Source organism: Aerococcus sp. UMB7834, from assembly GCF_030215145.1.
In the GTDB taxonomy this organism is placed as follows: domain Bacteria; phylum Bacillota; class Bacilli; order Lactobacillales; family Aerococcaceae; genus Aerococcus.
In genome coordinates, this window is the sequence record NZ_JASOLI010000003.1 from 115343 (window position 1) to 173013 (window position 57671).

The window sequence follows — 57671 nt, forward strand, 5'->3', positions numbered from 1 at the left end:
TAGAAGATCCGGCGGCTAGACTATATCTCAGAGCCTCTTCATAAGAACTTCCCTGCTGGCAATACGCGATGAAAGTTCCTAGCATGGTATCTCCAGAGCATGCGGTATTAATCACTTTTCCCTTCGGCGCATTACCGTATAGGACGGTATCCTTATTTATAAATAAGGCGCCTTGACTGCCTAAAGATAGTAGAATATTTTGTGCTCCCTTAGTGATGAGGATTTTAGCATAATGAATGTAATCATCGAATGTTAGTTCCACTTCGTCACTAATTTCAAACCATGATGCGATTTCCTCTTCGTTAGGTTTGATTAAAAGGGGCTTATACGGTAAACAATCCATAACAGTGGTGTAACTGGTATCAACGATTAGTTGGAAGCCTTGGGCAGATGACAATTCGGCTAAGGTAATTAATTGGTCAGGTGATATCCCCTTAGCGAAACTTCCTGAAACAATTAAGAAGTCGTCACTGTTTAAGGTGTAGATTTTAGTCATTAAAGAGTCGAGTGTCTCTTTGCTGACTTGGGGGCCTGGGTTCACTAACTTATATTCCAGGTCAGCTTCTCTTACTCGTGTAAAGACATTGATGCGGGTTGTTCCCTCTGTTTGAATAAAGTGAGTATCGATGCCTTGTTCATGCAAATAGTCTTCGATAAAATGAAAGGTAAAGCCGCCCCCAATACTAAGGGCACAGGAATCGATGCCTAATTTTTTTAATATCAAAGAGACGTTAACGCCTTTCCCATTGGCGATCACATCATAATTATTGGTGCGGTTTACGGTATTTGGCAACAGTTTATTGGTATCAATAAATAAATCAATTGCAGGGTTTAATGTACATGTATAGAACATCTCCCCACCTCCTCTTGCCTTTAGTATAGGGGAAAGAATAATGTAAATGTTTTCTTTTCTGGTATAATAGCCTTTGTAGCTTGTAAATCTTTTACAAGATGATGTATCAGTCAAGTATTAAGGTATTTAAAGGAGTAAGCCATGGATAAGTTATCGCAAGCAGAAAGATTTTGCTGGAAGTTCATTCAAGATAACTTTGCTAAAATTCCTGACTTAACCATCACAGAGTTAAGTGAATTAGCAAATGTTTCGACGGCCACCATAGTCCGTACCGTCCAAAAACAAGGCTATACAGGATATACTTCTTTTAAACAAAGTATTAGCAATCAATCACATATCATGAAACCCTTTAGTCATTTAGAAGGAGAGCCAGCCCTTGTTAAAGAGGCCGTTCTGAAGAATTACTGGGAAGTCACCCATACTATTAATCAACTGAATGTTAAAGATGCCCTTAAAGCAGCAGAAGCCATTGCAAAAGCTGATAAAATATATATTTTTGCACGGGGATTATCGGAATTATTGGCTGAGGAAGTGTCGATTAAACTCGCTTTGCTAGGGAAAACCTGTAAAAAATATACAGATCCTAATTTAATTAGGGGAATAGCCCAACGTGCCAGACCAGAAGACGCCGTACTATTCCTAACTTTAAATGGAGAAACTAAAGAACTTGTCGAAGCAGCCAAGATAAGCAAGGATTTAAAGAGTACTAATATTGTGATTACGACGAATAGAGATTCGAGCATTATGCAGTATCGAGATATTGCTTTAATTGGGTTTAAATCAAGAAATTCTTTCTTACCTGATTACGAGGTTCACTCTAGACTCCCCCTATCTATCCTCTGCCGAATATTAGTAGACATACTAGCGATAAAAATAAATGACTAATAAAATCTCCCCCTGACTGGCATTACCGATAAGTGGCCAGGATTCATCGGGATTTGCGATCACAGGGGGGTATCTTTAGACACTGCCTTTTCAAAGAGGTATAATTTATTTGTAAAAAATAAAAATAAGGAGATTTTAATATGGCAGAAGAAAAAGTTGCTTTAGTTACTGGTGCTGCTCAAGGGATTGGGAAGGCCATCGCGGAACGTTTGTCCGAAGATGGTTTTGCGGTTGCTGTGGCTGATTTGAACGAAGGGGAAGCCAAGAAAGTGGCTGCTAGCTTGGAAGAAAAGGGGAAGAAGGCTATCGCCGTTAAGGTAGATGTTTCTGATCGCGACCAAGTCTTTGCGGCTGTAGAACAAGCAGCAGAAGCTTTTGGGCGTTTCGATGTGATCGTGAACAATGCAGGCCTTGGCCCAACTACACCAATCGAAACCATCACCCCTGAACAATTCGAACAGGTCTACAAGATCAACGTCGGTGGGGTTTATTGGGGGACCCAAGCTGCGGTTGAGCAGTTCGACAAGTTCGGCAATGGCGGGAAGATCATTAACGCAACTTCCCAAACGGGGGTTGTCGGCAATCCTAACTTGGCCCTCTATGCTGGGACCAAATTCGCGGTCCGCGGCATTACCCAAACCACAGCCCGCGACCTGGCTGAAAAGAATATTACCGTCAACTGCTATGCACCAGGGATCGTGAAGACCCCAATGATGTTCGATATTGCCCATCAAGTTGGCAAGAATGCTGGCAAGGATGATGACTGGGGCATGCAACAATTCGCCAAGGACATTACACTCGGTCGCCTGTCGGAACCTGAAGATGTGGCTGCGGCTGTTTCCTTCTTGGCTGGCCCAGACTCCAACTACATCACCGGCCAAACCTTGATCGTTGATGGCGGGATGCAGTTCCAATAAGAGAGTGAGTTAAAAGTCGTTGATTTCAGATAGGAATAGGAGCTAAACTTCTATTCCTATTTCTTTCTATAAAAGCGCTTGCAAAACAAGAGCAGATTTGCTATAGTAAGAGATAGATATGGATTGTGACTGTTCAATCAGGCAAGACCTAAGTAAAGGTGTAGGGCTAGGCAGACTAGCTTTAGACTTTTATTTGGGTCTTTTCTTTTTGGCGAGAGGGGTGAGATTTTGGAAGTTAAGAAGGTTTTTAATAATAATGTTGTGATGTCTATGAATGAGAAGAATGAAGAGATTATAGCCATGGGCAAGGGAATTGGCTTTAACAAACGAGTGGGGGATGACCTTGAACTAGAAAAGGTTGAGAAGGTCTTTGTCATGGACTCAAGTAAGAAGAGTGATTATGAGATCTACCATAAGATTGACCCTGTGATTGTCGAAATAGCGACAGATATTATCAAATATGCCCAAGGTGTTCTAGGAAGTCGGTTAAATAATAATATTTATTTGACCCTGCCAGACCACTTGAACTTTGCTATTGACCGGATACAAAAAGGCCTGGAAGTCACTTCTCCTCTCTATTGGGAGGTTAAGAATTTTTATACCGTCGAATTTATGATCGGCGAGAAGGCCCTGGAGTTGATTTATCAACGACTAGAATTAGCCCTTCCTGAGCATGAAGCAGCGACTATTGCTCTTCATATCATCAATGCCAAAGTAGATAGTCCAGGGATGGATCAAACCATTGAAGTCATTGAGATGGTTCAAGATATCTTAGATATTGTGTCTTACTTCTATGGGATTCAGTTAGATAGTTCGTCCTTCCACTACAGTCGTTTTGTCACCCACCTGCGCTATCTAGTGATTCGTTTATATGACCACAAAACAGTGGGAAATCATTCAGATAGTGATGATTTCCTTTATGGGCAGATGGTCAAGAAGTATCCGAGAGTGCGCGCCTGCGTCGAAAAAGTAGCTGCATATATTGAGCAGAAACTTGAGGTGACGATTGGTCAGGAAGAGAAATTATATTTGATGATCCATATTCAACGCGTGATAAGTCAGTTAGAAAATGAGGAATAAAGGAGTTGGAAAAGATGTCAAACCATGATTTAGCCCAGGCCATTATGGAAAATGTGGGTGGGGAAGAAAATGTGCGAAGCTTGGTCCATTGTGCGACCCGCTTACGCTTTAAGTTGAAAGATAGTTCGAAGGCCAACCGTGAGGCCTTGGACGAGGTCCCAGAAGTCCTCTCAGTTGTGGAACAGGGTGGGCAATTCCAAGTAGTCATTGGGAATAAGGTATCTAAGGTCTACCAAGCGATTATGGATAATTATTCCATTCGTTCAGGTGAGAGCGAAGCGACAAGGGATGAAGTCTCCCAAGAGAAAAAAACTGGTTGGAATAAGGTTTTTGAATATATTTCAGGTACCTTCTCACCTCTAATTCCTGCTATGACAGGTGCAGGGATGATCAAGGCCTTGCTAGCAGTCCTTTCAATCTTTTCTTTGATTGATACAGAGGGAGCAACTTACGCTGTTCTTAATGCAGCAAGTTCTGGTTTCTTTACCCTCTTGCCGATTTTTGTGGGGATTACGGCAGCCAAGCAGTTGAATGCTAATCCCTTTGTAGGGGGCGCTATTGCTGCTGCCTTACTCGATCCCTCTTATACGGCCCTCTTAGAAGTCAAGGAAGGCCTGCATTTTATGGGTCTGCCATTAGTAGTGACGGACTATGCCTCAACCGTCTTCCCAATTCTTCTCGCTATGGCTCTCTATGCGCCTATTGAGCGCTTCTTGAAGAAACATACACCGGATACGATTTCCTTGTTCTTTGTGCCAATGATGGGTATCCTAATCATGGTACCCCTAACGGTGCTTGCCTTCGGACCCTTTGCCCAGTATGCGAGCGGTTTAGTTGGACAAGCCATTAACGGTCTCGTTAATTTCTCCGGTATCCTTGGCGGTATCTTAATCAGTGGGGTTTGGCCTTTCTTGGTTATTCTTGGTGTTCACTGGGGCGTGGTACCTTTGATGATTGAAAACTTCGCTAAGGGTGGGGACATCATTGGGCCGATTACGGCTGCAGCAACCTTTGCTCAGACAGGAATTGCCTTTGGGGTCTTCCTCAGAAGCCACCGCAATAAACAGTTAAAATCATTAGCTCTATCAGCTTCAACCTCAGGCTTCTTGGCGGGTGTGACGGAGCCTATCCTATATGGTTTGGTCTTAAGATACCGCCGCTTGATTCCTCTGATGGTTATTGCTTCCATGATTGGTGGAGCTATCGTCGGCGTCTTTGATGTTCGCGTCTTTACCTTTGTCTTCAATAGTGTCTTAACCATTCCTAGCTACTCCCCTATGCTCGGTTACAGTATCGGCGTAGGAACTTCCTTCATCATCGCTACCGTTCTTGCCTTTATTTTTGGGACAGGCGACCAAAAGACGGATGCCAAGGAAGAGACAGCTGACAATAGCCAGTCAGCAGCTGATACGGAGCTCAAGATCGAAATAGCCGCACCGCTTAAGGGCGAAGTGGTTCCTTTAAGCCAAGTGAATGACAGTGTCTTCTCGAGTGGCGCAATGGGTAAGGGCCTCGCTATTAAGCCAAGTGAGGGTAAGGTTTATGCACCTTTCGATGGCAAGGTCGTCTCCCTCTTCCCAACTCACCACGCGATTGGCCTAGTGAGCACAGATGGGGTTGAATTATTGATCCATGTCGGCTTAGACACGGTCCAATTAGATGGGCTTTACTTCGATACTAAGGTTGCTGTTGACCAAGAATTTAAAGCAGGTGATTTATTGCTAAGTTTTGACCAGGATAAGATTGCTGAAGCAGGTTATGATACAGTAACCCCAGTGATCGTCACGAATTCAGCAGATTATATGGATGTTTTTGTTGAAGAAGGTCCAGTTGATCAATCGAGTCGAGTTATGATACTTGTGTAGATAGAAAGGATGGATAAGATGTCAGTATTTCCAGAGAATTTTTTATGGGGCGGCGCGACAGCTGCCAATCAATTCGAAGGAGCTTATAATGTTGATGGTAAGGGCTTGAGCGTTCAGGACGTGACGCCAGACGGTGGTTTTGGCCGGGTGACTGAAGAACCCACTCCAGATAATCTCAAGTTAGAAGGCATTGACTTCTACCATCGCTACAAGGAAGATATTGCCTTGTTCGCGGAGATGGGCTTTAAGGTCTTTCGTTTGTCCATTGCTTGGTCCCGTATCTTTCCTAAGGGTGATGAGACAGAACCTAATGAGGCAGGCTTGCAATTCTATGATGATGTCTTCGATGAACTCGCTAAATATGGTATTGAACCTTTAGTTACTCTCTCCCACTATGAGACCCCGCTCCATCTCGCCCGAGAATATAATGGTTGGGCCAATCGAAAATTGATCGATTTCTATGCTCGCTATGTACGCACAGTCTTTACACGTTATAAAGATAAGGTGAAGTATTGGTTAACCTTCAATGAAATTAACTCCCTTTTTAGCCTGCCTTTCATCAGTGGAGGGATTGCCACGCCTAAAGAAGAACTCAGCGAGTCTGACCTCTACCAAGCAGCCCACCATGAACTCGTGGCTTCTGCTTTAGCAACGAAGATTGGGCATGAAATCAACCCTGACTTCCAGATTGGCTGCATGGTTCTTGCTATGCCAGCCTATCCTATGACGGCGCACCCGCTCGATCAATTAGCAGCTCGAGACTATGAAAACCACAACTATCTCTTCTCAGATATTCACGCGCGCGGAGAATACCCAGGCTATGCTAAACGTTATTTCAAGGAGCATGGCATTGAGATTGAATTCGCAGAAGGAGACAGGGAATTACTCAAGGAACACACGGTAGACTTCATTTCTTTCTCCTACTATATGAGTGTCGCCGCTGCCCACAATCCTGAAGACTATACATCAGGTAAGGGGAATATTCTAGGCGGGCTGTCAAACCCCTATCTTGAAGCCAGCGAATGGGGCTGGCAAATTGATCCGGTCGGTCTAAGACTCGTCCTCAATGACTTCTATGACCGCTACCAACTGCCACTCTTTATTGTGGAGAATGGTTTGGGGGCTAAAGACCAACTCGTTGATGGACCAGATGGCCCCACAGTTGAGGATGACTACCGGATCGACTACCTGAACCAACACCTCTACCAGGTTGGGGAAGCCATTAAAGATGGGGTAGATGTCATGGGCTACACCACTTGGGGCTGTATTGATCTCGTTTCGGCATCGACTGCTGAACTATCTAAGCGCTATGGCTTTATCTATGTTGACCGTAATGATGATGGGGAAGGAACGCTAAGCCGTTATAAGAAGCATTCCTTTGACTGGTATAAAGAAGTGATTGAAACAAATGGGGGCAGTCTCCAAGCCCCTGATGCCTAAAGAGGAGGATCTATGCAGACACAATTTGTATTCTTAGATGTGGATGGGACAATTACTAACTACCGCAATGAAATTCCAGAATCGGCTATTCAAGCTATTCGTCAAGCCCGAGCTAATGGGCACAAGGTCTTGCCCGTTACAGGCCGGAGCAAGGCAGAGATGTACCAAGAAATTTTAGATATTGGCTTTGATGGTTATATTGGTGGTAACGGTTCTTATATTGAATATGAGGATGAAGTCCTTTACGAAGAAGTGCTTTCGACAGAAGATAGCCAGGCGATCGTTGATTGGTTGGATGACAAAGGCCTAGCCTATTACCTGGAATCTAATAATGGTCTCTTCGCCAGTCCCAATTTTGAAGAGCGCGGTCGGTCGACCATGCAGGAATATGCCGCCTATAAGGGCCAACCTCATCCTGAAGATATGGATGTGAGGAAGTCATTCCCTGAAATGATTTTCGGAGGGGATCTCAAACGAACAGATTTGAATAAAGTCTCCTTTATCCTAGAATCCTATGACGACTACCTTGAAGCCAAGGGCAAGTTCGCCCATCTGAAAGTTGGAACCTGGGGAGGTAATGGTGAGAAGGCCCTCTTCGGTGATATTGGTGTCGCTAACATCACAAAGGCTGGCGCAATTGGCCGACTCTTAAAACTGGTCAACCATCCTAAAGAAGCTACCCTAGCCATTGGCGATGCCAAAATTGACCTTTCCATGATTGACTACTGCCAAGTTGGCGTCGCGGTTGCCAGTGGAGGTCCTGAAATCAAAGAAGCTGCGGACTATGTGACCGCAGCGGTAGATGATGATGGGATATATAAGGCTTTCGAACATTTTGAGTTGATTTAGGGGTTAGTCTTCTTCATTGAGGAGTTCGTTATCAGACGTTCTCCTTTCAACAGCTCTATTGAGTTTCATAATATGGCGCATGTTTTGTTGATAGTTTAAAGAAAAAATACATGCATATAAGGCATTGAATAGAAAGAAAATAGAAGTTGTTGAATTAAAGTTACCGATTTTAGAGTAAAGTTTTTCATGGGTGCTGAGATTAATAGTATAGAGACTTTCTTTGGACAAAGAATTTTCTCCTATATTAGTAAAACTAATTATCTTAGCACCTGATTTTTTTACAAAGTTAAGTGAGCGAACGATTTCTGGATTTTCACCTGAATAAGAGATAAAAAGAGCGATGTCTTCGTTTTGCATATTATAAGCTGTAAACTCAGGATAATCAAAGTTATCAGCTACTTGAATGTTATAGCCAATCCGTATCATATTTGTAATGAAAAATTCAATAGCACTAAGATTATTTTTTGCAGTAAATATAACAATTCTGGGAGCATTCATGATTAGTTTGCAAACATTTTGAAAAGTTTCATAATCAATTAACTTTTGTGAATCATCAATGGATTCTTTCATGACAATAGCGATACGATTGATAATTTCTGGGAAAGTATCTGCTGAATTAAACGGTGTATTAGCATCTAAATCATTTATAGTAGATTTTAGATACTCTCTTTCTTTGATAAGTTCCTTTTTGAGTTCTAGCCATCCAGAAAGATTTAATTTCTTAGCTACTCGAATAACACTTGTTGAATGAGTATGAGTGGCTGTTGCTATAGAGGAGGTTGTCATATCTTCAAGATGCTCTGTATTTCCAATTAGGTAGTTAATAATAATTCGCTCAGAAAAAGAAAAAATATCCATTTCCATTTTTTCCTTAAGTAACATAAAGTTAATCACCTTTCCTGTGTATGATTTTAACAAATTTTATAGAATGAAGCTTTAAAGTTGTGTAAGAGACTTCTAAATATAGAGATTAGCTTGAGGAAGAATAAAGGGTAATATAATATATAAATGTAAGCGTATACATAAAACTAGAAAGGATATGGTTTTAAATGAAAAAGGCACTTATCATTTGTAACGCAGGTATGTCATCTTCAATGATTGCTCAAAAAGTTACTCAGTTTTTCGAAGGTCGGGATCTTCCTATAGAAGTGGAAGCAACGACAGTAACTAAAGGTAAGGATATTATAGAGAAAGATCAATATGACTTATATCTATTAAGCCCTCAGGTTAAAATGGCTAGTGAAAATTTAACAAAATCAGCTCAAGCTAAGAATAAGCCTCTACTTAACATTGAGCCTGAAGCTTATTTACCTACAGAAGAAAGTACAATTAAATTAGCCATGCAAATCTTCCCTGTATTTAAAGAAGACTTAAAACGGGAAAAGGCTGAAAGAGAGGGTAAATAATGGAATCATCTGAAATTCAACAAATAGCTTTTCAAATTATTTTATCATCTGCTAACGGTAAAACTTTAGCACATGATGCTATTCAGTTAATGAAAGCGGATAAATTTGAAGAGGCAGAACGAAAACTTGAAGAATCCAACGATGCTTTCATTGAAGCTCACAATGCTCAAACAGAACTCTTGCAGTCATACGCAGGAGGAGAAGAGATTGTAATGGAGATTATTATGGTCCATGCACAAGATCATTTAATGACCGGAATGTCATATCGAGATATGGCTTTAGAGCTATTAGATGTTTATAAACGATTAGCTAATAGGGATTGATGGTGATGCAAGCAGCTGAAAATAAGAAAATAAGAGAAAAACAAACAAAAAAAGTTATAAAGTTTAATCGGTTTTTATGGCAACGTTATAGTTTAACTCTTTTTTTCTTTGTTAATTTATACTGGTTTATATTTACTATAGGAAGCCATAGTTTAGGAGTGCTTCTTCCTTTGGTTCTCTTAGTTAGTAATACTATGGCTTTGATTGAGCAGTTTAAACTATATAATAGACCAAGTAATCATTTGAAATGTAGTCGAAAGCATTTTATCTATCAACTATTAAATTTGATAGTAGTAGTTATTTCGCTTTTTAGTCAGTCACTATTTGAACAAATTTTTCCTTTTATAGCCTACCAAAGCTCTGGGATTATTCTTATAGTGATGACTAATTTATTGGGAGGAATCTTATCCTTACTTAATTTGCATGCTGTGAAGGCTATTTACAATAATAATGATGATTATTATAGAAAAATAAATAATAAGTAGAGGGGGAGAATATTATGTCAGAAAATGCGAATTCTGGTCTATTTGCTTTTATGGAAAAATATCTTATGACACCAATGACAAAACTTTCTCAGACGCAATTAGTTCGCGCGATTCAAGCCACAGGTGTAACAACAATTCCATTTACTATTGTTGGGTCTATGTTTTTGGTTTTTAATATTTTGCCGACAGCTATTCCAGCATTACAATCCTTCTTTGAGAGTACTTTCTTTAGATTTAGTGAGCTGTATATGCTTGCTAATAAAGCAACAATGGGTGTATTAGCTTTATATTTTACAATTGCTTTGGGTTACCATTATACATATATTATAGTGGAAGATAATCAAGATTTAGATTTAGATCCCATTTATGGGGCAACGCTTGCTCTTTTTGGTTTTATTATGACCATACCTCAAATTATATGGGAAGATGGGTATATGACAATTGTCCACGTAGTCAGTGAAGAGGAAATGATTATAAATGGCTGGGCATTAGGAGGAGACGGTGTTTCGAGATTTGGTTCGATAGGTGTTTTTGTTGGGATTATTATGGCTATAATCGCCGTGCATGTCTATAAATTCTGTATAGAAAAAAATATAGTGATAAAGATGCCAGCTGCTGTTCCAGCAGGAGTGGCAAATTCTTTTACTGCTTTAATTCCAATGTTTATCTTAGCGATTCTTGTTCTACTTATTAATGCTTTATTTATCTTTTTAGGAACGGATATATTCCAGGCTATTCAATTACCTTTTATGTTTGTTAGTAATCTGACAGGTACATGGCTTGGCTTTATGATTATACTCTTCTTGATTCACGCACTTTGGAGTGTAGGGGTTCATGGGGCAACGATTATTTCGAGTATTGTTAATCCTATCCTGATTAATAATATGGCAATGAATGCTTCTGGAGATGCCCATGCTACGTTAGCTGGTGAATTTTGGAATGCCTATGCTTATCCTGGAGGGTCAGGCTCTACTTTACTTTTGACATTAATGATGGCAACCATTTGTAAATCAGAACAATTAAAAATATTAGGTCGAACCTCTGCAGTTCCTGCTATTTTTAATATTAACGAACCAATTATCTTTGGCGTTCCAATGATCTATAACCCTGATATGTTGGTTCCCTTCATACTTGCTCCGATGGTCGCAGGTTCAATTGGTTATTGGGCCACTGAACTAGGTTTTGTGCGTCCGGTCATCGCTTTGATGCCATGGCCAACACCAGCAGGAATAGGTGCTTTTGTTAGTACCGGTGATTGGCGAGCGATTCCTGTAGCTCTGTTAAGTGTTTTAGGTGCTGGATTAGTTTACTACCCATTCTTAAAACGCTTTGACAATAAATTAAAAGAAGAGGAATTGCATAAGGCAGCAGAACTTGCTGCTAATGGCTCTGATGATGCTGAAGCAGCTTTAGATGATTTCTTTAGTTTAGATTAGAAAGGGAGGATAAAATGGGATTTAGAAAAGACTTTTTATGGGGTGGCGCAACTGCAGCCAATCAATGTGAAGGAGCCTATGATGTAGATGGACGTGGGCTAGCTAATGTTGATGTCATCCCTATCGAAGATAGAGCGGAGATTGTTACTGGTAAAAGAAAAATGCTTGATTTTGAGGAAGGGTACTTCTATCCAGCAAAAGAATCAATTGATATGTATCATCACTATGAAGAAGATATCGCATTATTTGCAGAGATGGGTTTTAAGACCTACCGTTTCTCAATTGCATGGTCAAGAATTTTTCCAAAGGGTGACGAAGTAGAGCCTAATGAAAGAGGGCTTGCATTCTATGATAATTTAATTGATGAGTTATTAAAGTATGATATTGAACCTCTTGTAACCATTACTCATTTCGATATTCCGATGCATTTAGTTACTGAATATGGTGGTTGGCGCAATCGAAAAGTTATTTCTTTCTACGAACGACTTTGCAAAGTCCTGTTCAATCGCTATAAAGGAAAAGTTAAATATTGGTTGACCTTTAATGAAATTAATATGCTCTTGCATGCACCTTTCATGGGGGCAGGGATTGTCTTTGATGAAGGCGAACATAAAGAACAAAGCCTCTATCAAGCTGCTCACCACGAATTGGTAGCGAGTGCACTTGCAACAAAAATTGCACATGAAGTCGATCCTAATAATAAGATTGGCTGTATGATGGCTGGAGGTGTCCATTATCCGCTTACTCCCAAACCTGAAGATGTCTGGGGAGCTTATACTAGCGATCGTGAGAACCTCTTCTTTATCGATGTTCAGGCTAGGGGATACTATCCTAATTATGCCTTGAAATATTTTGAACGTAATGGCATTGAACTAGAGATAAGTCATGAAGACAAAGCGATACTGAAAGAGAATCCAGTTGATTTTATTAGTTTCTCTTATTACAACACGCGAATTGGTGTAGCTGAAGATGCCGAAGTAGAAAATGTTGAAAGTAACTTATTCCAAACACCGGATAACCCCTATCTAGAAAAAACAGAATGGGGATGGCCAATTGATCCATTAGGTTTTAGGACAACAATTAATAGTATCTATGATCGTTACCAAAAGCCATTATTTGTTGTTGAGAATGGACTAGGTGCAGTAGATGAACCTGACGAGAATGGCTATGTCGAAGATGACTATCGGATTAAATATTTAGCTGAACATATTAAGCAAATGCGTGATGCAGTTGACCTAGATGGTGTTGATTTATTGGGCTATACCACATGGGGATGTATTGACTTAGTTTCAGCTGGTACCGGTGAAATGAAGAAACGATATGGTTTTATCTATGTTGACCGTGACAACTATGGCAATGGAACACTCAAACGTTCTAAGAAGAAATCGTTTAATTGGTACAAGAAGGTTATTGCAAGCAATGGAGAAGATCTATCAAATAATTAATAAGGATTATTGGACCAGATCTTATTAATCTTGAGTTTAAGAAAGGATGCTGAGAATGACACAATTTCCGAAAGATTTCCTATGGGGCGGGGCCGTGGCTGCCCACCAGTTAGAAGGTGGTTGGGAAGCAGGAGGCAAGGGTCCCAGTGTGGCAGACGTGTTGACGGCGGGAGCTGTTGAACAACAACGACAAATCCATCAAGAGATTGATCCCAATGTCTATTACCCCAATCATGAAGCGGTTGATTTCTACCATCGCTACAAGGAGGACATTGCCTTATTCAAGGAGATGGGCTTGCAAGCATTTAGAACGTCGATTTATTGGTCACGCATCTTCCCTAAAGGGGACGAAGTGGAACCCAATGAAGGGGGTTTGCAGTTTTATGACAATCTATTCGATGAATTAATCGCCAATGGAATTGAGCCTGTGATTACTTTGACTCACTTTGAGATGCCTCTTCACTTGGCCCAGGAATACGGTGGCTTTAGGAATCGTAAGGTCGTTGACTATTTTGTTCACTTCGCTGAAACGGTTTTTGAACGGTACAAGGATAAAGTGAAGTACTGGATGACTTTTAACGAGATTAACAATATGATGGACTATGAGAATCCAATTTTCTTGTGGACCAATGCGGGGGTGACAGTTGAAGAAGGGGAGGATGCTGAAGAAGTGATGTATACCGCAGCCCACCACCTTCTCTTAGCGAGTGCCCTAGCAGTCGCCAAGGGCAAAGAAATTAATACTGATTTCAAGATTGGAACCATGATTTCCCATGTGCCAATCTATCCGAAGAATTGCCTACCTGACAATGTGATGCTAGCTGACGAATCCATGCGCCTTCGCTTCTTCTTCCCTGATGTCCAGGTCCGTGGCTATTATCCAAGCTATGCCTTGAAGAAATTTGAGCGTGACAATATCTCTGTGCCCATTCAAGCTGGGGATGAAGATATCCTCAAGGCAGGGACGGTTGACTATATTGGCTTTAGCTACTACATGTCCAATGCAGTGGATATCGCGTCTGAAGAATCGGATGATGACCACAAGATTCATGGCCAGATTCCATACCAGGTAGAAAATCCCTATCTTGAAGTTAGCGATTGGGGCTGGGCCGTGGATCCGGTAGGTCTGCGTTATACTCTGAACCGTCTATGGGAGAGATACCAACTACCACTATTTATCGTTGAGAATGGCCTAGGCGCCTATGACGAGATTAGCGAAGATGGCCAGATTCATGACGATTATCGAATTGACTACTTGAGAAAACATATTGAAGAAATGGAAATAGCCATTAATTATGATGGTGTCGAAGTCTGGGGCTATACACCTTGGGGAATCATCGATCTCGTCTCCTTCACTTCTGGACAGATGTCCAAACGCTACGGCATGATCTATGTTGATCGTGATGACGACGGATCTGGTTCCTTCGACCGCAAGAAGAAAGATTCCTTCGACTGGTACAAGCAAGTGATCGCCAGTAACGGGGAAAACCTGTCTTGGGAGAGTCGGAAATAAGCTGTAAAAGCATAAATAATTCTCAATCAAAAAAGCAAGCTGCCCTCCCACAGCTTGCTTTTTCTACAGTCTATTCCTCCGGCTGGTAGCGGTCCACCTTCATCCGCAGTTTATATTTATCGCGGAGTTCAGCGATCTCTTGCATCATGGGCGACTTATGGTGGGCATCGAGGGCGGACTGGTCAGTCCAGGTGTCGATTAAGAGGATGCTCTCGGGGTCTTCTAGGGGGACGAAGTAGTCATAGCGCAGGTTGCCGGGCTGCTGGCGGATGCGGTCGACAACGCCGCGGTCCATCATTTCTTGGGCGAACTTTCGCGCATTGTCGCCTTGGCCGCTGTAGATGATATTGATAACGAGTGTCATAGTATTCCCTCCTATATGTTCAGTTGTTCACTTACTTCCATTCTAGCATTTCTGTGCTTGAGCTTACAAGTTCCAAGCCTTTGTGCTATACTGGTTAAAATTTTACAAACAGACAGGGATGATCGGATGACATTTAGACTTATCCAAGCGAAGGACGATAGCCAGCTGGCTGGTCTTATTCGTTCGACTCTAGAAACTTTTCAGTTAGACCTGCCGGGGACAGTTTACTATGATCCGGAATTAGACCATCTGAGCGATTTTTATCAATCCAAGCCCCAAGAGCGTGCTTATTATGTGGCCGTGGATGACCAGGACCGGGTCTTAGGCGGGGTTGGCTATGCGGCATGTGGGCTCTTTGATCACTGTGCGGAATTACAGAAGCTCTACTTGGCTCCTCAAAGTCAGGGGCAGGGCTTGGGCCGTGCGCTGATGGAGTTAGTGATGGATAAGGCGAGGGCAGCTGGCTACCAAAGGCTCTACCTAGAGACCCATTCGAAGCTGGCAACCGCCATTATCCTCTACCAGAAGTACGGCTTCAGGGAAATTCCTCGTCCTGATCACTTGATCCATACGACGATGGATCGCTTTTTCTTGAAGGACTTGTAGGGCATTTTTATTTATACTTCAACGATTAAAAGCAGCAGATAGCTTAGGCGTGTATCTGCTGCTTTTTACTAAAATTCAAGGCCCAAATTCAAAAGCGAAACGGATTCTCACTAGCACCATTAAAGTGAGAGCGGTAAGATTCTATTTACGCTTCTTAAAGCTAAAGGCAGAACCCAGAGCGACTAAACTCAAGCCAAAGCCGAGTACACCTGCACTAGCACCCGTTTGGGGTAGGGTGGAGGTTGCCTTCTTAGAAGCAAGTGAGCGTGGGCTTTCCTTAGCCTTGGCTGGGTCTTGGGCACTGACTCCTTGCTTGCTAGCGGTTTGACGGCTTGCTACTGTTGGCATCGTCTGCTCAGCTTGACCTGCACCGGTTTCTGAGCGAGTCGTTTGACCACTAGCCTGGTCAGTTGCTTGGCTTCCTGTCTGACCAGGATCAACTTGGCTAGTCGCTTGCCCTTGGTCTGGCTTGCGGTTAGCCTGATCGCCAGTGGTGGTTGAAGTCGCTGGGCCTTCATTTTGTCCAGGCTTAACACCTGCCCCAGGCTTGGTGCTGGTCCCTGGTTTGACCTCTGACCCAGGCTTGCTTCCTGTTTGCCCTGGATTGACTGGATCTGAAATTGAGCCAGTTCCTGTTGTACCGCCAGTCCCTGTTCCGGGAGTTTCTGCCTTAGCTGCACGGGCGGTTAACCAGTCCTTAGTTTGGAGAGGACGGTCCACTAAACGTGTTTCCCCGATCCAGCCGATGAAGCCGTGTTCGCCCTGGCCGCCGTAGAAGGAACCGCCCAGGCGCCAGGGTTGGCCCTTGTCGTCAGCGAGGCCGACCGTGTTTGTGGCATTTCGGAGGACAGGGACACCGTTAACATACATGGTCAGGGTCTTGGTCTCAGGATCGTTGACCGCGGCTAGGTGGTACCAGTCGCTCAGGTCGACGATTTCGCCGGACCAGGCTGAGCCTTCAGTCGCTTCAGGGGTCTGTTGGTCGACGAAAGAGAATTGGACTTCGCTCAGGTTAGAGAAGGCCCAAGCGAATGGCGGTTCCTCACCCTCAGTTCCCACATAGCCGGGGATATTTTGGCGCTGGCCTTCGCGGACGAGCCACTGCATCCAGTTGTTGACGCCATCTGGATTGTATTCGGGGTCGAACTTGATGAAGGTCTCGAAGGTATAACCATTCTCAAAGTTCTCCAGGTTGATTGGAGCACCATCCTTGGTGCGGAAGTAGGAGGCCCGGTGGTGGGGATTGTCAGCCGTTGGGCGGCTACCGTTCTCGAAACGGATGGACCCCGCATTCGATGATAGGGGATGGTGGTCCTTGGACCAGGTCACGTCTTCCAGGACAGCGCCCCCGAGATTGTCTTCATTGAGCGGCGCCCGGTAGAAGTTGTTAGCCGGGTTGGTGATGTCGACTAAGGCGTCGCCAACATTAACGACTATGCCGTCTTCGCCGGAAATCCGCCAGTGGGCCACGGTCCCTTCAACGACAGGGTAGTCGTCCTCTGAAGCGGGACGCGCTTGATCAACAGGCTGAGGGGCCTGGTAGTTTTCGCTGTAATAAGTCCGCAGCTGGCTTGAATAGGAGGGGTCATCAGGCTGGCCTACCACCAAGTTAGGGAAGCGGCCCTTGAAGTCAAAGTTGAAAGTAAAGCTGGCCCCGTCGTCGGTCAGGAAGACTTGGTCATAGCCGTTCCGGGTCTCTTCAGCCTTGGTTGGTACCCAGGGGGAAAAGGTCGTCTGGTGGATCTTGCCATTGGTCAGGTCGAATTCAGTGAGAGCCATGTAACCATTCCCGCCCATATAGGCCATCTGTTGGTCGGTCAGGATCTGGTAGACGGGGTTACCGAAGTTATTGGTCCGCTTGACGCGCGACGCCCCGTGATGGTGGCCGTTATAGGTCAGGAAGACCTGGTCATTAGGAGCAATGAGCCGGTCCCAGACCACTTCACCGAATGGGGTCTTCAGGGCCTGTGAAGTGACGGTATCGTTGTTGATCAATTGGTGGGAAACCAGGATGGTTGGCGTGTCAGGGTTTTCTTTCAAAACCGCTTCTGCCCAGTCCAATTCTGCTCCTTCAGCGCCCCAAGAGAGGCCGAGGACTAAGAAGTCTTGGCCGTCCACATTGAAGATGTGGTATTCGTGGGCATCATTCGGACCTCGACCTTGGAAGCTGGCGTTCTTTTGGGCCCGTTCGCCAGGGAAGACCTCGGTATAGTAGCCATAGTAAGGACTCTGGCCATTCTCCAAGGCCTGGCCGCCGATATCGTGGTTGCCGGCAATGATCAGGTAAGGCTCCTGGTTAGCTTCGAGGATGCCCATGGCCTCGCTGGCAACCTGCCACTGGGCGGGCTTATTGGCCTGGTCGACCACATCCCCCACGTGGAGGGTCATGGCAATCCCATAGTCATCCGCATGGTCCACAATCCACTGGGTCTGAGCCGCAAAAGGTTCCGACCCATAAGCTGCATTGAATTGGTCACCCTCGGCCTCTGTCGCATAGCGGGCGTAGAACTGGGTATCCGGCAAGATCGCTAGGGAAAAACGTGAACCCGGCTCTTGACCAGCCTCAACGGTTGTCGGAATCTCCGTCTCCTTAACCGGCGTCACCACCTGCTCGAAAGTCGGGTCTTGGTCCACAATCTGTTCCCTGGAATCCGTCGCCGAAGAGATGTTCTCCTGGGTCTTGAGCGGGGCCTCCTGGGCGATCTGGTCCGAGACCTTAAGCGTATTCTGTTTATCCTGGTCAGTCGCCGCCCGTTCAACCGTCTGGGGCTGGGTCGCTTCCACATGCTCCGCAGCCGCAACCGACACCTGGCCCGCACTCACAAAGGCACAGACCACAGCCGACGAGAACAAGAGATGCTTACCAACAGCTAATTTCTTCATATTATTAACCCCTCCATATCATTAATCTACTACTACCCCTAATTATAGCGAGCGGATGTTTAGAATATGTAAAGGTCTTGTGTGGCTTGTGTAAATGTCTATAGTTCAGGATTTCACTACTTTCAAGGTCTTTTGTTCATATTTTTACTGGTTTCCAGTATAATTGGATGTAAAAGTATTTTTTATGATTGAAGTCATGAAAGTAATTTAGGGGGATTTTAATTACACCTAATTCAATTAATAAAAAGTTTATCGTATGTCGTAGTAAAATTAATTGATTTAAACTTGATCAGTTGACAATGATTTTTTAGATTTTGACTTTGCAAATGATTAGCATAGAAAAGAGGAAGCAATGGATTGTTTTGTTAAGAAAGAAGACGTCTATAGCTCAATAAATTATTTTAAGAGTGAGCACCATGATGAGCTTCTTTATATGTTTTTGATATTAAAGCATTTAGGAATATCTGTTGAGCGTGAAATAAATTTAGCTGGCTCAGGCGAAAATAAGATTTCTAAAGCTACAAAAGAAGAACTAATAAATACTTTTGAAATTATAGGTGGAATCCGCGACAATACAGAAAATTTTGTAAATTACACTATAGTATTTCCATCGGGGTTTGTTAATTGTTATGGTAATAATCAAAAAGAAGCTTTCTACCAGCCAGGCAGCACTTTGCAGAATTATCCTAGTCGCTTTAAAGACACTTTAAAGAATGTGAGACGTGATAAATTTTTTGTTTACAATGAAGAATCAGCGAGTGTTAAATTGTCTAGAGATTATGACACAGTTATTTCTGAAGCATACCTACAAGGTAACAAAATATCTTTAAAACATTTATCAGCATGGATTTATCGTTTTTTTGCTCTACCATTTGAAAAAGAACCTAGCTCAGTAGAATTCACGAGAGTAATAAAAAAAGCTATTAATAAATACTTTAGATTAACGAAAAAAGAGTTTGATTGGTTAATAGAAGATGACTTAAGTTTAAATTTGTTATCACCTGCGAAAGATGGTATTTCAGGACAAGAGCTGAGAGAACATTTAGAAATTAGTGAACTCGTTACAGCTGCTAATAAAGACGTACTATCAAGTGGAGCTAATGCATCAAGGGATAACAGAATAAGTCCACAAAGTATAGCTAAGTATCTTGAAATCACTGGAGAAAACCCATCTTTTTCAACAATAAAAAAATTATTATTAGGTAAGAAGCAAATTATTCTCACTGGTGTTCCAGGAGTTGGAAAGTCCTATTATTCACAAAGGCTTATTGAAGAAAAAGATGATTATGGAAATTTGATTTTTGAAAAATCATGGACACTTCAATTTCATCAGAATTTTACGTATGAAGAGTTTATTGGTGGTGAAACAATTGATACGGATCCTAAAACTGGAAATTCTATAATTTCAACATTTAAAGGAAAGTTGATGAAAGCAATTGAAGAAGCTGAAAAGAATAGGGATAAGAAATTTCTGTTTGTTATTGATGAAATCAATAGAGGTAATATATCTTCTATATTTGGGGAAACCATTATTTTACTGGATAGAGAGTATAAAGTTGAATTATCGAAATCAATTGAGGGTGTTAATGAATTACGTTTGCCAGATAATTTATATTTGCTAGGAACAATGAATACGAGCGACAGGAATATTGCTTTTTTAGATTTAGCAATTCGTAGAAGGTTTGGTTTTGTAGAATTACAACCGAATAGTGATTATTTGTCTGAAGCAATTGTTCTACCAATGAATGATTTTAACTCTTTAGGAAAGTATAATTTAGGAGCAATTTTAGATAATATTAACAAAAACATAGTTAGAGTTCTAGGGGATGAAAATTTAAAATTGGGACAATCATATTTTATACCCAGCAATGGGTTTGAATGGAATTGGGAAGAGTTTCAAAACCAGTTTAACTATGTTATTTTACCGACTATAAAAGAATATTCTTATACAAGAAATGGTGTAGCGGAAATGGTTGTGGGAGATCAACTTGTAGATGGAATACAAGACATAGATTTATTTAAAGATGCTTTTTATAGTAGATTTTCGGAGATGATTATGTGGCAATCGTAGATTTCGTAGGAAACACAAGGCTAATAAAAATCAATAATAGTGAGATTAATTTTTTTGATAATCTGGCACAAAAATACAAAATAAATTGGGATAGAGATCTTCGAGATAATAACATTTTTCCGATTAGTAATTCTATAGTTGGTTTCATCGTTACACCACTTCAAACAATTGAACTTAAAAGTAAGTACAAAGAAATATCATTTAATCACATTTTAAGGATGTATTTGTATACTACTGGTTTCTCTAGGAGCAATGAGTCTCATATTCTCGATGTAAAGAATAATTCAGATGATTTTGATATAGCTCGAGATTTTTTGAATTTACTTTCAAAGGAAATCCAGGTGGGAATTAATCGTGAATATACTAGTGAGAAACGACAAAGTGATATTGTATCGGGAAGAGTTAATTATAAAAAAACTTTTGTTAACATTTTAAAAAACAAAAGTAGACCAATATCGACTCACCAAGATGTTTTAACCACTGATACTAAAATTAACTCGTTATTAACAGGAGCTCTAGTGAAATTAAGTAAGAATCCTAACTACTCATCTGATTCAACCGCTTTAAAAGACTATTTCACGGAGGTTATAAAACCTGTTGTTCAAGATGCGGAAGAATATTATAAAAGGATTAATTTAAACTCACAGACTGCCAGGTTTGAAGAGCTATTACAACTAGCAGTCTTAATCATCGATAATGCTGATTATAGTGATTTAGGCGATAACGCTGGAGTAGAAAGTTTTTTACTTAATTTTGATACTTTGTTTGAAGAATTTGTTGTTGAGGTCTTAAAGACTGTAGAAAATTTGAACTATAACTTGTTCACTACTTGGAAAAGAAAAAAGAATATGCTTGATGAAGCAAGTTTTCAAGAAGAAAAATTATATTATCAACCAGATATTCTTTATAATTTTGTGGAAAACTCTCCAAACCACGATTATAAAGACTATAGCTATGCTGTTTTAGATTGTAAGAATAAGGCATATAATGTTTTTTCAAATAGTGATGTATATCAAATTCTTTCTTATTCTGTTGCATTAAAATCAAAATGCGCAATACTTATATACCCGTCATTCTATGAACGTTCAAATAAATCAATTTATTTTGATTACGATAGGTTTTCTCCATCCAAGGTTGATGCATGTTTTATTAATATAGGAGAAAAAAATGGGGATAATTTTTTACTAAGTATTGATAATTTCAGGAACAAAATTTTTGATTTGTTAGATTAAAAAAAGCAGCTCTCATTTTTAGAGAGTTGCTTTTTAATATCCTATTTTATGTAGAGCTTTTATAACAGAATCTCCAACAGCTTTTGCTAACTTAGGAGGGACGGCATTCCCAATAATTTTATATTTTGCAGGAATAGAGCTTCCTATAAATTCATAATTATCTGGAAATGATTGTATTCTCGCGATTTCTCGAACAGAATATCTTCTGTTTTCTGTAGGGTGCAAAATACCACTATTTTCTGGTGTTGCTGCAGCTGTAATAGTTCCATTGATTTCATTTCTTGCAAAGCGACGATAAAAGTTGGGGGATCGATATTTCTTCATATTATCTCTTATTTTTTTTAATCTGTCTGGCAATTCATTATATGGCACATCTTTCCATGATCCGCCTTCTGGGATGAAGTTTACTAAATGTTGACTTTGTGGAGAGAGTTCCCATACTTCATTTTGGTTAAGGGTATTAGTATTAAGATTAATTGCATATCCTACAGTCAATTCGTGTTGAGGTATAAAATAAGGATCCGGAAATTTATAGTCAATGTTTAAATCACTTCTAAAGGCTACTATAAAAACTCGGTATCTATTTTGGGGTACACCATAGTTACTTGCTTTAAGAAGTTTATATTTCACATTATATCCTGGTTCGATATTTGCTAACATTTCTACAATGCTATCAATTAATAAAGATTTATCCTTATTTTTCATGGAGAGTAAGCCACGAACATTTTCCATGATAACTACTTTAGGTTTTTTTTCTGCAATTATTCTAATCATATCGAGATATAAATTACCTCTATCATCATCTGTCCCACGTCTGTTTCCAGCTGATGAAAAAGGTTGACAAGGGAATCCTCCAACTACAACGTCGGCATCAGGTAACTCTTTGGCGTCAATACTTTGTATATCTTGAGTAGATATAGGCCCGATATTATATGCATAATTTTCAGCTGCAGGTGCGTAGTTATCATTAGCATAAATTATATTAAATCCGCTTTTTGCTAATCCTAAATCAAGCCCACCTGCTCCACTAAAAAGAGAAATAGTGTCTAGTGAAGAATTCAACTCTAACTTCGTTTGATTATTTGTAACTTCTACATTGTCAAAAAGCGTAGTTTGGTAGTAATAATCATCTTCTCTTACAATAATATCTTTTATTTCGCAGTCAAGATAATCGCATATTCTATTCAAAGTATCAAAGCTTATATTTCGGTCGTTTCTTAATTTAGTCATCGTGCTTTTTGACAAGTTACATTCATCTTGTAATGTATTTTTTGAAATATTTTTTTTGCTCATATACGACCACAAGGGATTATATGTAATACTCATGCTTCACCTCCGTATAGAAAAAATCTATCAATACAAGTATAACATCTATACGATTTTATAGTAAAGGGAAACCCTTATAAATATTATGAGAAATAAAGTTGAAGATTGTTCGCTAATAGTAGAAATGACAAGGTGCTATTAGCAGTTCCTTTGTTTTTCATAATTAGAAAAAACAGTAGTAAAGAAAGCAATTTATTATCGCATATTTTACAGTAATTTATATTACTAGAGTTATTATGCATCTCTATATTGATTTTCCATTTACTTTTCTAAAGGCGCTTCTAAGAAAAAAGGTGAATAGGTTTAATCCGCATATGGGATTTGCGGCAATAAGTTGCATCTTTATAAAGCTCTTCGTTTTCATAATGTGGACCTACGAGCACATGATACATTTTATCATCATATTGGAAATCATTATTATATTTCAAAATATCAATATTTATTTCATCGGATAAAATGTAAATTTCCAATATAAGTCAACTGTTTGAAAGAGGTTAAACGAATTAAGTAGAGAGGTAGGAAGTAAATATTGAGGTACTATAGACATTAATTGATAATAAAATAGATTCAATTGAATTGCAATTCCAAATAGTGTACGTTGTAGAAGAGCTTTAGATAAGTGATAAGCACTTGAACATATATGTATGATGAAGTAGAGTTTAGCTATATATTGTTATTTTTCTAGAAGTTTAATTTAACTACTTCTACTAAAATGACGATATTTGTGGCTACTTTCTCATACTTTCAGAGCATTTCTTATTATGCTATATTAATTCTTATAGAGTATGAGAGCATGGGGGGCGTTAAAGTGGCAAATATAGATTATCCATTGGTTAAGAGGATTCCTTATAGTGAAGAGGCGATTAAGGCTTTTGAAACAGAGTACCAGAAGCCACTAGATGTTAGTGATGAGTTGACGGAGGCTGATATTTTCTTGGCTTATCCGACGGTGTATATCATCACGGATCGAAAAAGGAAGCAGGTTTCTGCTTATGTCGGAGAGACCTCTAATATCATTTCACGTACAGTTCAGCATATTAAGCAAGATCCCTTAGAACGCGATGACTGGGACAGTCTAGCTCAATCATCTGAAGCTGAGATGTATATTGTAGGGCATGATAAATTCAATAAATCATTGACCCTAGATGTTGAAAACCAGTTGATGCTCTACCTCTCAGGAAACCCAAAAATCCAACAATTAAACAATCGCCGCTCTAACCCTCAATTTCGTTACTATACTTCAGAATTAATGCCTAAGATTACCTCCCAAGTTTGGCGAGAATTGCATTCTCAGAATCCTGACATTTTTCCTGAAGAAGAAGTTATAAAGGATAGTGCCTTATTTAAAGCTTCTCCCTTCCATAAATTAACTGCCGAGCAATTAAAGGCTAAGGAAATTCTATTTGAAAAAATTAGAGGAAATTTGAAGCTTGATAAACAATCTGAATTGATTTTAGTTAGTGGCGAAGCAGGGGGGGGGGAAGACGGTGCTCTTGAGTTCACTTTTCTATGATTTGAATCGATTGAGAACTAGTGATTTTTCGACTGAAGAAGATCGACTTTTGAATTGTTATTTGTTAGTTAATCATGATGAACAGCACAGGGTATATGATGATATTGCTTTGAAGCTTCGAGTGCAAGATAAACGTGGTCAACGTGTGCAGAAACCAACTTCTTTTATCAATAATCATCTAGAAGAAGTGGATGGTGAACTTATTTGTCAACAAGCAGTAGATGTTGTCTTAGTTGATGAAGGACACCTCTTGCTTACCCAAGGAAAGCAATCTTATCGGGGGAAGAATCAACTGGAGGACTTGTTGAAGTGTGCTAAATTAGTCATTCTAATCTTCGATGAAAATCAAATTATCAGTCGGGCTGAGTATTGGGAAGACAGTCAAATTCAAAAACTGATTGATACGACAACGGTAAATGATAATCATATACGTTTGGAAAATCAAATGCGCCTACAATCAAGTCCAGAAACCTTGCAGTGGATTGATGATTTTGTAAAAAGGGGCGAAATCAAGCCAATCCCTGAAGATAATCAAGGCTACGACCTTAAAATCTTTACAGATGCTCAAGAAATGTATGAGGCTATCAGAGATAGGGCTTATGACAAAGAAAAGGGATTATCACGGATGTTGGCAACCTACGATTGGGATTGGAAGCAAGGTAAAGGAACAGATTGGAATGTAACTGTCGGAGACTTTAGTCTGCCATGGAATTATAGTCAAACTAAGAGTCCCAGTCAAAGTTCGGCTAAAAACCTAAAGTCTTGGGCAGAACAGGAGGCTTCTATTAATGAAGTTGGTTCTACTTACACTATTCAGGGCTTTGACCTTAACTATGCTGGTGTGATTATCGGCCCTTCGGTAAAATACCGAGATGGTCGAGTGATTTACGATGGAAGTGAAAGTAAATCAAATCAGATGACAAGCAGACGGACCATGTCTGATGGGAGCAAGCAGGACGTTTCAGAAAAATTATTACAAAACCAGTTGAATATCCTGTTGAAACGTGGTGTTCACGGCTTGTATATCTATGCAGTCGATGATGCCTTGCAACAGAAATTATTGGAAGCCCAGAATGCTGGTCAATAAATAGCTCATAAATAAATAAGCCTCCCCTGATTCGTTAGAGTAGATGGGGAGGCTGTGTTATAGTTGGAATTAATTGTATGTGCTATTAGTGAATTTCTTCGAGCTCATAATCACCTTGTTGCAGTTCATCCATAGCCTGGTATAAAATTTCCCGATTGGCACGACTTGATAAAAGATAGCAAGTTTCTATCAAGCTATTAAATTCAGATTCTGACATAACAATAATTTCGTCTCCACTCGCCGAAGTAACGGTGTATATTTTCGAGTTGATATTGATGTCTGCCATGTATTCCTGGAGATTTCGTCTAAAGTTACTAAGATCTATTGATTCCATAAGCCTCACCTCACCGTAAATGTACGATGAATTTTATATGTAATCAAGTAAAAAGCCTATGTAAAGGAAAAGGATTGAATCTTGTTCCTCCATTCATTCCAAATAATCTCCAATCCTAAGCAAGCCCTCCACCGGCTTGCTTTTTTACTTCCACAGCCCCCGCCTTCCCAATTCCAACCACCCTTGACCGGAAATAACTTATTATTTATAAGTAGTTTTCATTGCCTCGGCTGGGTTCATCTTTTATAATGAGATAGCTAACAAATTGTAAGTGTTTTTGACCGCTGCTTTTAGGTCGAAGTCACTGGCAGGCTTTCTGCGACGACAAGGAGGTTCATTATGAGAAAGTTTCTTGCTGTATTATCTCTCGTGCTGGTGATTGGGGTGATTGGGGCTTGTTCAGCCCGGGTGAATGATTCGAGCCAGGCTGACCAACGCCAGGATAGCTTCGTCTATGCCATTGCGGGGGATCCGATTTCGATGAACCCCTTATCGACTTCGGACCGTTGGGGTTTGACGGTGACCAATATGATTTTCTCACCCTTGGCCCGGATGGATGCGGAGGGGAATTTGGAGATGGAATTGGCGGAATCAGTTGACCAGTCTGAAGATGGAAAGACAGTGACGGTGACCTTGCGTCCAGATGCCAAGTTCTCGGACGGTCAGCCTGTGACGGCGGAGGATGTGGTCTTTACCTATGAGACCATGTTGGACCCTGCCAATGGTCAGGCGGACAAGTTTAAGGTCGGAGCGAAGCCTATCCGGATTGAACAGCTGGATGGGCGGACAGTTCGCTTTATCGCACCTCAGCCGTCTGGTGCTTTAGTGAATAATATTGTTTTTGAGAATTATATTCTCCCCAAGCATGTCTACCAGGATGTGGAAGATTTCTCTGGCAACAAGATTGAGGGAGTTGATCCGGTGGGAAGCGGGCCTTACCAATTGGAAGCTTACCGCCAAGGTCAAGACTTCCGCTTTGCAGCCAATCCACATTACTACAAGGGGAAGGCTAAGATTGACAAGGTAATCTTCCAGATTATTAAGAATGCCCAGACCACTAAGGCAGCCCTCTTGAGCGGGGAGATTGATGCGACTCTGTTAGAGCCCCTGGATGTCCTATCGATTGATTCGGATGCTATCCAGCTCTATCCTTATTCGGAAGGTCGGGTAGGTTATATTGGGGTCAACACGAATACTGTGGATGATGAGAATTTCCGCAAGGCGATCTTCTATGCCTTGGACCGCGAAGAGATCAACCAGGCTGCCTATTTCGATGAGACCTACTATACGTCGGCCCATTCCATCTTGCCGCCATCTAATCCTTACTATTATGACGATATCGACAAGTACCACACCGACTTGGATAAGGCCAAAGCTTATTTGGACCAGTCGGGACTTAAGCATCCTCGTGTTCGCCTAGCCTATAATGGCGAGAGCCAACTGGAGCAGACCATCGTGACTATGGTCCAAGAACAATTGGCCAAGGTCGGGATTGAAACAGAGCTTAAGCCCATGGACTCAGCGGCTCTGTCTGCGGCCAACCACGATCCGAAGAGCACGAGTTACGATCTCTTTATCGGGGGCTATATCATGGGCCTCGATCCGTCTGCCTATGCGCCTTTCTATACGACGGGTGGGGCGAAGAACTATTTCAAGTTCTCAACTCCTGAGGGCGATCGGCTCTTCCAGGCAGGCGAGGTGGAGGTAGACCCTGACCGCCGCAAGGCCATTTACAACCAGGCCCAGTCGGAAGTGATGTCCCATGCCATCTTCTACCCCTATGTGGATAATAAGAAGATTATGGCGGTCGATAAGCGCATCAGCGGGGTAGAGGCTGCTAACTTGGTACCGATTTACCAGTTTGGTGATGCGTCTCAGCTCGAGATCCAGACGACAAAGGAGGGCTCTCATGATTAACTATGCTTTGAAGCGAATCCTACAAGCGATTCCTCTTCTTTTATTGATTTCTTTAATTGCCTTTAGTTTGATTTATATCGCACCCTTCGATGCTATCGATGCCATCACGACGCCTAATATGACCGAGGCCCAGGTGGAAATTATCCGCGAGCAGAATGGCTTAAATGATCCCTTCATTGTCCAATATCTGACCTGGCTCAAGAATGTTATCCAGGGCGACTTTGGCCATTCCCTGATCAACCAACAGGAAATTGGCAGTCAGTTGGCAGAGCGGATTCCTAATACTCTGATCTTGATGCTGCCGGCCTATGCCATTGGTTCTCTGATTGCCTTCCTGTCGGGTCTCTTTGCAGGGGCTCATAAGGACCGGGCAGGCGACCGCTTGGTGGACTTGGGGGCTTCCCTGGGTCTGGCAGTGCCGCCCTTCTGGCTCGGCCTTCTGGTGATTTACTTCTTCTCCCTTAAGTGGCCGCTCTTCCCAACGACTGGCATGTACCGAATTGGGTCTGAGGGGAATCCTTTAGACCTCCTCCATCACGCTATCCTACCGATAGGGGTCTTGATTGTAGCAATCACACCCAATCTGATCCGCTATGTTCGGTCGGCCGCCTTGTCCCAGGTGGAGGCCAACTATATTACGGTCCAGCGGTCATTAGGGGCTTCTAAGCGGGAGATCTTCTTCCACCATGTCAGTCGAAATGTCCTCTTGCCCCTGGTGACCCTCCTTGGCCAGTCCCTGCCTTCCCTAGTGACAGGGGCTATGGTAACGGAGTCGATCTTCCAGTGGCCAGGTGTCGGTTCTTATTTCGTTGAAGGAGCCAAGCAGCTGGACTATCCGGTAGTTATGGCTGTCTTTCTCTTGACGGCGACACTGACCATTCTCGGCAATCTTTTAGCGGACCTCTTATACTACAAGGTGGACCCACGGATTCGATTGGAGGCGACCTCATGATCAAAAAGTTTCAACGCATGCTTCAGCTCAAACCTTATTACTGGTTCTTTGTTATTTTCCTTTTAGTCTTGGGCATTCTGGCCCTCCTCGCCCCGCTCTTTCCTTTTGATCCGGTGGCAATGGATATTCCCAACCGCTTGCAGGCGCCTCACTGGGCCCATCCTTTTGGGACTGATGAACTGGGTAGGGATTACTTTAGCCGGATTCTCTACGGGGCCCGGGTCTCTCTCTTGGTCGGCCTAGCCAGCATGGTCATGGCGACCTTGATCGGTAGCTTGATCGGTTTTCTCTCGGCCTATATTGGTGGGACCCTGGACGCGGTCTTGATGCGCTTGATTGACCTGATTTCTTCCGTGCCTTCCCTAGTCCTGACCACGGTCTTGGCCGCCCTCTTGAAGTCGGGGCTCTTGACCATTATCATTATTATTTCTTTCTTTACCTGGATGTCTATTGCCCGCTTGGTCCGGGCGGAGAGCCTATCGCTTAAGGAGCGGGACTATGTCAAGTATGCCCAATTTCTGGGCTTTAAGCCTCTGACCATTATCCGCCGCCATATCCTGCCCCAGGTCTTTCCAACTATTATTGTAGGGGCGACCTCAGTAGTGGCTTCGGCCATTATGATGGAATCAACCCTGTCCTTTTTGGGCCTGGGCATCCAACCCCCGCAGTCATCCTGGGGGTCTCTCTTGCAGAATGCCCAGTCTTACCTGCAGCTGGCTCCTTACATGGCCATCCTGCCGGGACTCTTGATTATCTTAACCATTGTGTCCTTTAATGGTCTGGGCAATTTAATCCGTGATAGTTATGACTTGGAGGAGCGATAATATGGCCAATGAAGCATTAGAAATTCAAGAATTAACCGTCGTGAGCCAGCCCCGCTTTAAGCCTGACCAGGAATTGATCCACCGGGTGTCGACGACCTTTAGCCAGGGTCGGATTACGGGTCTGGTGGGGGAATCAGGGTCCGGTAAGACCATGCTGATGAAGGCTGTCATGCAGCTCCTACCCCAACAGGTGTCCGTGAGTGGAGGGGAGATTCGCTGGCAGGGGCAAGCTTTAGGGCAAGGAGATCCTTTGCCCTTCAGTATGATCTTCCAGGACCCCCTGTCTTCCTTGAATCCCTTGCGGACTGTTGCCTACCATTTGAATGAAGTGATTGAGCGCTTCTATAACTTGGACCAGGCGAGCCGGCAAGATTTGATGTTGGACTATCTGGACAAGGTGGGCATCGCTAATGGACGCCAGGTCCTGGGGCTCTACCCTCATGAACTGTCGGGAGGGATGATTCAGCGGATTATGATCTGCCTAGCCCTACTTAAAAAGCCTCAGATCTTAATTGCTGATGAACCAACGACCGCTCTGGACGTGACCATCCAGGCTCAGATTTTGGATATTCTCAAGCGCTTAAACCAGGAAGAGGGCTTGACCATTATCTTTGTTTCCCATGATCTGGCGGTTATCCGCGAGCTCTGCCACGAGGTCAAGGTCATGTACGACGGGAAAATTGTGGAAGAAGCACCCGTGGCCCATCTCTTCGACCACCCAGCCCATCCCTATACTCAGGAACTGATACGATCGGTTCCTGCTGGTCGCCACAAGGAGCGGCTACACGAGATGCAGCCGGTTCACTTGAGCGAAGCAGACAAGGCCCAGAGCCAACTCCGGATAATTTCCGATGAACACAGAGTCTTAGGAGGTGTTGACACATGGACGAACGCTTAATCGAAGTGAGGGACTTGGACAAGGCCTATCGCCCAAAAACTTTCCTCAGGGCCAAGGGTGAAGCCAAGCTCGCCAACCAGGGGATTAACTTGGACATTTACCAAGGTGAAGTCCTCGGCTTGGTTGGCGAGTCAGGATCAGGCAAGTCGACGCTAGGTCGTTTGTTATTAGGCTTTGAAAGCCCTACGTCTGGTCAGATCCGGTATTTTCCTGACCAGGAGGGGACCCAGGTAGACTTTAAGCCTCAGATCGTCTTCCAAAATAACCTGGCGGCCATGAATCCCCAGCTCTCAGTATTGGATGTGGTAGCCGAGCCTTTGCTCCGGACCCAGTCCAGGGCAGAAGCCCGGGAAGCGGCCAAGGATTATCTGGAGCAAGTGGGGATTCCCGAGGATAAATGGTCCCACCGACCCCGGTCCTTCTCCGGTGGCCAGCTCCAGCGGGTCAATATTGCTCGCGCCCTGGCTGATCAGCCCAACTTTATTGTTTTGGATGAGCCCGTATCGGCCCTGGATGTGTCCGTCCAGGCTTCTATCATCAATCTCTTGATGGACCTCCAGGAAGCTCACCAGCTGACCTATCTCTTCATCACCCACGACCTATCCATCGCCCGGGTTATCTCGGACCGGATCGCCGTGATGAAGGAAGGCCACTTGGTTGAAGTCCAAGCTACCGAAGCCTTATTTGACAATCCCCAAGAGGCCTATACGCGAGACCTGCTTGCGGCCATTCCATCCTTGAAAGTATAGGGTGTGAGAGGATGCGGGAGAAAAGGACCTCTGGAGTAAAAGGACAGAGAAGGCTGCAAGCCTTCGACGTCCTTTTGCGAAGAGGGAGCCCTTTCTGCATCCTCGAACCCGACTATAGGGTGTGAAGGCTGGCGGAACGGATGCTCACCAGCACCATATGGCAAATCAACTAAATAATTTTATTTTACAAAGAGGTTAGGACCTATGTCTTAATCTCTTTTTTTTCTTTTTCTGGTTGACAGGCGTTTGGATCTCGGTTAGACTATTAATCGTAACGATTACGATTTAAAATCATTTAAGAAAGAGGGATTTTGTGAAACGAGAATTATTGACGGTGAGCTTGTTGAGTGTCTTGGCCTTGGGGGCTTGCCAGACGACGGAGGCACCAGCTAAGCAAGCGGCAGTTTCTTCTAATCAGACTGAGCAGGCAGCTAGCCATGATCATTCAGGCCATAGCCATGAGGGGCACAAGCATGGAGAGGATGGCCACGATCATGATCACGAAGGTCACGACCATGCATTCGAAGTGACCAAGGAGACCCTGGTCGGCAAGGAGGGAGAAGACTACCTAGTCGCGCACGGTGACCACTACCATAAAGTTCCTGCCGACAAGCTGACTGAAGAGGAGCGGAAGGACTTTGATGCCTATTTAGCCGCTAACCCCAATCTCAAGGCCGATCATGAGAAGGCGCTCCAGGTCCAAGCGGGTTACTTCGATGATGCGGATGTGGCGGACCGGACCCTGGCAGATTGGCAGGGCGACTGGCAGTCTGTGGCGCCCTATTTAGAAGACGGCACTTTGGACCCTGTTATGGAATTGAAGGCGGTCAAGTCCGAGGGCGAGAAGTCTGCGGAAGACTACAAGGCCTATTACCAGAAGGGCTACCAGACCGACCTCAAGGGGATCAAGATTGAGGGCGACCAGATCACCTTTATTAAGAAGGATGGGTCGACTGCGACGGGAACCTACCGGGCAGAGGGGTCTAAGATCCTCGACTATGAGAAGGGAAACCGGGGCGTACGTCCTTTATTTACCAAAGTCTCCGGGGATGATGACGCGTATAACTATGTCCAATTCTCCGACCACCATGTTGCGCCGAGTGAAGGGGTCAACCACTTCCATATCTTCGTCGGCGATGACTCCCACGAAGCCCTCTTTGAAGAAATGGACAACTGGCCAACCTTCTACCCTAAGGCATGGACCGGCGACCAGATTCTCGAAGATCAGCTCCACCATTAGGAGGGGGTAAAACCAGCTGCGGCTGGTTTTTTCTTTTTTGGGAGGATTGATGAATGGTGGGGAACTAGCGGATGGAGTGTCTGTTAGCAAGTAGCCGATCGTGAATTAGCCAATGGGGCTCTTGTTAGCGAATTGGCATTCACGAACTGGCGAATGGACCTCCTATTAGCAAGTTTGGCACCCAAGAACTTGCTAACCAGCCCCTGGAAGGCAAGTTGCCCAATACCCCCTCAAATCTAATAAGCCTCCTCGTGTGTTAATGAACGGGGAGGCTAATTTTATTAAATTTAGTATCTTTCACAGCTGATCCCCACAATCGATCACTCCTGTTCTCTTTTTTGAGACTTCCGGCCTGGCGAAATATTTGCTATAGTAGCCTCTACAGAAGGGAAAGGTGATTGTATGAAGCGATTTGGGAAATTTTTTCTAGGACTTATAGCGCTCTTGACGCTGGGCGCTTGTGGGAACCAAGAGGAGGCGTTGTCAAAGGACCAGGCGGCTAAGGACAAGGTGCGCGTGGCGGTGGTCGGTTCGAGCGAGAAGGAGATCTGGGACTTTGTCGCAGACAAGGCTAAGGCGGAGGGGATCGATCTGGAAGTGGTGGAATTGACGGACTATAACCAGCCCAACCAGGCCCTGGCCAATGGGGACGTTGAGCTCAATGCCTTCCAGCACTATGCCTTCCTCAAGCAATGGAATGAGGACCACAAGGAGGACTTGACGCCAATTGGGCTGACCTTTATCACGCCCCTCTATATCTTCTCGGACAAGGTGGATGATCTCAAGGATCTTCCGGAAGGCGGCCAGGTCTTGATTCCCCAGGAGACCTCCATCCAGGGTCGGGCGCTCTTAGCCCTACAGACAGCTGGTGTGCTCAAGCTCCGCGATGGTGGGTCAACCCTCTCCCAGGTCAGTGATGTGGTTGAGAATCCCAAGAATATTGAGTTAGTGGAGGTAGAGTCTGCCCAGGCACCACGTCTAGTCAGGGACGTGGACGCGGCGGTGGTGAACGGGTCCTTCGCTGAGGACGCAGGCATGAAGATTGAGGACAATATCTTCACCGATGCCGACCACCTGGATCAAATTCCTAACGACCGCTATAACTTAATCGTAGCCCGCAAGGAAGACCAGGATAACCCTACGCTTCAGAAAATTGTCCAACTCTACCAGTCCCAAGACGTGGCGGACAAGATGAATGAAGTCAGTCCCGGCCAATATTATCCGGTTTGGGGGCAAAAGGTAGACTTCATCCCATAAATTTACATAAGATTTACACGTTTTTAACTCAATATCAATAAAGCTTAGCTATAATGTAATTGTCTGTTGGGAAGCAGACATGCATAAATTTTCCTTTAAAAGCAATCGAAGCATATACTCATTCGGTAGGCTCAATGTCAGAGCCTTGCTTTCACGCTCCCCACAAGCAAGAAGGCAGATTGCGACATGTCGAGACCAGCTATTCAGCTGGTCTTTTTTATTGGTATTTTTGGATTTTTGTGAGTGAATCAGGGTGGATTTGCCTTCAGGGGTTCTGAGAGCAGATAGAAGGTGTAGATTTGCGTTCGATGGGGCTGAGAGTAGATAGAAGGTGTGGATTTGCCTTCAGTAGGCCTGAGAGCAAATAGCGTTTGTGAATTTGCGCTCGGACGTCTTGTATGCAACTATCGAATTTCAATTTGCATTCGGAAACTTTGAGCGCAAATAGGAAGATGCTGACTTGCTCCAAGCATCCAAGTCTAAACGCTCTTGCTCACACCCTCCTAGTTGGGTTCGAGGATGCAGAAAGGGCTCCTCTTCGCAAAAATCTGTCGAATGCCTTCAGCCTTCTCTAGTTTTTTGCTCCAGAAGGTCCCTTTCTCTCGCATCCTCTCACACCTTCCTAGTCGGGTTCGCAAAGGCAGAAAGGGCGTGACTTCAGCAAATGGGAACGATCGGTTTAACCCGATCTTATCCCTTTTGCCTCCAGTCATTCCTTTCTGAACGCCTTTGCTCACACCCTTATGTTTGCGTATTTGTTTTTTTCGTGCCAGACTGGGGACAGAATCCAAATAAAGGAGTGGTAAGTATGTTACAAGGACGAAGTTTTTTACGGGTGAGTGATTTTAGTCAAATAGAATTGCGCAATTTGGTGGATTTTGCTTTGCACCTGAAGGATCTCAAGGCGCGGGGGATTCCTCATCCTTATCTGGAGGGGCAGAACTTGGCCCTGGTTTTCAACAAGGCTTCGACGCGGACGCGGGCGGCTTTTACGGTAGCGGCTAGCGACCTGGGAGCGGATTTGGAGTATTTTTCCGTGGCGGATATGCAGTTGGGGACCAAGGAATCAGTTGCGGATACGGCTCGGGTTCTGGGTCGGGTTTTTGACGGGATTGGTTTTCGCGGGGCGGCTCAGGAAGATGTGGATATCCTGGCTGCTGAAGCGGGGGTGCCGGTCTGGAATGCCTTGACGGACTTGGCCCATCCTATGCAGATGGTGGGCGACTACATGACCCTCAAGGAGGCTTGCGGCGACTTGGCCGGGCTCAAGCTGGTCTATGTGGGGGACGGGCGCAACAATGTAGCCAATTCTCTGCTCTTGGCGGGCCTGATCCTAGGGGTTGAAGTGGTCATCGCCGCCCCCGAATCCCTCCAGCCTAATGCCCAAGTCCGCGAGCTAGCGGACCGCTTATCTGAGACTTACGGGACGCCCTACCAGCTGACAGAAGACCTCCACACTGCTGTTAAAGGAGCGGACGCCATCTATACCGATGTCTGGGTCTCCATGGGGGAAGAAGACCAGCTGGAAGAGCGCATCAACTTACTCCAACCCTACCAAGTCAACGCTCAAGTCATGGCTGAAACAGGCAAGGACACCATCTTCATGCACTGCCTCCCTGCCTACCACAACGGCGAGAGTGAAAAAGGCCGCGCCCTGGTCGCTAAATACGGTGAAGCTGCCTTTGAAGTCACGGACGAGGTCTTCCAATCCGAGGCCGGCTGGCACTTCCAACAAGCTGAAAACCGTCTCCACTCGACCAAGGCTATTCTGGCCGCGACTAATGGGCATTTGTTTGTGCCGGGAGCTTAGGATTAAAGGGAAGAAAAACAAAAAACCAGCTTTCCCAAGCCCCCCTTGCCAGTTTCATCAATCCATGTTACAATAATCATTGTCGAAAGACCTTATGGCGAGGATGGAGATGTGAACCGGGTCAGATCGGGAACGAAGCAGCCCTAAGCATTTTCCATCTTGTGCTGTAAGTTTTTTATTTTGAATATTAAAGGAGCCGGCGCGTTAAATTAGCGGCCGGCTTTTTCTATGCCTGGGATTGGAAGACTGGGTCTGTTTTTAAAATTTTCTAATCATAAGAAAAAAGAGGCCCGATCGTGCTCAGGGCCTCTTTGTCTAGAGATTAATATTCTGATGATATGTTTTTATTGATCTTGTTGATTAATATTATATTTTGGAACTGATATTGTGAGCAAAAGCGAAACGCATGTTCACTATGCTAATTGGCTTAAGATTTGTCTGTCTATCAATGCTCACACGTTAAATGTTCCAAGGGTCGGCTGAGGTCGTCCAGGTCCTGGTAGTAGCTAAGGATTATTCTTCCGTTAAAGACTTTGGGTCAATGCCGAGTGCCTTAGCCATGTCGTCGTTGACCTTAACCACAAGTTTTTCAGATTTTTGAACGGGCATGTCGGCAGGCTTCTTGCCGTTCTTCAGGATGTCGAGAGCCATCTCGCCCGTTTGTTTACCGAGTTCGTAGTAGTCCACGCCGTAAGCGCAGAGGGTGCCTTCTGCACCGGCATCGAAGGCGGCAACTGAAGGAACTTTTTCTTCTTTGAGGACTTGGCCGATAGTTTGGATGGTGTTGGCGACGGTGTTGTCGGTAGGCAGGTAGATGCCGTCGACTTTCTTGGCCAGGGCCTTGGTGGCTTGTTGGATTTCGTTGGTAGTGGTAACGGTCATGCTTTCCACCTTGAGCCCCTTGGATTCGATATAGTCCTTGGCTTCCTTGTACTGCATCTCGGAGTTGACCTCGCTAGAGTTGTAGAGGATGCCGACCGTTTTGATGGAAGGGTCGGCCTTGAGCAGGAGGTCCACTACCTTGTCCGTTGGTGCGCCGTCACTGGTTCCGGTCATATTCGCTCCAGGTTTTTCGGCAGTGTCGACGAGTTTGGCACTGACGGGATCAGTAACTGCGGTGAAAAGTTGGGGCGTCTTCTTGTCGGTGTTCAGCATGGCTTGGGCCGCTGGGGTGGCGATGGAGAGGATGAGGTCGTTTTTACCTGCTAGTTGCTGGGTGATACTCTGCAGGTTGGACTGGTCACCCTGGGCATTTTGGTAGTTGAGGGTTAAATTTTTCCCTTCTTCATATCCGGCTTCCTTGAGGGCGTCCGTGAAGCCTTCCCGGGCCCGGTCCAGTGATTCGTGTTCCATAAATTGGAGGACACCGACTGAGGCTTCTGCTTCTTTTGTGTCGCCAGCTGCTTGCCCGCAAGCCCCTAATGTGAGCGCCAGGGCACCGAGACCTAATACTTTAGCTAATTGTTTGATTTTCATGATGAGATCCTCCTTATATTTTATCCTGTGGTCGACAAGTGACTAAACTTTCTTCCTTACAATAGAAAAAACCGCCTAAGATACTCTAAGGCGGCGGTAAAGCAAAAATATAGGCTCGGCCTCTTAGAATATCCAATCTATTCTATGGGGCCTAAGCATGGTAAAAATCTCTAGCCTCATAGATACAAACGCTTGGTCCGTGTTTGTACCCATGACTTGCATAGCTACAAACACTATCTAAAGAAGCTAAAGAAGAAAGTATTCGATTGAGCTGAGCATGTGCCCAGGCAGTGAGTAGATTCCATTTTTAGCATGAGTCCATGCTCCTTTCTCAAGTGATAATCCTATCATAGGACAAAAGTAAGAAAAAGTCAACCGTATTCTTACGGAATTTTAATTTAATGTGGGGGAAATGATCTTATGGAGCTAGTGAACAGCTTGCCTCAGAAATAGCCCCCTCGTTTGCGAGTTGGGCTGGGTCAGCTTTCGAAAGATGGCTTAGTTTGCGCCTGGGACTGGAGTAACCTTCAAAGGGCGGTCTAATTTGTGAGTAGGGTCGCGCCAACTTTCGAAAAGCTCCTTAGTTTGCGAGTAGGGCTGCCTCGACTTTCAAACGTCTCCTTTATTTGTGAGTGGAACCGTTCGCCCATTCATCTCAGCGTATATTTTGTTAAAGAAAGTCTAAGATGCCCGTCTTCTTCTAGTATTTTATTTATTTTAGAAATAGAATATAGGTAAACTAAACGCGAGATGTCATTCGCTTGGGCGTGGCTTTTGCATGTAAAGATAAGGAATGAGTATGATGGATTTTATTAGAGGGCACAAGCGCGTGCTTCAGATCTTTTTTTATGGCTTGATTTTTGTCCTTTTGGGCTATTTCATCCGCCACGAGCTCCAGGGGATTGACTGGCAACTTTTCCGCCAGTCCTTGGGGGAGAAGACCATTTGGATTCAACTGGCCCTCCTCCTGACGGGGCTCTTAGGTTTCTCAGTCAATGGGCTCTATGATTTGAATGCCACCCGGGATTATCCCTTGACGGCACCGGCCTTGGATATCCTTAAGATCGGTTGGATCAGTCAGGCTTTTAATGAATTCATTGATTTTGGCGGGCTGACAGGGGGGACCTTGCGGGCGAATTTCTATAAGAAGGCAGGACTGCCAGCGGAATCGGCCCTCCAATTGTCTGTGATGAATTGGGCGGCGAGTTTTCTAGGTTTGGTCTTTTTGATTTTTCTTGCCTTACCCCTAGCTTGGGGGAGGAATTTGGGCTGGCCCTTGGTCCTAGCCCTGATCTTCACCCTCTACCTGCCGGCCTTTCTTCTGGCTGACCGCCTGCCTTGGGTTCGGGGGCTCTTTGACCGTTTCCAGCTCCAACAGATTTCTTGGCGCAAAAAATGGGGCTATGTGGGCGTCTCCATCCTGGACTGGTCGGCTGCCCTGGCTTATTTCCTCTTTGTGATGGCGATTTTTAACCCGAATTTTGCCTGGACGGATGGTTTGTTGATTTATGTCTTCAGCATTGTGGTGGGCCTCTTCAGTTTCGTTCCAGGTGGGGTGGGGGCCTTTGATGTGACGGTCCTCCTGCTCATGCAGAAGGCGGGCTATGAGACGGCCAATGTCTTAGCTGCTCTGGTCGTTCTCAGGGTCTGCTACTATATTATTCCTTGGGTCCTGGCCTCGACCTATGTCTTTGGTCGCTGGTATCGGGAGAAGACCGAGGACTTCCACCTAACTTTCTGGTCGGATGTTCTGGTCAAAAGTCTGGCAATCATCATGTTTATCGGAGGGGCCCTCTTGGTATCAACTGCTTTGGCGCCGGAACTCTTTGATCGTGTTCGCTTCCTCAACCACTTGGTGCCGCGCCTTTTTGAACAAGTATCGGCCTTTATTACCCTGATTGTCGGGATTGTGACCCTGTTGCTTTCGCTCGGGATCAATGCCCGGGTTCGTCGGGTCTACCAAGCTGCTATGGTCCTCCTGCCCCTAGGAGCTGTCCTTTGCTTGCTCCGTGGATTCTCTTATCGGGAAGCCCTCCTTGTTTTGGTGGTCTGGATCTTGCTCTATGCCAACCGCAGGCAATTTATCCGGGCCAGTGTGCCTTTAACCCAACGTAATATTATTGGGTCGAGTCTCTTGACCCTGTTCGTTCTTGGGGTAACCAGTGTGGCCGTGGCCTGGCACATCCTCCGCCTCAAAGGAGAATTGGTGATTACCATCAACCTGGTCCACCTCATGTTGAGTGTCCTTATCGTTGTGGGGCTGGCTCTGCTCCTTCTCTTTAGCCAGTCCAAAAAACTTCGCTTCCAAAGACCACAGCCAGAAGAGGTTGACGCCTACTTGGCCTTGGTTGATCAGTATGGCGGGACAGAATATAGCCACTTGGTCCGGCTCTGTGATAAAGAGATTTTCTTTGGACCAGACCGAGAGGCCGCTTTACTCTATCGATCGGTTGGGCGGAACATGTTGGTGCTCGGTGACCCGGTTGGCCAAGCAGAGGCCTTTGATGGCTTGTTCCAAGCCTTTGCCGCCTATGCCCATGATTCAGGGATGCAGCTCGCTTATTATGAGGTCAGTCCGCGTTACCTGGATAATTTTTGTAATATGGGTTACCTGACGGTTAAGATCGGCGAAGCGGCCATTATTCCCCTGGCAGATTTCACTTTTGAGGGCAAAAAGAACCGCAACCGCCGGCAGATCCGCAATGCCATGGAGAAGGCTGGGCTACGTTTTGAGGTCTTAAGTCCACCCCATGCACCGGCGACCTTGGCTGAATTAAAGGGGATTTCGGATGCTTGGTTGGAAGGTCGGAGTGAGATGGCCTATTCCTTGGGGGCCTTCCAGGAAGACTACCTGCAGACGAGTCCCATCTTCGTTTTGCGTTCGGATGAGCGGATCGAAGCCTTTGCTAATCTCATGCCTATCAGTTCTGAGAGCGTATCAATTGATTTAATGCGCTTCAGGGGGGATACTGTAGATAATGTGATGCAGATGCTCTTGCTACAGATTCTATCCTGGGCTAAGGAGGAAGGCTACAAGACTTTTGACCTGGGGATGGCCCCGCTGGCTAATGTCGGCGACCAGACCTATTCCCGTTCACGCGACCGGGTGATCCGCCTGGTCTATGAGTACGGTAACCGGGTCTATGGCTTCAAGGGCTTGCGTGCCTATAAGGATAAGTTCCGCCCCCACTGGGAGAACCGCTACCTGATCTATGCCGAAGCTTCTGCCCTGCCTCAGATACTCCTAGGCCTCTATGAAGCGGTCAACCATAGTTATAAGAAGAAGGAGAAATAACCATGCATACCCTCTATATCAAACAACGTATCTTCAAAATTACGGATAATTATCCCATCAAAGATGATCAAGGAAAGGTCTGCTACCAAGTCGACCAGGACTTCAAGCTGATTGGCGATAAGATTCATGTGACTGATCCGAATGGGGAGGAGGTTTTCACTGTCAAGCGCAAGCTAATCCGCCCCTTCCCAACTTACAGTGTGGCATTTGCGGATGGCCAGTCGCTCAAGGTGAGAAGTCAGCTCTCCCTCATGCGTCGCAAGGTTAAGGTAAGTTCCGATGACTTCGAGTTGAAGGTCCGCGGCAACCTGATCGACCACAAGTTCACGGTGAGTGAAAGCGGGGAAGAGATTGGGACCATCCGTAAGAAACTGCTCAGCATTGGGGATAGTTTCGAAATTCAAGTTAAGGATCCGAACTACGAACAAGTCCTTGTTGCCATCACCATCGCCATCGACAACCTGATGGACCGTGAAGACGACGAGGAAGATGACGAATAGGCTTTTTTTGACCCCGCTAGCCGGAAATAAGGGCTGGTGGGGTTTTAGTATAGTCTTTATTTTGATAGTGGAGACTGGAAAAGTGGCAACTTTCAAATGAGGGCCAAGTTTGTGGGTTGGGTCGTGTCAACTTTCATATGGGAGCTTGGTTTGTGGGTTGGACCAGGCCAACTCTCAATTGGAGGAGCTGACGCCTTGCCAGACAAGTTGTCAGACCCGCGTTCATCCTAAATTAGCAATCCATTCCTGATATCCCTTTGCTTTCCCTGCAAATTTCGCTAAGATAAGGATAAGATCTTTTGAGGAGGAGCTATATGACGACAACTACTTGGAAACGGGCTTTGGTTTTGATCCTGGGGATTGCCATCAATGCTTTGGGAATTGTGCTGATCACCAAGGCCAATTTGGGGACAACGGCTGTTTCCAGCCTGCCCCTGGTGCTGAGTTTAGCCACGCCGCTGAGCTTGGGGACCTTGCTCTTTATCTTCAACTCGGTCTATATTATCGGGCAAATGGTTCTTTACCGGCGGGATTTCCAGGCCTGGCAGTGGCTGCAATTGGGGGTAAACCTCATTCTCAGTCTGGTGACGGACTGGTCGGCGGCGGCCTTGGACTGGCTCCAACCGGCTCATCTCTGGTCCCAAGTCCTCTGCCTCATCATCGGCTGTGCCGTCTTAGCTTTCGGCATTGCTTTGGAAGTAGCGGCGGACTGGCTCTATGTCTCTGCTGAGGGGATTGTCCAGGCTATTTCGACCTGCTTTGCTTGGCCGTTTGGTCGGGTGAAGATTGCCTTCGATGGGACGATTACTGGCTTGGCCGTGGTCTTCTCCTTCCTCTTGCTCGGGGGCTTGGAGGGAGTCGGCTGGGGGACCTTGCTTTCCGCCTTCTTGATCGGTCGTTTCGTGGCTCTTTACCAGAAAAATTTGCCTGTCCTCGGCCAGGTAGCCGCATGGAAAGAACGTGATCGTATTTAACGAACACTACTCATCAAGAAGGGGTATCAGCGGTCCTATAGTATTTGTGGCCAAGTTGTGCTAGTATATTCACATAGAAATAGTGCTTATTTTTAATAAGTTAAAGGAGCGATTCAGATGACTAAGGCAAACCCAAGTGAAAAATATACTGGTTTTAACACCAAACAAGTCCATGCAGGCCATAATCTCGATGAGACGGGGGCACGGGCGGTACCGATCTACCAAACCACTTCCTATGTCTTCGAAGATGCGGAACAGGCGGCAAACCGTTTTGCCCTAACGGATGCGGGAGGCATCTATTCCCGTATTACCAACCCAACTGTCGGCGTCCTGGAGGCCCGTGTAGCTGCCCTTGAGAATGGGACGTCCGGAATTGCGGTAGCTTCTGGATCTGCGGCGATTACTTATGCTATCCTCAATATTGCCAAGACGGGAGATAATATTATCTCTGCTACCAGTCTATATGGGGGGACCTTCAACTTATTCAGCGTGACCCTGCCTGACTTAGGGATTGAGACGCGCTTCGTCAATGATATTGAAGATTTCGACGCTGTTGAAAAATTGATTGATGATAAGACTCGGGCGATTTACTTAGAAACGATCGGTAATCCAAAGACCAACTTGATTGATATCGACAAGGTTAGTGAATTTGCCCATAAACATGGCCTGCCAGTGATTGTGGATAATACCTTCGCGACGCCATACCTCTACCGGCCTTTAGACCATGGGGCAGATGTTGTTGTCCACTCAGCAACTAAATTCTTGGGTGGTCACGGGACAACCTTAGCTGGGATTGTAGTGGAAAACGGCCAGTTCGATTGGAAGAACAATGACCGCTTCCCTGGCTTCTCCGAACCTGATACGCACTATAATGGCTTGGTCTTTGGCGACCTGGCACCAGCAGCCTTTACGACCAAGATTCGCGCCCAAGTTCTCCGCGATACCGGAGCCTGCCTGAGTGCCCAAGATGGCTTCTTGATTATCAATGGGGTTGAAACCCTGTCCCTGCGTGTGGAACGCCATGTGGCCAATGCGGAAAAGATTGCCAAGCACTTGGAAGACCATCCGAAAGTTGACTGGGTTGCTTATCCTGGTTTGGAAAGCTCGCCTTACCATGAACTCGCTGAGCGCGACTTCCCGAACGGGGTAGGTTCCATCTTCTCCTTTGGGGTAAAAGGTGGCAAGGAAGCTGGTATCCGCTTCGTGGATGCCCTCGAAATCTTCTCCAACCTAGCCAATGTGGCCGATGTCCGGTCATTGGTTGTCCACCCGGCTTCAACCACCCACGCCCAATTGTCCGATGCAGAATTGGAAGAAGCTGGCGTCGGTCAAGACCTGATCCGTCTTTCAATTGGAATCGAAGATGTGGATGACCTGATTGCGGATCTCGACCAAGCACTCGAACAAGTTTAGATAGATTAAGGATTGAAGAGCGGCAAGCCCGCTCTTTTTTTATTATTTTTCTATTTATTATAGTTTTTGTTTATTAGGATGAGCAGATATTCGTTTGAAACTTGGCAGCTTTTCTGAGCAAATGGGGGGCGACGAGGCTCAGAATTTGTTATGATAGCTTTAGTAACTTAGTGTTTAATGAAGAAGGAGTGGTTCTTGTGGCAGATTTTGATTTATTAGTTCTCGGTGGCGGCAGCGGCGGTATTGCGACAGCCAACCGGGCGGCGGAGCATGGCGCCAAGGTGGGCCTGATTGAAGCCAAACATCTCGGGGGAACCTGTGTCAATATTGGTTGTGTGCCGAAGAAGATATCTTGGTATGCCTCCCGTGTCCGTGATGCCATTGAAACTTACGGTCCCGGCTACGGCTTCAGCGTGGAAGGGGTCGACTTTGACTATCAGACCTTTAAGAAGTCGCGGGACGCCTATATCGACCGGTCCCGCCAGTCCTATACCCGGCAATTTGAGAAAAACCAAATCACGGTGATTGAAGGTTATGGTCGTTTCGTCGATGCCCAGACCCTGGAAGTTGACGGCCAGACCTATAGTGCGGACAAGATTGTGATTGCTACTGGGGGACGACCTAAAGTTCCGAATGTGGAAGGGCGCGAGCTCCTGTCGACTTCAGACGATTTCTTCGCCTGGGAGAGCCTGCCTGAATCGGTGGTAATTGTCGGCGCTGGCTATATCGGCGTCGAAATTGCGGGCGTTTTGAACGGACTCGGCGTCAAGGTCGATGTTTTCGAATTCCAAGACCAACCCCTGGCAGGCTTCGACCAAATGTTAGTGGATACCGTCTTGGAATCCTTTGAAGACCAAGGTATCGCCTTCCATGGTGGGCAAGCTTTGGAGAAATTTGCGGAAGAAGAAGGCCAGATCGCCTGCTATGCCGATGGGGAGAAAGTCGCCAGTGCAGACAAGGTGCTGATGGCTATCGGACGGGCGGTCAATACTGATGACTTGAATCTTGAAGCGGTTGGTGTTGAGACCGACGAGAAGACGGGAGCGATTTTGGTGGATGACAACCATCAAACATCTGTTGCCAACATCTATGCAGTGGGCGACAACATCAACAAGGTCAACCTCACCCCCGTGGCCATCCGTGCCGGCCGCCAAGTCGCTGAATACCTCTATAATGGAGCAGCATCCGGCGCTATCAATTATGACAATGTCCCAACCGTTGTCTTCAGCCATCCCGCTCTAGGGTCAATCGGCCTGAGCGAAGCTGACGCTATCCAAAAATACGGTGAAGACGCCATCAAGGTCTACACCAGCAACTTCTACTCTATGTACACTTCTGCTGCCGGTGAGCGTGAAGCCTGCCACTACAAGGTAGTCTGCGCCGGCCCAGAAGAAAAAGTTGTCGGCCTCCACGGGACCGGCGAAGGCATGGATGAAATCCTCCAAGGCTTCGGCGTCGCCATCCAAATGGGCGCCACTAAAGCCGACCTGGACAGCGTCGTTGCCATCCACCCAACCAGCGCTGAAGAATTTGTTACCCTGCGCTAATTCAAATACTGGAATATCTGACAGATGGATCCCGAGCCTCACGCTCGGGGTCTTTTTTTGTGGGGGTGGTGGTAGTCCAGCCCACAAATTGGGGCATGAACTAGCGAATGGTGCTTTGCTTAGCAAGTAGGGTCGTACTAACTAGCGAACAAGGACACCGTTAGCAAGTAGGATCGTATCAACTAGCGAATGGTGCTTTGATTAGCGAGTAGGCACTCGTGAACTTGCGAATAGTACTCTGATTAGCAAATAGGATCGAGCAAACTAGCGAATGATGCTTCGATTAGCAAGTAGGCTCGCATCACCTATCTAATGAGACCTTCATAGCATGTGCAGCAAAAATTATAAATAAGAAGGCCTATAAAAATATGTAGAGTCTCCAAAAACTTTGAAGTGTAAGAATTTCTTATTTATACTAAGTACTAATTTTCTTTATAACTTAGTTTATTTAGAATTGTATGGATTGAGAAACTCTCTTGGATTTTTTCCTTTTATATAGATAAAATTATGCTGAAGAATTTCTTCAATTTTATGATAACCCACCTCTTTACAGGCAAAACAATAAATCGCAAAAGCATTAAGTGTACAGCTTGGGAAAAGAAGAGCATAGTCATTAATAAGTTCAATAATAGCTTCATCTTTTGAAATTTTCCGACCACAAGAGCATATCATATAATAATGAAAAATCTGAACCTGATCACCGCAGCCCTTGCAATGAAAGCCTGGATTGAACTTATTTAACGCTATTTCTTCTTTTAAACAAGATTGACTTTGAATTTCTTCTAATAATCGGCAAAGAGAATTTATTTCTGGGTTGAACTTTTCTTGGCTCAAGGATTGAAAAAAATCCTTAGCCTGGTGGGGGAGCAGCACATTCTTAGTTACCGAATCATCCAAATCAGGATAGTTATAAGGGTTGGCAAAATATATTTTGGCCTCTAGATTTATTGAGAATTGATGCTCTGCTAATAAATTTTCCAAGAAGAGCTGTGATTTGAGTAACTGTTGGCAAATATCGCGCTCTCCAGGGTAGTTGTTAAAGCTCCAGCGGCGGTCTTGGCAGCTGACTTTGGCGCGATAATTTTTCACTTCGATTAAACAAAGACTTGAAGGAAATATCAGGAGAGAATCGATCTCAATATAAGCATCCTGATACTGCCAGTTGCGATAATGGGCGAGGGGGTGAACATCTATTTGCTCCAGCATGTGGTCGAAAGCTAATTCTCCCTCAAAACCTCGTTCGAAATGGTCCAGTTTTTTGTGGCCTTCAGGTGTTAGTTGTTGATACTTCTTTAAAGTACGAAAATACTGTAGCGTCAAGGATTCTTTTCTAGTCATTTTTATCCCTCCTATTAGATATATACACGAAAAATCTTGAAATTCACGAATAAATATTTTCTTTTAAAAAATAAACTGTGTTTAATTCGATGAAGAATTTAGGAGAAAATTCAAATAAAATAGATTTATTTATAAGATGTCTTACTAGAAGTCGATAGTTTAGTGTCAACTTGAATATTAATAGGGAAAATCAGTCTCTATTTTAAGTTGGCATTGCATCAACTAGCTAATAGCTACCTTGTTAGCAAGTAGGTTCGTACTGAATAGCGAACAAGGACACCGTTAGCAAATAGGCTCACATCAACTAGCGAATGCTGCTTCGATTAGCAAGTAAGATTGGGCCGACTAGCGAATGGAGGCTTGATTAGCAAGTAGACTCGTGTTAATTAGCGAATGGCGCTTCCATTAGCAAGTTGCTCATCTGTTCTTGTCTCCATTCCCATATTCACCTATCCCCAATTCATCTTGAACTCCCATATTTTATAAATTTCAATCAAGATCTTATTCAAATTCACCTCTCCCCCAAAAAGCCATTTCTGTATTTTCTGACCAAGCGAAGCGAGTTTTTTCAAAGAATTGTTTTCCGCTCTTCCCAGACTGTGGGGCTTTGGCGGTCTTTGTTAGGAGAACAATCTGTAAAACACAAGATATTGTACGAGATTAATGTTGAAAATCTATATGTAGTCGGTTATGATAGTTAGTGAGCTCAAGATATGGGGGAGTTAAGTCAGTTGAACCCCCTATATCTTGTGTCTAATCGATAAAGGATACACAAGTTAGAAAGAGGGATTGGGATGTTTAATGAGCAAACAACGCCAGAAATAAAGATCCAAAATATTAATTTGGAGGATTTGATGGTTGAAAAACGGGATGGGCACAAGGCTCATTTCCGGCCTTCAGCGGTTAAGCATTCGCTCGCCAAAGCCCTGGATGTGAAGGATGAGGAAGTGCTGGATAAGCTTTTCCAAGCGACCTTGGCAGAGATTTTCCAGGGGGATGCGGAGTCCCTCCAGTCTGCGGGGATTGCCCAAGCGGTGGTCTCGACTTTAGAAGACTTCGGCTATACAGAAGCCAGCCAGCGCTACCAGGTCTTCCGCCACAATAAGATGCAGCATAATGACAAGCAGTATGATGTGTCGACCAAGCTCCAAGAATTTGCGGCAGGGGACAAGTTAGTCCTCAATGAGAATGCCAACAAGGACTCCCGGGTCTTCAATACGACCCGCGACTTGACGGCGGGGGTTTCGGCTAAGGCGATTGGGCTTTCCATGATGCCTAAGGAAGTGGCCAATGCCCACTTGAAGGGGGATATCCACTTCCATGACCTGGATTACTCGCCTTATTCACCCATGACTAACTGCTGCTTGATCGACTTCCAAGAGATGTTGTCCAATGGCTTCCACATCGGGAATGCCGAGGTCGAGTCACCCAAGTCGATCAACACGGCCTGCGCCCAGATCGCCCAAATTATTGCCAATGTGGCGTCTTCCCAGTACGGCGGCTGTTCAGCAGACCGGATCGATGAGGTCCTGGCCCCTTATGCCAAGCTGAACTTTGATAAGCATCTGAAGACGGCTAAAGAGTGGATCGAGGGTGAGAACCGTCAGCGCGAATTTGCCTACGCCCGGACCAAGAAGGATATTTACGATGCCATGCAGAGTCTGGAGTATGAGATCAACACCTTGTATTCTTCCAATGGCCAGACTCCTTTTACCACCCTCGGCTTCGGCTTGGGGACGGACTGGTTTGCCCGTGAGATCCAGCTGGCCATCCTGAATGTTCGGATCCAAGGGCTGGGCCGGGAAAAACGGACCGCTATTTTCCCTAAACTCGTCTTCACCATCCGTCGCGGAACTAACTTGGACCAGGGCGATCCCAACTATGATATCAAGCAAAAAGCTATCGAATGTGCCACCAAACGGATGTACCCGGATGTCCTCATGTACGACAAGATTGTCGAATTAACAGGGTCCTTCAAGGCACCAATGGGTTGCCGGTCCTTCCTCCAAGGTTGGAAGGATGAACAGGGACGCGAGGTCAACAGCGGCCGGATGAACCTGGGCGTTGTGACCCTGAACATTCCGCGAATTGCCCTAGAATCTGACCACAGCAAGGACCAGTTCTGGCAAATCTTTGATGAACGCTTAGAAGTCTTGAGAAAGGCTCTTCTCTACCGAGTGGAGCGGACCAAGGAAGCCAAACCTGAGAATGCGCCCATCCTCTACCAATACGGAGCTTTCGGCAAGCGGCTCAATGAAGAAGATGATGTCGATGAGCTCTTCAAGAACCGCCGGGCAACGGTATCCATGGGTTATATCGGGCTCTACGAAGCTGCCACTTATTTCTATGGCCCAGACTGGGAGCACAATGCGGAAGCCAAGGCCTTTACCTTGGAAATTGTCAAACATATGAAGGAAGTGGCGGACCAATGGGGGGATGACTACGGCTATCACTTCAGTATCTATTCCACCCCAAGTGAGAGTCTGACGGACCGCTTCTGCCGCCTGGACCAAGAAAAATTTGGCCAGGTTACGGACATTACGGACAAAGACTATTACACCAACAGCTTCCACTACGATGTCCGTAAGAACCCGACACCATTTGAGAAGCTAGACTTTGAAAAAGACTATCCAAAATATTGCAGCGGGGGCTTCATCCACTACTGTGAATACCCCAACATGCGGCAAAATCCTAAGGCCCTAGAAGCTGTTTGGGACTTCGCCTATGACCGGGTGGGCTACTTAGGAACCAATACGCCGATCGACCACTGCTATGCCTGCGACTTCAGCGGCGACTTCAAGCCAACCGAGCGTGGCTTCGAATGCCCACAGTGCGGCAACAACGACCCTGACAGCTGTGATGTGGTGAAGCGGACCTGCGGCTATCTGGGCAACCCTAATATCCGTCCCATGGCAAAAGGCCGCCACAAGGAAATTAGCGCCCGGGTTAAGCATATGTCAGCAGACAATGCCTTGGTCAAGGATTCTAAAGCAGACACCATCGACCTCTTGAACCAGGATGCCCAAAGAAAGGCTGATGGCTAATGCGCAACCCCAAGCCCAAAGAGTGGACAGCAGAGAAATTCAGCAAGGGTAAGATTGCCGACTACAAGCCTTTTAACTTCGTGGATGGGGATGGCGTCCGCTGTTCCATCTATGTGAGTGGCTGCCCCTTCGCCTGCAAGGGCTGTTACAATAAGATTGTGCAAAATTTCAACTATGGGGTAGACTATACCGATGAGCTGGAAGAGCGGATCCTCAACGACTTGGCCCAACCCTATGTCCAAGGCCTGACCTTGCTAGGGGGCGAGCCCTTCCTCAATACCCAGGTTCTCAACCGCCTGGTCGCCAAGGTGCGCGAGCGCTTCGGGGACAGCAAGGATATCTGGTCTTGGAGCGGTTACTATTGGGAGGAATTGCTCCAGGAGACGGACGATAAACTCTGGCTCCTCAACCATATCGATGTGCTTGTTGATGGCCGCTTCGAACTCGACAAGCTCGACTTGAACTTGCGCTTTCGCGGCAGCTCCAACCAGCGCATTATCGATGTGAAGAAGTCCCTGGCCCAGGGGGAGATGGTCCTCTGGCTGGACGGCAAGTATGATGATATTTAATGACAAAGCAGCTGACGATCCTATTTTGAGGAAAGTCATCTGCTTTTTGCTTTATATGAAATATAAGGAACCAGGCCAAAGTGGAGTAATGCTCAATATCACTATATATCTTATAATAGAAGCTTTAAATGAGTTTCTGATTTTGTATGACTTCGACTTCACTCGGGCCAAGCGGGGAAAGTTTTGTTATAATACATAGGACAGTGGGAGGGACTTGACTCCCCAAACGAGTACAATAAAGGAGCGTTATTTATGTCTTATCAGGCTTTATACCGGGTCTGGCGGCCCCAGCGCTTTGCGGATATTGTGGGACAGGTGGCCGTTTCCCGCACCTTGCGCAATGCCATCCGCGAGGGGAAGACCAGCCACGCCTATCTCTTTACAGGGCCCCGGGGGACGGGGAAAACGTCCGCGGCGAAAATTTTTGCGAAGGCCATTAACTGCCCCAACCAGACCGATGGGGAACCCTGCAATGAATGCGCCATCTGCCAGGCCATTACCGAGGGGACCCTGGCCGATGTGATTGAAATCGACGCGGCTTCTAATAATGGGGTGGAGGAGATCCGCGACATCCGCGATAAGGTCCGCTATACGCCTACTGAAGCCCAGTACAAGGTCTATATTATCGATGAGGTCCACATGCTGTCGACGGGGGCCTTCAATGCCCTGCTCAAGACCTTGGAGGAGCCGCCCGCTCATGTGGTCTTCATCCTGGCCACGACGGAACCCCATAAGATTCCTGCGACGATTATCTCCCGGACCCAGCGCTTCGACTTTCGCCGGATTCGCAATGCGGATATCGAAGAGCGCCTGGCCTACATCCTCAAAAGCAATGACCAGGACTATGAGGAAGACAGTTTGAAGATTATTGCCCGGGCGGCCAATGGGGGGATGCGGGACGCCCTCTCCCTCTTGGACCAGAGCCTGTCTTTTGCGGAAGGCAGTCTGGATGCAGAGACGGCCCGCCTGGTGACGGGAACCCTGAGCGAGGACCAGATGTTGGCCTACAGCCGGGCCCTGCTCAAGCAAGATGCTCGGCAAGCCTTGGATACCCTCCACCAGATCTTGAACCAGGGCCAGGAAGCCAACCGTTTCGTTGAAGAAATGCTGGCCTTTATCCGCGACCTGCTCATGGCTAAGGAATTGGGCGGGCAAGAATCTGAACTGACCCGCCACTTCTCCCAGGCCTTCTTTGACTTGGCTAAGGACTTCCCTGACCAGGCCCTCTATCTGATGATGGACCACTTCCAGGAAGCCCAGTCGGAACTCCGCTTCACCAGCCAGCCCGAGATCTACCTGGAAGTCCTCTCGATTCGTTTGAGTCAGAGCCTCAACCAGGCGTCAGCACCCCAAGAAGCTGCTGAGAATGCACCGCTATCCCAGGTCGCCCAGGACCACTTGGACGCTCTCACCGCCCAAGTGAAATCCCTTCAAGACCAGGTCGCTCAAGGGACGCCGGCAGGTCCAGTCAAGGGGCAAGCCAAGCCGACTGCCAAGCGCCAGGCCACAGGTTCGGTCAACTATAAACCCAATTATGGGCTGATTTATAAGACCCTGTCCGAGGCCACCAATACCGACCGCCACAAGATCGAAAGTATCTGGCCGGACTTGGTGGAGTCCCTGCCCAATATCCAGCAGGCCCTGCTCAAGCAGACCTATCCTGCCGCTGCCTCCCCTGAGTATTTTGTTCTACGTTTCGACTATGCCATCCTCTGCCAGAAAGTCGCTGATGACCAAGCCATCAAGGACACGGTGGCTAAACGCCTCCAGGAAGGGGTAGGGCATCCCGGTAAGATGCTCATCCTGACGAGCGAGCAGTGGAATGAAGCCCGGCAGAACTATGTCACCGCCCACAAGGCAGGGAAATTGGACGAACTCCTGGGCGATCAGGCGCCAACTGAGACCCAGCAAGACGCGCCTTCTGAGGAAAAGCCAGCTGATAGTGACCAGACGCTCTTGGAAGGGGTCCAGGCTAAGGAAGACAATCCGCTGGCAGAAGAAGCAATCAAGCTTTTCGGAGCAGATAATGTGACGGTAGTGGATGATTAAGACCGAGAGCTTATCTTTTTCTCGTCGACTGCTGCCAAGGCTTTTTTATTAAAAGTTCAGCAAAGCATTTTACCCTTCAGGCATTTTCCCTTATAATAGGAGAGAAACGTTCTCTATAGGGAACGCTAAGCGATACAGTGGACTGGCTATGACCAAGAGAAGCTCAATTAAACACAAAGGAGATTTAAAATGGCCAACAATATGATGAATATGCAAAAGATGATGAAGCAGGCACAGAAGATGCAAGCGCAGATGGAGGCTTCGCAAAAGGAGCTCGCAGCAACGACTTTTACTGGAACCGAACCGTCTGGCATGATTAAGGTGACGGTGACAGGAGACAAGAAGGTTGAAAAGATTGAGCTCAAGCCGGATGTGGTGGATCCGGATGATATCGATATGCTCCAAGACCTCTTACTGGAAGCAACGAATGATGCCTTGAGCCAAGTGGATGCTGCCCAAGAGAAATCTTTCGGTGGGATCAGCAAGGGCTTGTCTGGTTTAGGATTTTAACAATTTGTATTGGTGAGCATACGTTGCGCTTTTGAATTTGGTCCTTGAAGAGCCATGGCACCGGCTCGAGCCTCGGTCTCTCGCCTAGCAAGAGTCAAACGGCTCGTACGGCTAAAGCCTACGATCCGTAATTCCCTTTGCTTGCTTTTTCATGGCTAAGGACCAACTTCAACGCTTCACTCCTGCTCAAAAGTAATTGGTATAGTTTTTGGTTACTAATTACCACCATTAAAAATTAAGGAATGGTTTTAAGTTAAGAAGCACGTATGCATGGGGCCTGGCCGAGCTTTGCTGGGCCTCTTCTTTATGCCTAATGATTTAAGGAGGATGAGATGCAGTATCCAGAACCTATTGCTAAGTTGATTGATAGCTTCCAGAAATTGCCGGGGATTGGGGCGAAGACGGCGGCGCGCTTGGCTTTTTTTGTTTTAGATATGCCGGAAGCGGATGTGGTGGACTTTGCTAAGGCCTTGGTCGATGTGAAGCGCAATTTAGTCTACTGCAGCGTTTGCGGGAATATTACGGAAGAAGATCCCTGTGTGCTCTGTGCTGATCAGACCCGGGACCGGTCCCAGGTCATGGTGGTGGAACAGGCCCGGGATGTCATGTCGATGGAGAGGATGCAGGAGTACCGAGGCCTCTACCATGTCCTCCACGGCGTCTTGTCCCCCATGGAAGGGACAGGACCGGAAGACTTGAATATTACGAGTTTACTGACCCGGCTCCAGGATGAGACTATCCAGGAAGTGATTATTGCGACCAATGCCACGGCTGAGGGTGAGGCGACGGCGACTTACTTGTCCCGCTTGATCCAGCCGGCAGGGATTAAGGTGAGTCGGATTGCTTATGGTCTGTCTGTGGGGTCAGATATTGAGTATGTTGACGAGATGACCCTCCTCCGTGCCTTGGAGGGGCGGCGGACCATGAACCAAGGGAAGGAGCAAGACTGATGCCAGGACGTTTTATCACAGTGGAAGGCCCAGATGGTTCAGGCAAAACGACCCTGATCCAAGGCCTGCTTGCCCGCTTGGAAGCTCACTTGCTTCCTGACTTGCTTGCTACTCGTGAACCAGGGGGCGAGCCCCTAGCAGAAAAAATCCGCGACCTTATCTTGGATCCTGCCCATACGGACCTAGATGCCCGGGCGGAGGCTTTGCTCTATGCAGCGAGCCGTCGCCAGCACCTGGTCCATAAGATCCAACCTGCCCTAGCAGCCGGTAAGTGGGTGGTTTGCGACCGCTTCGTGGATTCATCCATTGCCTACCAGGCTTGGGGCCGGGAGATTGGAGTGGCTGGCATTCAAGCCATCAATGACTTTGCGACGGAAGGCCAGGCGCCAGATCTTACCCTCTACTTAGATCTCTCAGCAGAAGAGGGCATTCGCCGGATTCAGACGCAGCGGTCTGACGAATACAACCGCTTGGACCAAGAGAGTATCGCCTTCCATAAGCGGGTGGTAGCAGGCTACCAAGAGCTCCTAGCCAAGGACCAAGGTCAGCGGATTAAGGCCATCGATGCCAGTCAGGCGCCAGAAGCCTGCTTGGACCAGGCTTGGAAAATCTTGCAGGCGGCTTATCCAGAAGACTTTCGCCAAGACTAGGAGGGAGACCATGTTTCGAATTCAAGCCAAGCAGCCGGAACTTACGGCACTTATGGACCGGGTCCTCCGCCAGGGACGCTTGGGCCATGCCTATATCTTTGAAGGAGAGGCGGGGGCCGGCCAGGCGGAGATGGCTGACTATGTGGCGGCGGCCCTTTTTTGTCAGGGGGAGGATAAGCCCTGTGGCCAGTGTCGGAACTGCCAGCTCCTCGTCCAAGGCGACCTCCCTGACTTAGTCCACGTCGAGCCGGAAGGGCAGAGCCTGAAGATCGACCAGATGCGGGAGATCAAGCAGGAGCTTTCGCTAACCGCTATGGGTGGTGGGCACAAGGTCTTCATTATCCATGACGCGGAGAAGATGACCAATAGCGCGGCCAATAGCCTACTCAAGTTCCTGGAGGAGCCCAATCCCGAAGTTTATATTTTTCTTTTGACCAGTCAAAAAGAGCGGCTCTTGGCAACCATCCAGTCACGCTGTCAGGTGATCCACTTCAAGAGTCTGCCCCTGGACCAGGTCCGGCTGACCTACCAGGAGGCGGGAATCAGCTCGCAAGTGTCGGAATACCTGGCAGCTCTGACTTCCGACCTCAGCTTAGCCCAAGACTTGGCAGAGGATGAGGCTTTCTTAGACCAGACCAAACGTTCCTGGACCTGGCTGGAAGCCCTAGTTAGACAGGATCCCCGGGCCTTTACCATGGTGCAGACGGACTGGATCAAGCGAGACAAGGGACGGGAGACTAACCAACGCCTCCTTGAAATCATCTTGGCCTACTTGCGCGACCTGCTTGTTCTCAACTACCAGGAAACAGACCAACTCATCCTGCCTTCCCGGGCTTCGGCTTACCAGGACCTCCGCCGCCAGGTAAATCCCCGCCGGCTCCAAGACCAAGTCCAGCTGGCACTTAAGGCCCGACGGATGATCCAAGCCAATGTTAGCCCCCAGGCGGCTCTAGAATATTTTGTTCTAGCGAGCTGGCAAGGCTAGTGTGTATGAATGAAAAAAGCGGCCATAATCTCCCTAACCCTCAGATAGTCGCTTAGGGCAGGGAGACTTATGGACCGCTTTTTATGTTTTAAAGTGCATCTGCTTCGTCTAGAGGACGGTGGATGCGATTGACCAGACTCAAGGCCTCGAAGCCTAGTCCTTCAAAGAGAGCCATGGAAGGATTTTCGATATCCGCTAGGGCGAGGAGGGGGTTAGCAGACTGGGCGGCTTTTTCCTGGCTGAGGGCAACAATTTGGGAAGCAATTCCCTGGCGCCGGTAGTCGGGATGGACGGTCAGGTTGTCGATTTCTAGAAAGTGTCCCTGGTCGATCAGGTCCCATGTGGCAACAAGTTGCTCTCCTTGATAGGCCAGGGCTTGGCTGATCCAGGGATTCTGATAGGCCATCTGATAGCGTAAGGCTCGGCTATCTCTGAGGGCAGGAGGGGCCGCTTGGTCGAAGGGAGTTTGGAAATCTAGGTAGGCCTGGAAGCTAGCTTCGTCATTGACTTCTTGCCAATCGACTTGGATAGGCTCTGGTTGGATTAAGTTAGCGGGGCTCTGGAAGACTTGGTAGCTGGCTAATTGGTAGTTTTTGGCTTCGAGGGCTGCCATCAATTCATTGGGCATGCCGTGGTTTTCAGGCAGGTAGAAGCTGTAATAGGCCAGGCCCAGTTCCTCCGCATAGTCCCAGAAGATATCCTCGAGTATGTCGAGCTCCTCTGCACCAGGCATGAAGGCCAGCTGTAGGCAATTTGTTTCATAATCCTCTGCCAGCTGGGGATTGCCTAAAAAATCAAAAAGATCGGTGGGCTCGTAGTGGCTAGCATAGCTGTATAAATCAGAAAAATAGAACATGGGGGTCATCCTTTCTCTATGGTGAGGCGTCTCAACTATTATAAGGTAAAATATTGGGATTAGAAAAGATCTTTCAAGTTTAATAGCAAGCTGGGAGATTTTTTGCTAGAGGGGCGGCTTGTAATCTGCCAAGTCACACTCGCACGCTCTGTTTATGCCTTGTGCTTTGCTAAGCCACACTCTGGGGCCTTGATTGTGGCTTGAAGCTTGTCAACCCACACTCCGAGCCCTTGTTTGTGGCTTACCTCCAGTGAAGAAAAGCTAAACGCCAGCCTTCACACCCTTATCTAGTCGGGTTCGCAAAGGCAGAAAGGGAGTGACTTCAGCAAAGTGGAACGATCGGCTAAAGCCGCTCTTTTCCTCTTTGCCTCCAGTCATCCCTTTCTAACCGCCTTTGCTCACACCCTTATCTAGTTGGGTTCAGGCTGGCAGAAATAGCTCCTCTTCACAAAGATCCGCCGAAGACTTCCAGTCTTCTCTGGATCTTTGCTCCAGAGGTCTATTTCTCCCGCCAGCCCTCACACCCTTTTTTACAAGCACGTTAGGGTAAAATATGCTAAAATGGATGACTAGAAGAAGGCTTCTTGTTTAAGTTGTGAAGGAGGGATTTGATGGATAATCGTGAGATGGTTGAGGAGTTTGAGGGGATGAAGGCTCAGCTGAGTGCTTTGTTGGAGAATCTGGACCGTTTGGAGGAGCGTTGGTCGGAGGCGGTTATGCAAAACCATGACTTGCAGATGGAGAACCAGTATTTGCGCGAGCGGCTCCAAGAATTGACCGCGCCTGACCAGGGTGCCCAGGCTGAGTTAGGGGGGCATAGTCCTGAAGATGTGTCAGGCTTGTCTCCAGCCTTGAAGAACCTAATGAATATCTATGAGGATGGCTACCATATTTGTAATATTTCTTATGGTCAGCGTCGGGCGAATGATGAGCAGTGCATGTTCTGTCTGGACATCCTCTACAGTGACCGTTAAGCAGTAGGAGAGGGAGGAATCGCAATGACCGAATTGAAGCCAGGCGAGCGTTGGGACCGCTTGATGCGGGAGGATCTGGATATTATCCAGAGCGCGGATCATTTCGCCTTCTCCATTGATGCCCTCTTGCTGGCTGACTTTGCCCAGACCAAGGCGAGTGCCCGGTCTATGACGGTTGACTTTTGCACGGGTAATGGAGTCTTGCCCCTGGTCTTAGCGCAAAGGACGCAAGGGAAGGTCTACGGGATTGAATGGCAGGAGGATGTGGCAGATATGGCCCAGCGCTCGGTTTGCCACAACCACTTGGAGGACCAGGTTCAGATTATCCAGGGCAATATCCGCCGGGCGCGGAATTACTTTGCCCATGATAGTGTGGACCTGATCACCTGCAATCCACCCTATTTCAAGGTCTATCCCCAGTCCCCTCTGAATCCTAACGATAGTAAGGCGGTGGCTCGGCATGAACTCCTGATGACGGCGGAGGACATCTTCCAACAGGCGAAGATCCTCCTGAAGTCACGGGGAAAGCTTTATCTCGTTCACCAGGTGGAACGTCTGCCGGAACTCTTACTCCTCGCCGATAAGCACCGGCTCCAATTGAAGCGGCTCCGCTTGGTTTACCCCCTGCCTGGACGGGAGGCCCATATCGTCCTTCTCGAATTCATTAAGAATGGCCAGGCAAAAGGCTTGCGGGCTGAACCTCCGCTCTATATCCATGACCAAGAGGGGCACTATTCTAAGGAAGTGGCGGCGGTCCTCTATGGCTAAACATTATATGTATGTCTTGGCCTGCGCCGACCAGACCCTCTATACGGGCTATACCACCGATCTTAAACGACGGGAAAAAGCCCACCAGTCCGGCAAGGGGGCCAAGTATACCCGCCCAGCTTCCCGTCGCCCCTGCTATATGATCTATGCCAAGGCTTATGCGGATAAGTCTGCGGCCATGTCGGCGGAATACGCCTTCAAGCACCAGAAGCG

49 protein-coding genes and 1 other RNA gene (2 of these 50 running past the window's edge) are annotated in these 57671 nt (G+C 46.1%); 41 read left to right on the top strand and 9 right to left on the bottom strand.

Annotated elements, in window-relative coordinates:
• Positions 1-853, bottom strand: partial view of a 1-phosphofructokinase gene (gene pfkB, locus QP339_RS03260; RefSeq protein WP_284910404.1) — the 5' portion only. It extends 92 nt beyond the left edge of the window; 853 of the gene's 945 nt are visible here — the first part of the coding sequence; the start codon lies at positions 851-853; its stop codon lies beyond the left edge, outside the window.
• A gap of 141 nt (positions 854-994) precedes the next feature.
• Here pfkB and QP339_RS03265 point away from each other — a divergent pair, with 141 nt between their 5' ends.
• From QP339_RS03265 to QP339_RS03290, 6 genes are all read left to right on the top strand, one after another.
• Entirely contained in the window at positions 995-1738 is a 744-nt protein-coding gene (locus tag QP339_RS03265; protein ID WP_284910405.1) for a MurR/RpiR family transcriptional regulator, read from the top strand.
• Between the two features lie 140 nt (positions 1739-1878).
• Positions 1879-2655, top strand: a complete 777-nt coding sequence (locus tag QP339_RS03270; protein WP_284910406.1) for a (S)-acetoin forming diacetyl reductase — start codon at positions 1879-1881, stop codon at positions 2653-2655.
• A 228-nt stretch (positions 2656-2883) separates the two neighbouring features.
• Entirely contained in the window at positions 2884-3735 is an 852-nt protein-coding gene (gene licT, locus QP339_RS03275) for a BglG family transcription antiterminator LicT (protein WP_284910407.1), read from the top strand.
• A gap of 14 nt (positions 3736-3749) precedes the next feature.
• A complete protein-coding gene (locus tag QP339_RS03280; RefSeq protein ID WP_284910408.1) occupies positions 3750-5600 on the top strand; it encodes a beta-glucoside-specific PTS transporter subunit IIABC in 1851 nt (616 codons plus the stop codon).
• An 18-nt stretch (positions 5601-5618) separates the two neighbouring features.
• Positions 5619-7040: a glycoside hydrolase family 1 protein gene (locus QP339_RS03285; RefSeq protein WP_284910409.1), complete on the top strand. Its 1422-nt coding sequence runs from the start codon at positions 5619-5621 to the stop codon at positions 7038-7040.
• A 12-nt stretch (positions 7041-7052) separates the two neighbouring features.
• Positions 7053-7889: a Cof-type HAD-IIB family hydrolase gene (locus QP339_RS03290; protein WP_284910410.1), complete on the top strand. Its 837-nt coding sequence runs from the start codon at positions 7053-7055 to the stop codon at positions 7887-7889.
• 3 nt (positions 7890-7892) lie between these two features.
• On the opposite strand, the gene QP339_RS03295 is transcribed toward QP339_RS03290, so the two are convergent.
• A complete protein-coding gene (locus QP339_RS03295) occupies positions 7893-8771 on the bottom strand; it encodes a MurR/RpiR family transcriptional regulator (protein ID WP_284910411.1) in 879 nt (292 codons plus the stop codon).
• A gap of 167 nt (positions 8772-8938) precedes the next feature.
• Between QP339_RS03295 and QP339_RS03300 the strand changes: the two genes are divergently transcribed.
• Genes QP339_RS03300 through QP339_RS03325 form a run of 6 tightly spaced genes read left to right on the top strand, consistent with a single transcriptional unit; the run spans position 8939 to position 14497 of the window.
• On the top strand, positions 8939-9295 hold the full coding sequence (locus tag QP339_RS03300; protein WP_284910412.1) for a PTS cellobiose transporter subunit IIB: 357 nt from the start codon (positions 8939-8941) through the stop codon (positions 9293-9295).
• Positions 9295-9618, top strand: a complete 324-nt coding sequence (locus tag QP339_RS03305) for a PTS lactose/cellobiose transporter subunit IIA (RefSeq protein WP_284910413.1) — start codon at positions 9295-9297, stop codon at positions 9616-9618. The genes QP339_RS03300 and QP339_RS03305 overlap by 1 nt, the downstream gene beginning before the upstream one ends.
• 5 nt (positions 9619-9623) lie before the next feature.
• Positions 9624-10103 (top strand): hypothetical protein, encoded by a 480-nt coding sequence (locus tag QP339_RS03310; protein ID WP_284910414.1) that lies wholly within the window; start codon positions 9624-9626, stop codon positions 10101-10103.
• A gap of 14 nt (positions 10104-10117) precedes the next feature.
• Positions 10118-11539, top strand: coding sequence for a PTS cellobiose transporter subunit IIC (celB, locus tag QP339_RS03315; protein ID WP_284910415.1), 1422 nt, complete (start codon positions 10118-10120; stop codon positions 11537-11539).
• Positions 11540-11553: 14 nt separating this feature from the next.
• Positions 11554-12984 carry a 6-phospho-beta-glucosidase gene (locus QP339_RS03320; RefSeq protein ID WP_284910416.1) on the top strand — a complete coding sequence of 477 codons (1431 nt, stop codon included), beginning with the start codon at positions 11554-11556 and terminating at the stop codon, positions 12982-12984.
• A gap of 55 nt (positions 12985-13039) precedes the next feature.
• Complete coding sequence (locus QP339_RS03325) at positions 13040-14497, top strand: 6-phospho-beta-glucosidase (protein ID WP_284910417.1); 1458 nt, start codon at positions 13040-13042, stop codon at positions 14495-14497.
• 70 nt (positions 14498-14567) lie between these two features.
• Here QP339_RS03325 and QP339_RS03330 read toward each other — a convergent pair whose 3' ends face one another.
• Positions 14568-14861: a putative quinol monooxygenase gene (locus tag QP339_RS03330; protein ID WP_284910418.1), complete on the bottom strand. Its 294-nt coding sequence runs from the start codon at positions 14859-14861 to the stop codon at positions 14568-14570.
• Positions 14862-14987: 126 nt separating this feature from the next.
• Here QP339_RS03330 and QP339_RS03335 point away from each other — a divergent pair, with 126 nt between their 5' ends.
• Complete coding sequence (locus tag QP339_RS03335; protein ID WP_284910419.1) at positions 14988-15467, top strand: GNAT family N-acetyltransferase; 480 nt, start codon at positions 14988-14990, stop codon at positions 15465-15467.
• Positions 15468-15608: 141 nt separating this feature from the next.
• On the opposite strand, the gene QP339_RS03340 is transcribed toward QP339_RS03335, so the two are convergent.
• A complete protein-coding gene (locus QP339_RS03340) occupies positions 15609-18350 on the bottom strand; it encodes a LamG-like jellyroll fold domain-containing protein (RefSeq protein ID WP_284910420.1) in 2742 nt (913 codons plus the stop codon).
• 352 nt (positions 18351-18702) lie between these two features.
• Between QP339_RS03340 and QP339_RS03345 the strand changes: the two genes are divergently transcribed.
• Together QP339_RS03345 and QP339_RS03350 are read left to right on the top strand one after the other, a co-directional pair.
• Entirely contained in the window at positions 18703-20421 is a 1719-nt protein-coding gene (locus QP339_RS03345) for an McrB family protein (RefSeq protein WP_284910421.1), read from the top strand.
• A complete protein-coding gene (locus tag QP339_RS03350) occupies positions 20409-21653 on the top strand; it encodes a 5-methylcytosine restriction system specificity protein McrC (RefSeq protein WP_284910422.1) in 1245 nt (414 codons plus the stop codon). Before QP339_RS03345 ends, QP339_RS03350 begins: the two co-directional genes overlap by 13 nt.
• A gap of 33 nt (positions 21654-21686) precedes the next feature.
• On the opposite strand, the gene QP339_RS03355 is transcribed toward QP339_RS03350, so the two are convergent.
• A complete protein-coding gene (locus QP339_RS03355; RefSeq protein WP_284910423.1) occupies positions 21687-22979 on the bottom strand; it encodes a DNA cytosine methyltransferase in 1293 nt (430 codons plus the stop codon).
• Positions 22980-23787: 808 nt separating this feature from the next.
• Here QP339_RS03355 and QP339_RS03360 point away from each other — a divergent pair.
• On the top strand, positions 23788-24492 hold the full coding sequence (locus QP339_RS03360) for a GIY-YIG nuclease family protein (RefSeq protein WP_284910424.1): 705 nt from the start codon (positions 23788-23790) through the stop codon (positions 24490-24492).
• The gene (locus tag QP339_RS03365; RefSeq protein WP_284910425.1) at positions 24467-25579 is read left to right on the top strand and encodes a DUF2075 domain-containing protein; all 1113 of its coding nucleotides are present in this window, start codon (positions 24467-24469) and stop codon (positions 25577-25579) included. The genes QP339_RS03360 and QP339_RS03365 overlap by 26 nt, the downstream gene beginning before the upstream one ends.
• A gap of 85 nt (positions 25580-25664) precedes the next feature.
• Here QP339_RS03365 and QP339_RS03370 read toward each other — a convergent pair whose 3' ends face one another.
• Positions 25665-25913 (bottom strand): type II toxin-antitoxin system Phd/YefM family antitoxin, encoded by a 249-nt coding sequence (locus QP339_RS03370; protein ID WP_284910426.1) that lies wholly within the window; start codon positions 25911-25913, stop codon positions 25665-25667.
• 339 nt (positions 25914-26252) lie between these two features.
• On the opposite strand from QP339_RS03370, the gene QP339_RS03375 reads away from it, so the two are divergent.
• The 9 genes from QP339_RS03375 to ffs all read left to right on the top strand — a co-directional run bounded on the left by QP339_RS03375 (position 26253) and on the right by ffs (position 35741).
• Entirely contained in the window at positions 26253-27830 is a 1578-nt protein-coding gene (locus tag QP339_RS03375; RefSeq protein WP_284910427.1) for an ABC transporter substrate-binding protein, read from the top strand.
• Positions 27823-28782, top strand: coding sequence for an ABC transporter permease (locus QP339_RS03380; RefSeq protein ID WP_284910428.1), 960 nt, complete (start codon positions 27823-27825; stop codon positions 28780-28782). The genes QP339_RS03375 and QP339_RS03380 overlap by 8 nt, the downstream gene beginning before the upstream one ends.
• Entirely contained in the window at positions 28779-29606 is an 828-nt protein-coding gene (locus tag QP339_RS03385; RefSeq protein WP_502869645.1) for an ABC transporter permease, read from the top strand. The genes QP339_RS03380 and QP339_RS03385 overlap by 4 nt, the downstream gene beginning before the upstream one ends.
• Before the next feature lies 1 nt (position 29607).
• Complete coding sequence (locus QP339_RS03390; protein WP_284910429.1) at positions 29608-30504, top strand: ABC transporter ATP-binding protein; 897 nt, start codon at positions 29608-29610, stop codon at positions 30502-30504.
• Positions 30489-31253, top strand: coding sequence for an ATP-binding cassette domain-containing protein (locus QP339_RS03395; protein ID WP_284910430.1), 765 nt, complete (start codon positions 30489-30491; stop codon positions 31251-31253). The genes QP339_RS03390 and QP339_RS03395 overlap by 16 nt, the downstream gene beginning before the upstream one ends.
• A gap of 313 nt (positions 31254-31566) precedes the next feature.
• Positions 31567-32493, top strand: a complete 927-nt coding sequence (locus QP339_RS03400) for a ZinT/AdcA family metal-binding protein (RefSeq protein WP_284910431.1) — start codon at positions 31567-31569, stop codon at positions 32491-32493.
• A gap of 480 nt (positions 32494-32973) precedes the next feature.
• On the top strand, positions 32974-33750 hold the full coding sequence (locus QP339_RS03405) for a MetQ/NlpA family ABC transporter substrate-binding protein (protein WP_284910432.1): 777 nt from the start codon (positions 32974-32976) through the stop codon (positions 33748-33750).
• Positions 33751-34549: 799 nt separating this feature from the next.
• Positions 34550-35560, top strand: coding sequence for an ornithine carbamoyltransferase (gene argF / locus QP339_RS03410; protein ID WP_284910433.1), 1011 nt, complete (start codon positions 34550-34552; stop codon positions 35558-35560).
• A gap of 84 nt (positions 35561-35644) precedes the next feature.
• An RNA gene (gene ffs, locus QP339_RS03415) (signal recognition particle sRNA small type) lies at positions 35645-35741 on the top strand.
• Between the two features lie 332 nt (positions 35742-36073).
• Here the strand turns inward: ffs and QP339_RS03420 are convergent.
• Positions 36074-37036: an ABC transporter substrate-binding protein gene (locus QP339_RS03420; RefSeq protein WP_284910434.1), complete on the bottom strand. Its 963-nt coding sequence runs from the start codon at positions 37034-37036 to the stop codon at positions 36074-36076.
• A gap of 802 nt (positions 37037-37838) precedes the next feature.
• Between QP339_RS03420 and mprF the strand changes: the two genes are divergently transcribed.
• The 5 genes from mprF to gorA all read left to right on the top strand — a co-directional run bounded on the left by mprF (position 37839) and on the right by gorA (position 44765).
• A complete protein-coding gene (gene mprF / locus QP339_RS03425; protein ID WP_284910435.1) occupies positions 37839-40331 on the top strand; it encodes a bifunctional lysylphosphatidylglycerol flippase/synthetase MprF in 2493 nt (830 codons plus the stop codon).
• 2 nt (positions 40332-40333) lie between these two features.
• The gene (locus QP339_RS03430; RefSeq protein ID WP_284910436.1) at positions 40334-40831 is read left to right on the top strand and encodes an LURP-one-related/scramblase family protein; all 498 of its coding nucleotides are present in this window, start codon (positions 40334-40336) and stop codon (positions 40829-40831) included.
• Between the two features lie 314 nt (positions 40832-41145).
• Positions 41146-41805 (top strand): YczE/YyaS/YitT family protein, encoded by a 660-nt coding sequence (locus QP339_RS03435; RefSeq protein WP_284910437.1) that lies wholly within the window; start codon positions 41146-41148, stop codon positions 41803-41805.
• A 117-nt stretch (positions 41806-41922) separates the two neighbouring features.
• A complete protein-coding gene (locus QP339_RS03440) occupies positions 41923-43218 on the top strand; it encodes an O-acetylhomoserine aminocarboxypropyltransferase/cysteine synthase family protein (RefSeq protein WP_284910438.1) in 1296 nt (431 codons plus the stop codon).
• A 197-nt stretch (positions 43219-43415) separates the two neighbouring features.
• A complete protein-coding gene (gene gorA / locus QP339_RS03445) occupies positions 43416-44765 on the top strand; it encodes a glutathione-disulfide reductase (protein WP_284910439.1) in 1350 nt (449 codons plus the stop codon).
• Between the two features lie 444 nt (positions 44766-45209).
• Here gorA and QP339_RS03450 read toward each other — a convergent pair whose 3' ends face one another.
• Entirely contained in the window at positions 45210-46103 is an 894-nt protein-coding gene (locus QP339_RS03450) for a nuclease-related domain-containing protein (protein WP_284910440.1), read from the bottom strand.
• Between the two features lie 854 nt (positions 46104-46957).
• On the opposite strand from QP339_RS03450, the gene nrdD reads away from it, so the two are divergent.
• The 7 genes from nrdD (at position 46958) to holB (ending at position 54860) form a co-directional block, all read left to right on the top strand.
• Positions 46958-49147: an anaerobic ribonucleoside-triphosphate reductase gene (nrdD, locus tag QP339_RS03455; protein ID WP_502869646.1), complete on the top strand. Its 2190-nt coding sequence runs from the start codon at positions 46958-46960 to the stop codon at positions 49145-49147.
• Complete coding sequence (gene nrdG, locus QP339_RS03460; RefSeq protein WP_284910442.1) at positions 49147-49716, top strand: anaerobic ribonucleoside-triphosphate reductase activating protein; 570 nt, start codon at positions 49147-49149, stop codon at positions 49714-49716. The genes nrdD and nrdG overlap by 1 nt, the downstream gene beginning before the upstream one ends.
• A 252-nt stretch (positions 49717-49968) precedes the next feature.
• Positions 49969-51765, top strand: coding sequence for a DNA polymerase III subunit gamma/tau (gene dnaX / locus QP339_RS03465; RefSeq protein WP_284910443.1), 1797 nt, complete (start codon positions 49969-49971; stop codon positions 51763-51765).
• Positions 51766-51966: 201 nt separating this feature from the next.
• Positions 51967-52275, top strand: coding sequence for a YbaB/EbfC family nucleoid-associated protein (locus QP339_RS03470; RefSeq protein ID WP_284910487.1), 309 nt, complete (start codon positions 51967-51969; stop codon positions 52273-52275).
• Between the two features lie 332 nt (positions 52276-52607).
• Positions 52608-53225 carry a recombination mediator RecR gene (gene recR, locus QP339_RS03475; RefSeq protein ID WP_070620788.1) on the top strand — a complete coding sequence of 206 codons (618 nt, stop codon included), beginning with the start codon at positions 52608-52610 and terminating at the stop codon, positions 53223-53225.
• The gene (tmk, locus tag QP339_RS03480; protein ID WP_284910444.1) at positions 53225-53875 is read left to right on the top strand and encodes a dTMP kinase; all 651 of its coding nucleotides are present in this window, start codon (positions 53225-53227) and stop codon (positions 53873-53875) included. Before recR ends, tmk begins: the two co-directional genes overlap by 1 nt.
• A 10-nt stretch (positions 53876-53885) precedes the next feature.
• Positions 53886-54860 carry a DNA polymerase III subunit delta' gene (holB, locus tag QP339_RS03485; RefSeq protein WP_284910445.1) on the top strand — a complete coding sequence of 325 codons (975 nt, stop codon included), beginning with the start codon at positions 53886-53888 and terminating at the stop codon, positions 54858-54860.
• Positions 54861-54948: 88 nt separating this feature from the next.
• On the opposite strand, the gene QP339_RS03490 is transcribed toward holB, so the two are convergent.
• Positions 54949-55716, bottom strand: a complete 768-nt coding sequence (locus tag QP339_RS03490; protein ID WP_284910446.1) for a GNAT family N-acetyltransferase — start codon at positions 55714-55716, stop codon at positions 54949-54951.
• A 611-nt stretch (positions 55717-56327) separates the two neighbouring features.
• On the opposite strand from QP339_RS03490, the gene QP339_RS03495 reads away from it, so the two are divergent.
• The 3 genes in view from QP339_RS03495 to QP339_RS03505 are tightly spaced (at most 24 nt apart) and all read left to right on the top strand, a layout consistent with a single transcriptional unit that may run on beyond the window.
• Complete coding sequence (locus QP339_RS03495) at positions 56328-56690, top strand: DNA replication initiation control protein YabA (protein ID WP_284910447.1); 363 nt, start codon at positions 56328-56330, stop codon at positions 56688-56690.
• Positions 56691-56714: 24 nt separating this feature from the next.
• Positions 56715-57458 (top strand): tRNA1(Val) (adenine(37)-N6)-methyltransferase, encoded by a 744-nt coding sequence (locus QP339_RS03500; protein ID WP_284910448.1) that lies wholly within the window; start codon positions 56715-56717, stop codon positions 57456-57458.
• Positions 57451-57671 carry the 5' portion of a GIY-YIG nuclease family protein gene (locus tag QP339_RS03505; protein WP_067974320.1) on the top strand. 88 nt of this gene lie beyond the right edge of the window, so only the first 221 of its 309 coding nucleotides appear in the window; it begins with the start codon at positions 57451-57453; its stop codon lies beyond the right edge, outside the window. Before QP339_RS03500 ends, QP339_RS03505 begins: the two co-directional genes overlap by 8 nt.

Bases quoted from the DNA above. Each gene is read 5' to 3' on its own strand.
- QP339_RS03265 (WP_284910405.1), top strand. From the start codon at position 995: ATGGATAAGTTATCGCAAGCAGAAAGATTTTGCTGGAAGTTCATTCAA.
- QP339_RS03270 (WP_284910406.1), top strand. From the start codon at position 1,879: ATGGCAGAAGAAAAAGTTGCTTTAGTTACTGGTGCTGCTCAAGGGATT.
- QP339_RS03280 (WP_284910408.1), top strand. From the start codon at position 3,750: ATGTCAAACCATGATTTAGCCCAGGCCATTATGGAAAATGTGGGTGGG.
- QP339_RS03285 (WP_284910409.1), top strand. From the start codon at position 5,619: ATGTCAGTATTTCCAGAGAATTTTTTATGGGGCGGCGCGACAGCTGCC.
- QP339_RS03290 (WP_284910410.1), top strand. From the start codon at position 7,053: ATGCAGACACAATTTGTATTCTTAGATGTGGATGGGACAATTACTAAC.
- QP339_RS03295 (WP_284910411.1), bottom strand. From the start codon at position 8,771: ATGTTACTTAAGGAAAAAATGGAAATGGATATTTTTTCTTTTTCTGAG.
- QP339_RS03300 (WP_284910412.1), top strand. From the start codon at position 8,939: ATGAAAAAGGCACTTATCATTTGTAACGCAGGTATGTCATCTTCAATG.
- QP339_RS03305 (WP_284910413.1), top strand. From the start codon at position 9,295: ATGGAATCATCTGAAATTCAACAAATAGCTTTTCAAATTATTTTATCA.
- QP339_RS03310 (WP_284910414.1), top strand. From the start codon at position 9,624: ATGCAAGCAGCTGAAAATAAGAAAATAAGAGAAAAACAAACAAAAAAA.
- celB (WP_284910415.1), top strand. From the start codon at position 10,118: ATGTCAGAAAATGCGAATTCTGGTCTATTTGCTTTTATGGAAAAATAT.
- QP339_RS03320 (WP_284910416.1), top strand. From the start codon at position 11,554: ATGGGATTTAGAAAAGACTTTTTATGGGGTGGCGCAACTGCAGCCAAT.
- QP339_RS03325 (WP_284910417.1), top strand. From the start codon at position 13,040: ATGACACAATTTCCGAAAGATTTCCTATGGGGCGGGGCCGTGGCTGCC.
- QP339_RS03330 (WP_284910418.1), bottom strand. From the start codon at position 14,861: ATGACACTCGTTATCAATATCATCTACAGCGGCCAAGGCGACAATGCG.
- QP339_RS03335 (WP_284910419.1), top strand. From the start codon at position 14,988: ATGACATTTAGACTTATCCAAGCGAAGGACGATAGCCAGCTGGCTGGT.
- QP339_RS03340 (WP_284910420.1), bottom strand. From the start codon at position 18,350: ATGAAGAAATTAGCTGTTGGTAAGCATCTCTTGTTCTCGTCGGCTGTG.
- QP339_RS03345 (WP_284910421.1), top strand. From the start codon at position 18,703: ATGGATTGTTTTGTTAAGAAAGAAGACGTCTATAGCTCAATAAATTAT.
- QP339_RS03355 (WP_284910423.1), bottom strand. From the start codon at position 22,979: ATGAGTATTACATATAATCCCTTGTGGTCGTATATGAGCAAAAAAAAT.
- QP339_RS03370 (WP_284910426.1), bottom strand. From the start codon at position 25,913: ATGGAATCAATAGATCTTAGTAACTTTAGACGAAATCTCCAGGAATAC.
- QP339_RS03375 (WP_284910427.1), top strand. From the start codon at position 26,253: ATGAGAAAGTTTCTTGCTGTATTATCTCTCGTGCTGGTGATTGGGGTG.
- QP339_RS03380 (WP_284910428.1), top strand. From the start codon at position 27,823: ATGATTAACTATGCTTTGAAGCGAATCCTACAAGCGATTCCTCTTCTT.
- QP339_RS03385 (WP_502869645.1), top strand. From the start codon at position 28,779: ATGATCAAAAAGTTTCAACGCATGCTTCAGCTCAAACCTTATTACTGG.
- QP339_RS03390 (WP_284910429.1), top strand. From the start codon at position 29,608: ATGGCCAATGAAGCATTAGAAATTCAAGAATTAACCGTCGTGAGCCAG.
- QP339_RS03395 (WP_284910430.1), top strand. From the start codon at position 30,489: ATGGACGAACGCTTAATCGAAGTGAGGGACTTGGACAAGGCCTATCGC.
- QP339_RS03420 (WP_284910434.1), bottom strand. From the start codon at position 37,036: ATGAAAATCAAACAATTAGCTAAAGTATTAGGTCTCGGTGCCCTGGCG.
- mprF (WP_284910435.1), top strand. From the start codon at position 37,839: ATGGATTTTATTAGAGGGCACAAGCGCGTGCTTCAGATCTTTTTTTAT.
- QP339_RS03430 (WP_284910436.1), top strand. From the start codon at position 40,334: ATGCATACCCTCTATATCAAACAACGTATCTTCAAAATTACGGATAAT.
- QP339_RS03435 (WP_284910437.1), top strand. From the start codon at position 41,146: ATGACGACAACTACTTGGAAACGGGCTTTGGTTTTGATCCTGGGGATT.
- QP339_RS03440 (WP_284910438.1), top strand. From the start codon at position 41,923: ATGACTAAGGCAAACCCAAGTGAAAAATATACTGGTTTTAACACCAAA.
- QP339_RS03450 (WP_284910440.1), bottom strand. From the start codon at position 46,103: ATGACTAGAAAAGAATCCTTGACGCTACAGTATTTTCGTACTTTAAAG.
- nrdD (WP_502869646.1), top strand. From the start codon at position 46,958: ATGGTTGAAAAACGGGATGGGCACAAGGCTCATTTCCGGCCTTCAGCG.
- nrdG (WP_284910442.1), top strand. From the start codon at position 49,147: ATGCGCAACCCCAAGCCCAAAGAGTGGACAGCAGAGAAATTCAGCAAG.
- dnaX (WP_284910443.1), top strand. From the start codon at position 49,969: ATGTCTTATCAGGCTTTATACCGGGTCTGGCGGCCCCAGCGCTTTGCG.
- QP339_RS03470 (WP_284910487.1), top strand. From the start codon at position 51,967: ATGATGAATATGCAAAAGATGATGAAGCAGGCACAGAAGATGCAAGCG.
- recR (WP_070620788.1), top strand. From the start codon at position 52,608: ATGCAGTATCCAGAACCTATTGCTAAGTTGATTGATAGCTTCCAGAAA.
- tmk (WP_284910444.1), top strand. From the start codon at position 53,225: ATGCCAGGACGTTTTATCACAGTGGAAGGCCCAGATGGTTCAGGCAAA.
- holB (WP_284910445.1), top strand. From the start codon at position 53,886: ATGTTTCGAATTCAAGCCAAGCAGCCGGAACTTACGGCACTTATGGAC.
- QP339_RS03490 (WP_284910446.1), bottom strand. From the start codon at position 55,716: ATGTTCTATTTTTCTGATTTATACAGCTATGCTAGCCACTACGAGCCC.
- QP339_RS03495 (WP_284910447.1), top strand. From the start codon at position 56,328: ATGGATAATCGTGAGATGGTTGAGGAGTTTGAGGGGATGAAGGCTCAG.
- QP339_RS03500 (WP_284910448.1), top strand. From the start codon at position 56,715: ATGACCGAATTGAAGCCAGGCGAGCGTTGGGACCGCTTGATGCGGGAG.